Consider the following 54,408-nt stretch of genomic DNA (forward strand, 5'->3'; position numbering starts at 1 on the left):
ATGCGACGGCCCCACCGCGCGCCCCCGGCAGTCCGAGCACTCACGGTCCTGGCCGTCGGGCTCCTCGCACTCGCCGGCTGCTCGACCCAAGGTCCCGGCGGGACGCTGCGGGCGGTGAGCGACACCGGGCGGGGTGCGAGCGACATCGACGAGGGCTGGGTCTTCACGCTCCCGGCCGACGACGACGCGAGCTGGGAGCTGCTGGACGCCCGGCCGGGTGACGACATGGAACGAGCCCGCGTGCCGGTCGAGCCCGACGACGTCACCGCATTGGGCGGCACCTGGCAGGCGGTCGAGTCGGGACGGTTCACCCTCCCCGCTGACCTGGCGGGCGAGCAGCTGCTCTGCTGGGCGGTACCGCCCGACTCCGGGCCGGCCACCGCACTGCTGCGGGGCTGCGCCGCCGTCGGGCTCGCCGACGGTTCCCGCGTCGAGGCCACCTGGGGCGAGGCGGGCTTCCGGGCCGACGTCGACTGACGCACGGACCGCCGTCGGCCCCGGTGCCCGAGGGGCTGGGCTCAGTCCCTCAGCGAGGCGTAGTAGTCGCGCAGCGTGCGGGTGCCGGTCGGCTGCCCGACGGAGTCGGTGCGCATGCCCTCGAGGAAGAACCGGGTGAGCGACGCGCGGCGTGGTCCCAGCCGGTCGGCGAACCAGATCGCAGCGGAGCCGACACCGCCCGGCACGGCCAGGTAGCGGGGCGTGCGCCCGGCGGCCTCGAAGGCGAGGTCGACGATCTCCCGGTAGGTGAGCACCTCGGGGCCGCCGACGTCCCACGTGCCGGCCCCGCCGGGCAGCTTCGCGACGCAGAACTCCGCGAGGTCGGCGCCGTGGATCGGGGACAGGCGCACCGAGCCGTCGCCGAGGCCCGCGGCGAGGCCACGGCGCGCGAGGTCGTAGATCTCCGTCAGGTCGGAGAAGTAGCCGGACGGGTTGACGATCTGCGGCGCGACGCTGCTGCGTCGCAGCGCCTCCATGAAGGCGAGCTTCGAGCGGCTGAGCATCGACGTCCCGGCGTCGGCGTGCATCACCCCGACGTACAGGAACGACGCGACGTCCCGCTTCTCGGCGAGCTCCAGGTAGGCGAGGTTCATCAGGAAGTCGACGTCCCAGGGCTCGGCCTTCTGGCGGGTGACGCCCAGGGCGGAGACCACGTGGTCGACGCCCTCCATCAGCGCGCCGTCGCGGTTGGCCTCGGCGGCGTCCCGGGCGACGATCCACTCGGCGACGTGCGACGCGAGGCTCGGGGACCCCCACGCGCCGGGCGCGCAGGCACGGGCCTTGTCACGCACCACCGCCCGCACCCGGTACCCCTCCGCATCCAGTCGCTCGGCGAGGTGCCGGCCGACGTAGCCGGTGGCGCCGAGCAGGAGGACGGTCGGACGAAGGGAGTTCATGGTGCGGCCCTTCTCTTGAGTTCTGGACCCGTCCATGATCGCGCGCCCGCAGGTAGCCTCTACACCGGGCCGCCCTCACCGCGACGGGCTCCCGCGAGGCGGCCCAGCAGCTCGGCCAGGTCCAGGCCGACGGAGAGCATGCGGGCGTCGACGTCGTGCGTCGGGTCCCACGAGGCGATCGTCGCGGAGGCGAGCGGCAGGTGGGCGACGGCGGCCGCCACGGTGTCGCGGACCTCGTCGGGCATGAGGCCGCCCGGCGCCGCGTAGGAGTTGGCCGGTGCGACCGAGGAGTCGTGGACGTCGAGGTCCACGTGGATGTGCACGGCGTCGGCGTGGGCGGTCACGCGGTCCAGCACCTCCCCCGTGCGCCCCGCGCGGATATCCGCGACGCCCAGCCACGTGGGGCCGCCCGCGTCGATGAGGGCGCGCTCGGCGTCGTCCAGGTCGTGGCCGCCCACCAGCACGGCGCGCTCGTCGGGAAGGGGTGCGAAGCCCGGCACCGTGGCCGCGAGGGACTGCCAGCAGCGGCCGCCCATCATCGCGAAGCCCATGCCGTCGAAGAACCCACTGCCGGACGTGCTGGGCGTCTGCAGGTCACCGTGCGCGTCGAACCAGAGCACGGCCACGCGCTGCTCGGGCGCGCGCCGGCGCAGGCCCGCGACCACGCCGAGCGTCACGCCGCAGTTGCCCGCCAGCACCACCGGCACGTGCCCGGGGTGCGCGGCGACGTCGTCGGACACGCGGCGCATCACCTGGGTGCCCGTGGCCGCCTCGATGCTGAACCCACCCGGGAGGTCGAGCTCCACGCGGCCCTGGGAGACGACGGCGCCACCGGCGGCCAGGCGCTGCGCCACACCTCCCGCGAGCAGGGCCGCGGGGCCGGCGCCGTGGCGCGCGTCGCGGTGGCCGGAGTCGTACGGGACCTCGAGCAGGCGGATCTTCGTGGGCATGGCGCCCATCATGTCGGCGGGCGGCGCCGGGCTCCGCTCAATACCTTCCCGCGCGCATCCCGCGGTGCCATGCTGCGTCGATGACGACCTACTCCCGCACCAAGGAGTTCGAGGGCGCGACCTTCGTCAGGGCGAGCTTCAAGGGTGCGAAGATGCGCTTCTCCGACGTGAGCGGCGTGACGATGCGGGCCGTGGACGTGGACGGACTCGACATCGACAGCCACGACCTGTTCTGCGGCAGCCTCTACGTCAACGGCGTGGACGTGGTGCCGCTGGTGGACGCCGAGCTCAACCGGCAGTTCCCGGGCCGCGAGCTGCAGAAGGCCGAGACGCCCGAGGGGCTGCGCGAGGGCTGGGTGGCCGTGCAGGCCGCGTGGCGCGAGACGGTCGAGGGCACTCCCCCGGAGCTGCGCGACGCCCACGTCGAGGACGAGTGGTCGCTCGCCCAGACGCTGCGGCACCTGGTGCTCGCGACCGACGCGTGGCTGCGCGGCGGGATCCTGCGGATCGAGCAGCCGTTCCACGAGATCGGGCTCATGTTCACGGGCGCAGCGGAGATGGGCTTCGACGTCTCGATGTTCCGCACCGACGAGCCCACCTGGGACGAGATCCTCGCCGCGCGCGCCGAGCGTCAGCAGCTGGTCACGGACTTCCTGGCGACCGCCACTCCCGAGCTGCTCGCCGAGGAGCGCGACACCCCCTGGGGCGGCGGGGACGACTGGCACCCGACCGTGGGTGCCTCCATCCGCGTGATCCTCGAGGAGGAGTGAGCGCACCTGCGCTACGTGCGCCGGGATCTCGCGCTGCTGCGCTGAGCCCGACGGCGCCGTCGGGCACGTGGGTCACATCTTCTCGCCGGGCAGCGTGCTCGCCTGCTCGACCCACGAGCGGAGCAGGGCGGCGTCGGGCTCGTCGTCCTCCCGGATGTCCAGGTACCGCACCTCGGGGTGCTTGGAGGCCTTCGGCGGGACCGGCTCGAGGGACGTGCCCTTGAGGAACTGCACCTGCACGTAGTCGGTGTAGCAGCGGAACGACGCGAACCAGCCGTCGCCCTTGCGCCCGTAGAAGGGCTGGTTCCACTTGACCGCCTTGTGGACGCCGGGCACGACGCCCTCGATCAGCGCGTCGAGGTGCCGGCCGACGTCGCTCTTCCACCCCGGCATGGCCGCGATGTAGTCCTGCACAGGACGGTCGCCCTCACCCTTGGGGATCTGCGGGTTGCCACCTGAGAGAAGACGCGTTCCCGCGTCGTTCCGTCCGGTCATCGCTCCTCCTCGCGTCGGTGCGACGGCGCGGTCGAGCCACCACCGCACGCCGGTGCCCGGAGCGAACCGCTCCGGACGGTTCGGTGCCATCGTCGCGCGGCCACCGGCCCGGTGCCAACGGTCGCCACCTTCCCAGAGCCCGCTCCTGACGGCGGCGCCGCGCCCCTGGTGCGGGACCTCGCCGCAGCTTCCGGGCGTGAGCTTCGGCACAGCGCCCGACGGCGGCCGGGTGAACCTCGTGGAATAGCGGCGCACCACCCGAATCGATTCGACTACGATCCCTCCCGCGACGCCGTCGGCTCCCTCGGCGCCCCCTCCTCGTAGCGAAGATCTGTGATGTCCAAGGCCCTCACCACCGGCGCCCCGTGGCGCGTGCTGCTCGTTTTCGTCGTCCCGCTGTTCATCGGCAACGTCATCCAGCAGCTCTACCAGCTGACCGACGCGATGGTCGTGGGCCGCGTGCTGGGCGTCGACGCGCTCGCCGCCGTGGGCGCGACGGGCAGCTTCATCTTCCTGCTGGTCGGGTTCGCGTGGGGCATGACGTCGGGCTTCGCGATCCCCACCGCGCAGGCGTTCGGCGCGGGCGATGCGCGGGCCGTGCGCCGGTCCGTCGCCGCAGGCTCGATCCTCACCGCGGCCGTCAGCCTGCTCGTCACCGTGGCGGCACCCCTGCTCACCGGGCCCGCGCTACGGCTGCTGCGCACCCCGGAGGAGCTGGTGCCCCAGGCCACCACGTTCGCCGTCGTCACCTTCCTCGGCACCGCCACCACCATGTTCTTCAACTACCTGGCCGCGGTGCTGCGCGCGATCGGCGACTCCCGCACGCCGCTGGTGTTCCTGGTGGTCGCGTGCGGGCTCAACATCGTGCTCGTGCTGGTGGCCGTGCCGGGCCTGGGGCTGGGCGTGGGCGGGGCCGCGCTCGCGACCGTCGTGGCGCAGGCCGTGTCCGTCGCGCTCACGCTCGACCACATCCGCCGTCGGGTGCCCGAGCTGCGCGTGCGCCGGGAGGACTGGGACGTCACCCCGGCCGAGCTGCGCCACCACCTGCACCTGGGCGTGCCCATGGGGTTCCAGGCGTCGATCATCGCGCTCGGCATGATCGCCGTGCAGGTGCGCCTCAACTCGCTCGGGTCCGACGCCGTGGCCGCCTTCACCACCGCCGTGCGCGTGGACCACTTCGCGATGGCGCTGCTCAACTCCCTGGGCATCGCGGTGTCGATGTACGCGGCGCAGAACCTGGGCGCGCGCCGGCCCGACCGCATCCGCACCGGCGTGCGGCAGGCGCTGTGGATGTCCGTGGTGGGTTCGGCCGTGGTGGGGACCGTGGTCGCGATCGCCGGCTCGTCCCTGGTGCGCCTGTTCGTGGGACCCGGGGAGGACGACGTCGTGCGCATGGCCGCGTACTTCCTGCTCGTCAACGGCGGGCTGTACGTGGTGCTCGGCGGTCTGTTCGTGCTGCGCGGCGCGCTCCAGGGCCTCGGCTACACCGCCGTGCCCACCATCACCGGGCTGCTCGAGCTCGTGTGCCGCGTGGGCGCCGCCGTGGTGCTCGGCGCGGTGTGGGGGTTCGAGGGCGTGGTGTGGGGCAACCCGCTCGCGTGGATCGCCGCGATGACCGTGCTGATCCCCGCGTACGTGCGGGCGCGGCGCGCGCTCGAGCGGCGCGAGCCCGTGGTGGGTGCGGTGCAGCCCGCCGTCGTGGTGGAGTCCGCGGTGGCCGGGGGTGCGGCGGAGGAGGTCGCGGTGCTCGAGGCGGGGGTGGCCGAGGCCGAGGTGATCCGACCCGCGCAGCCGGACCCCGCCCGGCCGTAGCCGCCGTCTGCGTCCTTTCCCGAGGTACGTCGTCTGAACGTTCGAGACCGACGCACCGGAGGGACGTATGGAGCACCTGGACGAGGGCTGGGACCGCGCGCTGGCGATCGTCGCGCACCCGGACGACATGGAGTACGGCGCCGCCGCGGCGGTCGCCCGCTGGACGGCGCAGGGCAAGCAGGTCGCCTACGTGATCGCGACGTCGGGCGAGGCCGGCATCGACGGCATGGACCCGGCCACCGCCGCGCGCGTGCGACGCCGCGAGCAGGTGACCGCTGCGGCCGCCGTCGGCGTGGAGCACGTGACCTTCCTGGGCCTGCCCGACGGCGTGGTGGAGTACTCGGTCGCGCTGCGTCGCCTGCTGGCCGAGCAGATCCGCCGGCACCGGCCCGACGTCGTGCTCACCACCACCCACCACCTGACGTTCGGGGACCGGCAGCTCAACCAGGCCGACCACCGGCACGTGGCCCTCGCGACCTACGACGCCGTCAAGGACGCGGGCAACCGCTGGATCCACCCGGACCTCACGCACGCAGGGCTCGAGCCGCACGCCGGGGTGCGCAGCGTGCTCGTCTTCGGCAGCGGCTCCCCCACGCACGCCGTCGACGTGACCGACCACCTGGACGCCGGCGTCGCCTCCCTGCGCGCGCACGCCACCTACCTCGCGGGCCTGGGCCGCGAGTTCGACCCCGAGGCCTTCCTGAGCTCCATGACCAGCGAGCCCGGACGCGCCGTCGGGCGCCCGCACGCCGTCGCGTTCGAGCAGCTCTCCGCCGTGGGCGTCTGACGCCCCCGCACGCCGTCGGCGCTCGCCAGCGGCACCACGCCGTCGGCGCCTGCGCCGGCACCCACCTCGGCGCATCCGCGCCCGAGGTCCGTCGATGAACCAGAGGTGACGACATGACCGCAGCACCCTCGTCCACGCCCACCACGGCCAGCCAGGAGCCCGCCGCCGCGTGCTGCTCCGCGACCGAGCAGTCCACGTGCTGCGAGGCCAGCGCGAAGTCCACGTGCTGCGGTCCCACGCAGACCGCCGGCGGCGGGTGCGGCTGCCGATGACGCCGCGGGTGCACGCGCCGTACGGTGGGCGCTCGAGCGAGGAGGACGCGTGACCGCACCACCCACCGCCCGGCCCGCCGACGCCGCCGCGACCGAGGCCGCCTGGCTGCGGCTCTCGGCCGACCTTCGCCGGTTCATCGCGCGGCGCGTGCACCCCTCCGACGTCGACGACGTGCTCCAGGCCGTCTTCCTGCGCCTGCACACCCGCCTGGGCACCGTCGCCGACGACGAGCGCGTGACCGGCTGGATCTACACCGTCACGCGCAACACCATCACCGACCACCACCGCTCCGCGCGGCGCCGGCGCGAGCTCTCCGTCCCCGAGCTGCCGGACGAGCCGCACCCCGTGCTCGAGGAGGCCGACGACGACGGCGCCGCGGAGCGCGAGCTGGCCGGGTGCGTGCGGCCCCTGCTCGCGGACCTGCCCGCCGAGCAGGCGGCGGCGCTGCGGCTCGTCGAGGTCGAGGGTCTGAGCCAGGTCGAGGCGGCACGGGCGGCAGGGATCAGCACCTCGGGCATGAAGTCGCGCGTGCAGCGTGGGCGCGCCCGGCTGCGCGAGCTGCTGCTCGCGTGCTGCGAGGTGGCGCAGGACCCGCGCGGGCGCGTGCACGACTGGCAGCCCCGCGACGCCGCGTGCGCGTGCGGCGAGGGGTGAGGGCGGCACGTCTGCGTCGCCGTCGGCGCTCATCCCGCGCGCCCGGCGCGCCGATAGACCTCGCGTGGAGAGACTGCCGGGGCTGCTGGCCGACGAGCCCGTCTACTGGATCGAGCACGTCACGGCGCTGGGCGACGGGCGGCTGCGCACCGAGCTCGGCTTCTCGGACGTCGCCGCGCACCCCTACGAGGGCCTGGTCGCCGGGACCGTCGAGATGCTCGGACGCGTGCCGGGCATCGACGAGGTGATCCACGAGGACCGCGAGGTGGTGCACGTGGTCAGCCGCGGCGTCGCACCCGAGCTGATCGGCGAGCTCGTGGACCGGTTCTGGTTCGAGCGTCTGCCGGGCACGCCCATCGACCCGGGCTTCGAGACCGACCCGGCCGAGGTCCTCGCCTCGCCGTGGCCGTCGTCGCCGCCGGCTCCGCGGGGCAGCGTCCCGACGACCGAGCTGGCCTCGGGACAGCCGCCGTTCCAGGGGCTGCGCGAGGCCGTGGCCCTGCCGCCGTCGCGCCGCCGCATGTGGACCTACCTGGTGTTCGGCGCGATCCCGTTCGCCGGTGGCGTGGTGCTCGCCGCGGCGCCGGGAGGAGGCAACGGCGTGGTCCCGCTGGTGATCGGCGCGATCAACCTCGTGATCGGCAGCCGCATCGCGATGCGCCGGCGCGAGGCCGGCCTGCCGCTCGCCTGAGCCACGCCTCCGAGCGCGGGTACCGCAGCCCGAAGCGACGTCAGGCGCGGGAGGTCGGCACCTCGCCGGACCGCGCGAACGCCAGGCTCTCCTCGACGAGCCCGACCACCACGTCGAGCTCCTCGTGGTCCCGCGGCCCGTAGACCATGTACTCGGTGCCGAAGTCCGCGAACTGGTGTGGTTCGGCCCACCCCAGCCGTACGAGCTCGGCCCCGCGTCCGGGCGGCAGGACCAGGTGGAGGCTGGTGTCCTCGACGCCGTGCAGGTGGACCGGCTCGAGCCGCTGCCCCGGTGCCAACGACGTCTCAGGCGCGACCTCCTCGCGCACGTCCTCGACGAAGACGGCGCGTGAGGACGCCGGCGACACCTGGCTGTGGCCCTCGACCACGCCCTCCAGCCCGAACACCCGCGCGACCATCTCGCCCCACAGCGCCGGCGACGAGCACTGGTCCAGCTGGCGATGCGGACCCTCGTCCGACGTGCGCGGGCGATCTCCCCGTCTGGCCTCTCTCATCACCGGCGTGACCCTAGCGCCCACGTGCGTTCCACCGCCCTGACCAGGCATGGTGGGCGGTGGCCGCACGCCGCCGTGAGAGGACAAGCACGTGACCGAGCACCTGCCCGCCGACTCCGCCACGCCCGACGTCGCGCCGTCGGGCTGCCCCGTGGCCCACGGCGGCGGCCCCGTCACGCTCACCTCGCACGCGGACGTGGTCACGGCCGCGCACGACGACGCGACGTTCTCCAACGCGGTCTCGCGGTTCCTCCAGGTGCCCAACGGGCTCGACGGCGACGAGCACACGGCCTTCCGCGGCGTCATCGACAGGTACTTCACGCCCGAGCGCATGGCGACGCTCGAGCCCGTGGTGCAGAAGGTGGCCGTAGACCTCGTGGCGCAGCTCTCCCTGCCCGAGCGCGTGGACGCCGTCGTGCTCGGGTCGTGGTTCGCGGTGCAGGCGCAGAGCGCGTGGCTCGGCTGGCCCGCGGAGCTCGAGCAGCCGCTGCTCACGTGGATGGGCGACAACCAGGCGGCGACGCGCTCGGGCGACCGCGAGCGCACGGCCGAGGTCGCGGCGCGGTTCGACGCGATCATCCGCTCGGTCACCGACGCACGCCGGGCCGCGGGCGACGCCGCGCCCGACGACGTCACGACCGAGCTGGTGCGCGACACCGTGGGCGGGCGGCCGCTCACCGACGAGGAGATCGTGTCGATCCTGCGGAACTGGACGGGCGGCGACCTGGGCTCGATGGCGCTGTGCGCGGGCGTGGTGCTCACCTACCTCGCCGACCATCCGGACCTGCAGGCTCACCTGCGCACGGGTGTGAGCGACGCCGAGCTGGACGCGGTGCTCGACGAGATCCTGCGGATCGACGACCCGTTCGTCTCCAACCGTCGCCGCACCACGCGGCCGACGGCGATCGCGGGGCACGAGGTTCCGGCCGGCGAGGTGGTGGTGCTCAGCTGGACGCAGGCGAACCGCGACCCGCAGGTGTTCGACGACCCGGACCACTTCGACCCGTTCACCCACGCCCCGCACAACCTCGTGTGGGGCACCGGACGCCACGTGTGCCCGGGGCGTCCGCTCGCGACGCTCGAGCTGCGCGTGCTCATCCGCGCGGTGCTGGACGCGACGACGGCGATCGAGCCCGACCCGCGCCGTGGCCGTGCGCGCTCAGAGCCTCCCCTGGGCGGCTACGCCGTCGCCCCGCTCCTGCTGCGCTGAGCGACGGGGCCCTTCCCGAGCGTCAGCGGGACCTGGCAGGCTGAGGGCGGAGGACGACGCTCGGGGACCGCGCCGGGCATGGGCCATGCCAGGGGGAATCATGCAGCCGGAGCTGATCCTGTTCGCCGTCGGCTGGCTCGTGGTGCTCGCGCTCTACGTGTGGATGGCGATCCACGCGTTGCACGAGATCGGGCGCGACCGCCGGCTCAGCGAGCGGGTCAAGATCGCGTGGGGCGTCGCCGTCGTGCTCTGGGTGCCAGTGGGCCCGCTCGCGTGGGTGGGATTCCGGCTGTGGCGGGACAGGTCGCGCCCTCAGGTCACGTCTTCCCTCTGACGCGCCCTCACCGCCCGGCGCGGACCAGCCCCGACTCGTAGGCGAGGATCACCGCCTGCGCGCGGTCGCGGATGCCGCACTTGGCGAGCACGTGGCTCACGTGCGACTTCACCGTGGGCTCGGCCAGGTAGAGACGCGCGGCGATCTCCTGGTTCGACAGCCCCTCGGCGATGAGCGTGAGCACCTCGAGCTCGCGCGGCGTGAGGTCCGCGAGCTCGACGGCGGGCCGCAGGGGCGCCTCGCTCATCTCGAGGTACGTGGCGATGAGGCGCTTGGTCACGGCGGGCGCAAGCAGCGCCTCACCGCGCGCCACCACACGCACGGCCTCGGTGAGCTGCTCGGTCTCGGCGTCCTTGAGCAGGAACCCGCTGGCCCCCGCGCGCAGCGCCTCGACCACGTAGTCGTCGAGGTCGAACGTGGTGAGCACGAGCACGTGCACCGCGCCGGGCTCGGACTGCGCGACGATCTGCCGCGTCGCCTCGATCCCGTCCATGCGCGGCATGCGGATGTCCATCACCACCACGTCGGGCTTCAGCGCGGCCGCCTGACTGACCGCGACCACGCCGTCGGCCGCGACACCCACCACCTCGATGCCGTCCTGCGCCGCGAGCAGCGCCGCGAAGCCCTCGCGCACCATCGCCTGGTCGTCCACCACCAGCACCGTGATCACGCGACCGCCACCTCCGCGGGCAGGGTCGCGGCCACGCGGAAGCCGCCGTCGGGCGTGGGTGAGGCGGTCACCTCGCCACCCAGCAGGTGGGCGCGCTCGCGCATGCCCACCAGGCCGTGCCCGCCCCCGGCCGGGGCTGCGCCGTCGTCGGCCGTGCCCGACGGCGCCCCGCCCGGTGAGGGCCGATTCGGCGAGGGCCCGCTCGGTGGGGGCCCGTTCGTGACCGTCACCTCGAGCTCGCGCTCGCGGTACCCGACGACGACGGCGACCGCGGCCCCGGGCGCGTGGCGGGCCGCGTTGGCGAGCGCCTCCTGCACGATCCGGTACGCGCCGATCTCGAGCGCCGCGGCCAACGCCCGCCGGTCCCCCACCACCGCCAGATCGACCTCCGTCCCCACCGAGCGCGCCGCCTCCACGAGCGCCTCGAGGCCGTCGAGGCCCGGCTGCGGGGCACGCTCGACCTCGGCGTCGGCGTCGCGCAGCACGGTGAGGATGCCGCGCACGTCGCTCAGCGCGGCGCGCGCCGCCCGGGCGATCGAGTGGAACTCGTCACGCACCGGCTCCTCGACTCCGCCCAGCCGGTACTGCGCGGTCTCGGCCTGCACGGCGACCATGGACATGTGGTGCGCGACGACGTCGTGCAGGTCGCGGGCGATGCGTGCACGCTCCTCGAGCACCAGGCTCTCGGCCTCGCTCGTCACGCGCGCCTCCCGCTCACGCGCGGCCTCGGCCTTCGCCCGCGAGCGCTGGCGTCGCGCGTCGATGAGCAGCCCGACCAGACCCAGGCCGATGACCAGGACGAGGGCCGTGGTGCCGTCGGCCCGGCTGGTCCCGAGCACCAGCAGCGCGGCCGTCCACGCTATCGCGCCCCAGCCCACCTGCCGGCTGTGGCGGACGGCGACGACGACGGTCCCCGCGATCAGCGCCGCCAGCATCGCGCCCGGGACGAGGAACACGTCGATGCCCGGGCGCGTCCCGAGGAGCGTCCACAGCAGCGTCACCACCCACACCGCGCGCCAGGCGAGCAGCGGCCGCCACCCGAGGAGCCCGACGATCACCGCGGTGAACGCGGTCGAGAGCTCGACCGCGCCGAAGGCCGGGGTCACGGTCTCGGCCGCGTCGGAGGCCTGGACCGCCGGGCCTGCGTCGACGCCGAACAGCAGCACGAGCACCGCGGCGCCGACGGCGATCCAGGGGGCGCGGCGGCCGAGGCGGGTGCGGAACGGCTCGGGGGCCTCGCGGGTGCGCAGGGGTGCGGCGAGCCACTCGGCGACCAGCTGCGCCGTCTGCTGGGCGTTGCGGGCCCACGGGGTGGTGATCATGCCGTCAGGCTAGGGCGGCGTGGCGCGCGCAGCCCCGCTACCGAGGTAGCGAACCGACCGATACCTGAGGCGGACACGTCGGCTGCTGTTCGGCCTGCGGGACCATGCGCCGACGCTCCCGCAGCACGATGACCTGCGCGGACGCCGTTCCTAGCGTCGAGGCATGCCGGAATCCCACCCGCTCCGCCGATCGGGCGTCGACGTCGGCCTGGCTTCCGTCGCGAGTCTCGGTCACGCGAGCGCGGCCGTCGGGCGCGAGGGGCGCGCGGACGCCGTCGTCGGGCGCGAGGCTCCCGTGCGCACCGCCGTCGGGCACGACGCTCCCGTGCGCACCGCCGTCGGGCACGACGCTCCCGTGCGCACCGCCGTCCGGCGCGAGCGTCGTGCGCGCACCGCCGTCCGGCGCGAGCGTCGTGTACGCACCGCCGTCGGGTACAAGGGTCGCGTACGCACCGCCGTCGGTTGCGAGACCCGCGTGCGCACCGCCGTCGGGCGTCTTGTCGTGGTGCTCGGGCTGCTGGCGACGAGCGGCTTCGCGTGGGCGCCCGGGCCGTGGCGCCCGGACGCGGGCCCAGCGTTCGACGCGCCGACAGCGGAGTTCCGGCGGGTCATGGGCTACGCGCCCGTCCCTGCGCCCGGGCGGCCGGACGTGCTGACGAGCCCGCACGGTGAGTGCTCGGTGCCGACGGGCGGCACGCTGTTCGGCTTCGACGAGGCCTGCCGCGAGCACGACCTCGCCTACGACCTGCTGCGCTTCCACGAGACGCACGACGGCGCGGTGGACCCGCGAACGCGGTGGACGGCGGACACGCGGTTCGGGATGCGGATGGTCGAGCGCTGCGTCGATCGTGCGAGCGAGCTGGGCGCGTGCCTCGCGACGGCCGGGGTCTACACCGCGGGGGTGACCGTCAACTCGGTGCGTCAGCTCTACGGTGCGCCGGCAGCGGAGTCGGGAGTGCAGGTAGCGGTGTCGACGCTGACGATGATCGCGCTGGTGGTGGGGTCGACGACGGCGGTGCGTGGGTTGCGACGGATGCTGCGCGGCGCCGAGCTGGACCCGGCTGCGCCGCCGGTGCCGCCGGTGCCGCCGGTGCCGAGATCGCGGGCGCTCGGCCGTCCTACGACCCGACCGCGCGAGGCCTTCCGCTCAAGGAGCGCGTGAGACCGGCCGGCCTGCCGCCGCGCCGAGCGGCCGGGCTCGATGACACCCAGGTGTACGGCGAGCCTGTCCGTTCTGCCCGTGTCAGACCCTGTTCGTACACTTGTTCGAGCAGCCCACTCACGCGGTGACATCCGCGGAGCAGCGGCGCAGGGACGTGACAGACCGAGTGGTGGACGGCAGGAGGTGCAGGTGGCTGGGAACCGGAGTGACCTCGTCGCCCGTGTCGCCCGGATGCGCCTCGAGGCCGCCGAGCTCGCCGCGATCGAGGTCGGGACGGTCGACCCTGTCGAGGCGACAGCCGTCCACGGTGAGCTGCGTGCAGTGACCGACCAGCTGCGCGTCCTCGCCGCCCGGCTGCTGAGCGTCATCGACGCCGACGGGCGCCTGACCGGGGGTGGGGCGCGCACCGTCCCGGAGGCTGTGGCGCGGCGCGAGGGCACGTCCGTGGGCTCTGCGCGTCGGGAGCTTGCGCTCGGGCGAGCACTCGAGGCTCAGCTGCCGAGCACGCGCACAGCTGTCGCGAGTGGGGACATCACGCTCGAGCACGCCCAGGTGCTCAGCACCTTCGGGCCGACGTCGGAGGCGCGCAGGGCGGCGTTGGCGAGCGACCTCCCGGATCGCAATGAGGACTTCCTGGTGCGCTTGGCCCGCACCACGCCGGTCGACGTCTTCCGCCGGAGGGTCCGGACGTGGGCGGCGCAGGTGGACCGCGACGGCGCCGAGCGCGAGCACGCGGTGGCAGCCGCGAAGGAGCACCTCACGCTCTACCGCCGGGACGACGGCGTCGCGCTCCAGGGGTTCCTCACAGCCGAGCACGGCGCGCTGCTGACCACGGCCCTGCGCGCCGTCACGGGCGTGCCCGCTGCCGACGACGAGCGCACGTCCGAGCAGCGCGCCGCCGCGGGCCTCACCGGCCTGGCACGGCTCGTGCTCGACGGCGGCCTGGCCGGTGCGGGGGCGAAGGTGCGGCCGCACATCTCGGTGCACGTGGGCTGGGAGACGATGCAGGCCCTCGACAGCCCCGACCCTGTGGCCGACCCAGCGGCTCTCGCGCCCGCCGAGCTCGAGACCGGCGAGCCGCTTCCCGGCACCGTCCTCCAGCGGCTGCTGTGCGACAGCGAGATCACGCGGATCGTCTTCGGCCCGGACAGCCAGGTGCTCGACGTCGGCCGGGCCCAGCGCACGTACGGCGGCCAGCTGCGCCGCGCAGTCGTGGCCCGCGACCGCCGGTGCGCCTACCCCGGGTGTGACGCTCCGCCAGCGCTCGGCGAGGTCCACCACGTGGTCCCGTGGTCGCACGGCGGCGCCACGTCGGTCGAGAACGGGATCCTGCTCTGCTGGTACCACCACGACCTGGTGCACAAGCGGCGAGTGCAGATCCGGTCGACGAGCGGCGGCTGGTCGTTCGCCGGCCCGGACGGGGCACCGATCACAGGTCCGCGCGGCGGACGACGACGTGGTGAATCGCCGCCGGGCGATCGGGTGCCGAGTGGCTCGCCTCCGGGTGATCGGGTGCCGAGTGGATCGTCGCCGGGCGATCGGGTGCCGAGTGGATCGTCTCCGGGCGATCCATCCCGCACTGGATCGCCGCCGGGCGATCCGTCGCGCAGTGGAACACCCTCGGGCGGTCCGTCGCCTGGTGGGCCGCGGGCCGTCGACCTGGGGCCGGGCACTCATGGAACCAGCGTGGCGTCGACCACCGGAGTGGCTGGAGCGCGCCCCGTGTTCCGGCGTGATCGTGGCGACCGGCCGGACGGCGTGATCGCGCCCACCGACCGCCGCGGCCCCTCTCAGTCGCGCCCGCCTGCTTCGGCGCGCCCCGCCACCCGCGGGCGTCGACCTGGTAGCGAGCGCGGTTCCGGCCAAGACGTGCTGGCCGGCCTATGAGCGCGGGCCGCACATCACGACGAGTGCCCGCGCTCGTCACGCGAGAGCGCCACGACGTGGGATGCCTCGGCGGCCGCAGCCGACGTCCCACTCACGAGGTGGTCGCCCAGGGCGAGGCGGGCCGCGAGCGTTCCGGCGAAGGCGTCGCCGGCACCCGTGGTGTCGCGTGCCGTGGCCGGCGGGGCGGGAACGTGCCGTACGTCGCCGTCGTCCGCGACGTACGCGCCGCCGGCACCAGCCGTGACGACGGCACTGCGGGCCCGAGTGAGCAGCGCCTCGGCCAGGCGCGCGGGGTCGGCGTCTTCATCGGTGCCGAGGATCGCGGCCGCCTCTCCCGCGTTCACCACCAGCGGGTCCGCGAGCGCAACGAGCCACGGAGGCAGGTCACGCGTGGGGCTCGCATTGAGCACGAAGCGGGCTCCCGCGCGCTCGCACCACCGAGCGGCCGCGGTGACCGCGTCGGCGCTGATCTCGAGCTGGGTGGCGACCACCGACGGTCTCAGGTCGTCCAGAGCACGGGTCACGGCGGCGGCGTCGAGGGCGCTGTTCGCGCCGGGCACCACGACGATGTCGTTCTCGCCGTCCGGCGTGACGTGGATGAAGGCGCGGCCCGTGGGCACGTCGACGCGGGCGACGCGCGCCCGGGCCCCGGCGTCGTGGAGCGCGCGAACGAGAACTTCGCCGGCCGCGTCCCGACCCACGCAGCCGACGAACGCCGTCGTGCCCACGCGCGCGGCGGCCATCGCCTGGTTCGCGCCCTTGCCGCCCGCGGCCTCGACGTAGGAGTCCCCGAGCACTGTCTCCCCGGGGGCCGGTCGGCGCGCGAGGGTCACGACCACGTCCAGGTTCGTCGAGCCGACGACGGCGACGTCCACGGCTGCCTACTCTGCGCCCATGAGCAGCGACGGGCACACCGTCTCCCGAAGGTCGCATTCGCATCGCATGACGCGCACCCTAGCGACCGCCGCACTGACCGCGGGATGGCTGCTGGTCGCCTACCTCGCCGTCACCTCCAGTGCGAGCCGGCTGCTGCCGTCCGAGTCGACAGGGCCCTGGCCGGTCGGCAACGTGATCGCCGCGATGGTGGTGATCTACCTACCGGTGGCGGCCGCAGCCGCGGCCGTTCGAGCGACGCGGACCGGCAACCTCTGGCGCACGGGGCTGGTCCATGTGGGCGCGATGGTCGGGGTCATGGCCCTGCTGCTCATGGTGCTCGGAGCCTGACCGCGGGCTACGCGCGAGCACGGCGAGGCCGACCCGAGCCCGTCGCGGACATGATCGACGCCATGGTGCTCAGCAGCACCCAGGAGGCCCGGGCGCGGTCACGGGCCAGCCCCGACGACGAGCGCGCTGCGATCCTCGCCCCGCTGCGTCGCCTGCTCGGCCCCTACCTCGGCCTGGAGCCCGGAGGCCCGGCGCGCTGACACCGACGTCAGCTACGGATGCGGAATCCCACCGCGCCCGACGGCGGCTCGTCGCTCACGTCGACGCGCGTCACCGTCGCGCCGGGCGGGCCCTGCTCGGCCCACGTCGCGAGGGCTCCGACGGCGTCGGCCGCCCCCTCAGCGACGATCTCGACCGCGCCGTCGGGCAGGTTGCGCACCCAGCCCGTCACACCCAGCCTCGCCGCCTCGTCGACGCACGCCCATCGGAAGCCCACGCCCTGCACCACCCCGTGCACCGTCATCCGCCGTCGCACCATGCCCCCAGTCTGCGCCGCCCGGCGCAGCGACGACGACGGGCGCCTCGGCGCAGTGGTGGTGGCAGGTGCGGCCGGGGCCGGCCCGGCGGCGGGCTGCGCGGCGGGCAGGGCCGCCCGCACGCGGGCAAGGGCCGGCGGGGCCGGCAGAACGGCCGAGCCGGTGAGACGGCCGGGCACCTGGGCCCGGCTGTCTGGGCGTCGGCGGTGTGTGACACCCTCGACGGAGTCGATCAAGGGGGACGCATGAGGTGGCTCGTCTGGGCCGTGGCCGGGGCGGCGCTGGGTGCGCTGCTCGTGCTTGCCGTGGGGGTGCTGAGCATCCAGGTGATCGCGCAGGAGTCGGGGGCGGTGGTCGACCTCGAGAACACGATCGTCGCGATCGACGAGCCGCGGCTCCCGGTGCTGCCGCTCGGCGGGATCGCCGTGCTGAGCGCGGCGGCGCTCGGGGGGCTGTGGCTCGCCCTGCGTGGCCACGGCGGGCGCGGGCGCATCGCCCTGCCCGCCGCGTTCGCGCTGGTCACCGGGACGCTCGTCGTCGTGGGCGGAGCGAGTGCGGCCTCTCCCACGCCCCTGCCGGACGGGCTCACGCCGGGATGGCGCGGGTGGCTCGAGCACGGAGCCATGAGCCCCGCCGTCCACGTGGTGCTGCTGCTCAGCCTCGCGCTGCTGGTGCGTTCGCTTCGGTCGCCACGCGCCCGGCCGAGAGGCCACGCGTCAGCAGCCACACCGTGAGCACCACCAGGTGCAGGGCCGCGGGTGCGGTGAGCGCCAGGTAGAGCGGGGTGCTCACCACCTCGACCACGCGCCCCAGCACCAGGACGCTCGCCCCGATCGCGAGCGCGGCCCCCGCGATGCCCCACGTCGTCAGCCAGGACGGTGCGAGCCGCCGTCGGCGCAGCAGGGTGAACAGCAGCAGGTCCGAACCCGCGACCGCGATGACGACGGCGCCGTGGTTCAGCAGGTCGCGGCCGCGGCGCAGCACCTCGGCCGTGACGGCGGCGTCCTCACCCGCGGCACCCACCTCGAGGAGCAGCGGGAGGAGCGCCGCGGCCACCAGGTGCAGCACGCCCGCGGCGAGGCGCAGCCCGACGAACCCGAGCGCGAGCGTCGCGCCCGCACGGCGCACCACCGGGTGCAGGGCGAGCGCCACACCGATGACCGCCGGCGCCATCGCCACCTGCGCGAGGGCGCCGCGGATCAGCTGCCCCTCGCTCGCAGCCAGCTGCGGGAAGTACCCGGGCTGCTCGAGCACGGGCACCACGCTGACCAGCCCGGCGCCGAGGCCCACGGCGAGGCAGACGCCGGCCGCGATGCTCGCGCGCCTGGGATCGAGCCCGCGCGTGGTGTCGAAGGTGCTGGGTTCGATGCTGGCCATGAGGACTCCTAGACTTACGGGTGTAAGGCGACAGGAGGCACGCTACCTTACACGCGTAAACCATCGCCAGACCCTGGAGCGCCCGTGCCCCGCACCACCGACCGCCCGCCCCTCGACCGCACGCGGGTGCTCGCCGCAGCGGTCGCCGTCGCGGACGACGCCGGGGTCGCCGCCGTGAGCATGCGCAAGGTCGCCGAGCGGCTCGGTGTCGAGGCGATGTCGCTCTACCACCACGTCCCGAACAAGGAGGCCGTGCTCGACGGGATCGTCGACGCCGTGGTCGGCGAGATCTCGGAGCCACCTCCGGGCGCCGGGTGGCGCGAGGCGCTCCAGCACGTCGCGGCCTCGGCGCGGGAGGTGCTCTCACGGCACAGCTGGGCGCTCGCGCTGATCGAGTCGCGTGAGGCGGGGCCCGCCGGCCTGCGCCACCGTGACAGGATGCTGGGTGCGCTGTTGACCTGCGGCTTCACCCCGGTCGACGCCGTCGGCGCCGTGTCAGTGGTGGACAGCTACGTCTACGGGTTCGTGCTCCAGGAGCAGCAGCTGCGCGTGCGCACGGCCGACGACGTCGCGCAGGCGGCCGGCGCCGTGCCCGACGGCGGCACGTACCCCCACCTGCAGCAGGTCGCCGAGGCGTACGTCGCCGCAGGGCGCGACCCCCACGACGAGTTCGCGCGCGGCCTCGACCTGGTGCTCGACGGCGTCGAACGCCGCCTCGCCCCGCCGTAGGCCCAAACCCACCGCGAGGTCGCCACTCCCCGCCGAGGTCGCCGCCCGCGAGTGGCGACGTGGGCGCGACGTGACGACCTCGGCGCGCGATCGGATCGGATCGGGGACGCGGGCGCGGTCAGGGCCAGGGCCCGGTCGGAGGCACGGCACGGGCAGGGACACCGCTCAGTCAGGGACAGAGCATGGTCAGGGCAGGGCGCGGTCGATGCCGTCGACGAAGCCCTCGACGCCGTGGTCCACACGATCCGTCGCGGTCTCGACCTTCTGCGTGACGTCCTGCCCCAGCTCGGTCCGCGCGAACGCGTTGCTGCCGAGGCTCGTGAGCACCACCGCCGTGGCGATGCCGGCGATCCACCAGCCGCGGGACGCGCGCTGCGGGGTCACGCCCTGCGGCGCGGTGGCGGGAGCCAACGTCGACGGCGGGGTGGACGGTGTGGTCGGGTTCGGGTGCTCGGTGCTCATGGTGCTCTCCTCGGGTCGTCGGGCCGGAGCCCTGGTGGGCCTCTCCAGCCTCGCGAGGAGCCGACGGCGCCACGAGAGTGCCTGCGCGCGTCCTCCCGGTGGTGCTGCCACCACCGCTCTCAGGTGTTCACCTGCACGGTCACGCCGTCGGGCTCGGCACTGCCCAGCACGTCGCGGAACGTGCGGACGGCGAGCTGGGCCGCGAGGGTCAGCACGTCGTCGCCCGCGTCCGAACCCGTCCAGACGCGCGTGTAGGTGGGCACCCGCGCGTGCACCGGCGCTGACCATCCGAGCGCCAGGAGCGCGGCGTGCTCGGCGTCCGACCACGGGAACGTTCCGCCCACCTGCGGCCCGCCGACGCACTCGCAGTGCAGCGTGTCGTCAATCCGGAGCCACTGGACGTAGGCCCGGACCATCCCGCGGCGTTCGCCGACCAGCCCGCCCAGGCGCCGCCGTCGGGTCACCGCCTCGCGCGCCGGAGCCGCGTCGGCCACCGCCGACGTGCCCTCGGCGAGTCCACGCAGCGTCGCGGCCAGGCGCTCCTCGACCTCGTCCCATCCCATGCGCCCCATCCTCGCCCTCCTGCGCCAGCCCGGCCGGTCCGCCCACGCGGTCGACGTGACGGAGGGGACAGGCGGGGACCCTGTGGCGTCTCACGCACCTCATAGGACCCACACGTCGCGCGGACCGCGCCGGCGGACCGCCGAGCCGACGGCGATCGCCACGCTGCGCCCCCGCGGGGTGGGATGGGCGCAGCGGCGTCGGCCGAGCACAGCGGGGGTGTCGCCCGCGGCAGGGGTGTCGCCCGCTAGCGTGGCGGACGTGAGCATGCGCGAGATCGAGACAGGTCACGGGACGGCCCGCGCTCATGTGCACGTGCCCGACGGCGCCCCTCGGCTCGCCGTCATCCTCGGGCACGGCGCCGGCGGCAGCGTCGACGCGCCGGACCTGCTGGCCGTGACCGAGGAGGCGACCGCGCTGGGCGCCGTCGTCGTGCGGGTCGAGCAGCCCTACCGGGTGGCGGGCAAGAAGGCCGGGCCGCGACCACCCGCGCTCGACGAGGCCTGGCTCGAGGTGCTCGCCGCACTGCGGGCCGACGAGCTCGCGGGCCTGCCGCTGGTGCAGGGCGGACGGTCCGCAGGGGCGCGCGTCGCGTGCCGCACCGCGGGCGCCGCCGCGGCCGACGGCGTGCTGTGCCTCGCCTTCCCCACGCGCCCGCCGGGCCGCCCGGACGCACCGTCGCGCCAGGACGAGCTCGACGGCGCGGGCGTCCCGACGCTCGTGGTGCAGGGCGCGACCGACCCCTACGGCGTGCCCGACGGCGGCCCGCAGACCGAGGTGGTGGTGGTCCCGGGCGACCACTCGTTGCGCCGAGGCGTGGCGGACCTGCGGCCCGTGGTGCGCACGTGGCTCGCGGACCGCGTCCGGTGACGCGGCGGCCACGCGGTCGGGACGCCCACGACGGGGGCGTCGCGAGCATCGGTGCGCCACGGCCCGGCGACGCAGCACCTCCCGCAGCCGCTCCCGCGGGACAGGAGTCCCGCACGGCCGACACCTCCCGTGGCAGCGTGACGCCCATGGCCGCCGATCCCGCCTCGCTCTTCCCGGGCAAGTTCTTCATCAGCACCGCGCTCGAGGCGCTCGAGACCAAGACGACGATGTCCGGCGAGCTCGCGCGCCGCTACCTCCAGCGCGCCGCGATGGCGGGCATCCTCATCGGCGTCTTCTACGTGACGAACTACGCCGTGGTCGCGGCCTTCGACGCGGTCGAGGTGGGCGACACCACGCTGCGCACGCTGGGTCGGATCGCGGGCGCGCTCACGTTCGGCTGGGCGCTCGTGTTCATCTACTACACGAAGTCCGAGCTGCTCACGTCGAACATGATGATCGTCTCGATCGGCGCGTACCACCGGCGCACGAGCCTCGGGAAGGCGCTGCGCGTGCTCGGCCTCTGCTACGCGGGCAACCTGCTGGGCGGCGCGCTGGTCGCGGTGCTGCTGAAGTACTCGACCCTGGTCGACGGCGCGCCCGGCGAAGAGATGGCCGCGTCGGTCGAGCACAAGCTCGAGTACGTGAGCGCGGGCGCGGCCGGCTGGGGCGACCTGTTCGTGCGCGCGGTGCTGTGCAACTTCCTCATCAACCTCGCGATGCTGCTGGTCTACAACGGTCTGATCAAGGACGACCTCACGCGCAGCCTCGCGATGATCATGTCCGTCTTCGTCTTCGCGTTCCTGGGCCTCGAGCACTCGGTCGCGAACACCGTGCTGTTCGGGATCGTGGGCCTGCGCGACGGCATCGACGTGGGCCTGGCCGCGGGCAACGTGGGCATCGCGCTGCTCGGGAACTTCGTGGGCGGCGGCCTGCTGATCGGCTTCTACTACGCCTACGTCAACGACGACAAGGCGTACCTGCGCCGCCGCGGCGCGGGTGAGGGCAACCCCGGCGCCGGGACGGACCGCCCGGAGCTCTGACGGGCGCCGTCGTCGACCGGGAGGCCCGGGCCCGGGCCGACGACGGCGCGCTTCGTCAGCCCTCGCTCACGCGGATGACGACCTTGCCCCGGGTGTGCCCCTCGGCCACGAGCCGGTGCGCGTCCGCGGTGTGCTCGAGGTCGAACACCTGCTGGATCTCGACCCGCACCGCACCCTCGTCAACCAGGGCCGCGAGCGCGGTCAGGTCGGCGGTGCTGGGCCGCACCCACGGGTAGAACCCGCCCACCTCGCCCACCTGCGGGTCGGCGATCGACGCGACGCGCACGGCGTCCTTGGCCACCTCGGGCGTGCTGCGCACCGCGCCGCCGCCCACGAGGTCGAGCACCACGTCGACGCCGTCGGGCGCGAGCTCGTGCACGGCCGCGACCATGCCGTCGCCGTAGGGGACGGGCTCGCCGCCCAGGTCGCGCACGTAGTCGTGCCGCGCGGGCGACGCGGTGCCGATGACGCGCGCGCCGAGGGCCCGGGCGATCTGCACCGCGAACGAGCCCACACCGCCGGCCGCGTTGTGGATCAGCACGGTGTCGCCCTCGCCCACCTCGAGGCGGCGCAGCGACTGGTGGGCGGTCAGGCCCGCGAGCGGCAGGGCCGCGGCCTCTTCGAACGACGCCGTCGTCGGCTTGCGCGCGAGGGTGCGCACCGGGGCCGCGACGAGCTCGGCCGTGGTGCCGCCGTGCAGCACGTCGGTCCGCACGTAGCCGTAGACCTCGTCCCCCACCTGGTACTCGGGGGTGTCGAGGCCCACCTGCTCGACCACGCCGGCCACGTCCCAGCCGGGCACGACGGGGAAGTAGGCGTCCATGAGCCCCTCGAGCTTGCCCTCGCGCACCAGGTAGTCGACCGGGTTGACCGACGTGGCGCGTACGCGCACCAGCACCGAGTCGGGCGGGACGGTGGGCGTGGGCTGCTCGGTGAGCTCGAGGACCTCGGGGCCGCCGAAGCGGGAGTACGTGATGGCTCGCATGTGGGCGGCAACGCGGCACGACGGCGGTTCTGTTCCACGCCTGTCGTTCGAACATGTGTTCGACTAGCCTTCGACCATGCCCGTGAGTGGCGCGACGATCCTGCACGCCGACCTCGACGCGTTCTACGCCTCGGTCGAGCAGCTGCTGGACCCTGCACTGCGCGGGCGGCCCATCGCGGTGGGCGGCGGGCCGGGCGGTGGCGTGGTGCTCGCGGCGTCGTACGAGGCCAAGGCGTTCGGGGTGCAGGGCGGCATGCCGGGGTGGCGCGCGGCCCGGCTGTGCCCCGAGCTCACGTTCGTGCGCGGGCACTTCCGCGAGTACCAGCGGCTCGGCGACGCCGCGATGGACGTGCTCGCCGACGTCACGCCGCTGGTCGAGCGCATCTCGATCGACGAGGCGTTCCTGGACGTCGCGGGGGCCACGCACCTGTTCGGGACGCCCGAGCACATCGCGCGGCACGTGCGCACCCGGGTGCGGGAGGAGATCGGGCTGCCCATCTCGGTGGGTGTCGCGCGCACCAAGCACCTGGCGAAGATCGCGTCGCAGGTCGCCAAGCCCGACGGGCTGGTAGTCGTCGCGCCCGGCACCGAGCGCGCGTTCCTCGACCCGCTGCCCGTCGGGCTGATCTGGGGCGTGGGGCCGGTGCACCAGGAACGCCTCGCCGCCCAGGGCATCACGACCATCGGCGAGCTCGCCGCGACGCCGTCGTCGGCGGTCGAGCGGCTGCTCGGCCACGCCGTCGGGCACAAGCTGCTCGCGATGGCGCACGACGAGGACCCGCGGCGCGTGGTCACCTCGCACCGCGCCCGCTCGGTGGGGGCGCAGTCCGCGCTCGGGCGCCGCTCCCCCGAACCCGAGCTGGTGCGTGCCGTGCTCGCGCACCTCGCCGACCGGGTGTCGCGGCGCCTGCGCGCGAAGGGCGTCGCCGGGCGCACGATCACGGTGCGGGTGCGCTTCGCCGGCATGCGCTCGGTGACGCGGGCGCGCACGCTCAGCCAGCCCGTCGCCGCGACGCTCACACTCACCGAGGTGGCCGAGCGTCTCGCGACCGGGGCGATCGACGAGGCCGGACGGCCCGAGATCACGCTGCTGGGCATCTCGGTCAGCAAGCTCGACCGGCAGCGCGCGCTGCAGCTCGAGCTCGAGCTGCCGCCACCCGACCCGTGGCGACCGGGCTCCCGCACCGGGGCGTCGCGGCGCGCCGTCGACGGCCAGATGGACGCGATCCGCGAGCGCTTCGGTACCGACGCCGTGGGGTACCTGCCTGCGCTGCTGCGCCGCGGCGCGGCGGTGCCCGACGAGTTCCGCGAGCTCGCCGAGCACGAGCTCGACGGCGGCGCACCTCCTGCACCTCGGGCGTCGTCGGGCACGCCCTGACAGCCGCCTGGCGTGCCCAGGATCACCCGCTCCTGGGCCCTTCGGCGGTCTCCGCCACCGTCCGCATCGTGGACAATGGAGGGGCCGGTGACCCCGGCCACGAACCACGCGAACCGCACCCCTGGAGCGCCCGATGAGCACCCTGACCGCCGACCACGCACGCCCCCGCACCGGCAGCACCCGCCCCGTGCGTGAGGTCTTCCGCTGGATCCGCGAGACCCCGGCCCCGGGCCTCGAGTCCCCCGCCCCGCGCAGCCGCGTCGCCGGCTACGTCGCCGGGAGCATGGCCCTGTGGACCGCGATCGGCGTCGGTGGCGCCGTGCTCGTCGTGCGCGCACTCGAGCTGATCCCGCCCGTCCTGGGCTGACGGGCCGGCCGGCAGACCCGGTCGCGCAGCATCGACGGTCGACCCGCCTGACACGGGTCGCCGAGGTGCTGACGCGGCCGCACCCTCCCGCGAGGTCGCCGCTCCACGCCGACGTCGCCGCTCGTGAGTGGCGACCTCGGCGCGGGGTGCTGACCTCGCGGCGTGCCCGGGCTCAGGTCGTGGGGAGCCAGACGCGCATCGTCGACGGGCCGCGGTTGGCCCAGTGGTGGTACGGGACCAGCGGGACCAGGCGCTGCTCGCTGCGTGCCGCGACGGCGCCCGCGCCCGGCTCGGTGCCGAACGGCCACGCCTCGGGCTCGGCGAGGTCCAGCACGGTGGCCGGGACCAGCACCTGGCCGTCGCGCTCCACGGGCGCACGATCCGTCGCGACCTGCACCGTGGCGACGTCCGCCCCCAGGTCCACGGACTCGAGGCACATGACCACCGGCCCGCGCTCGACGGCCACCTGACCGCGCACCGCGTCGACCCGCGGATCCGCCCACGTCCAGCGCGCCTCCACCGGCAGGTCGAGCACGACGACGTCGCCGCGCCGCAGCTCCCCGGACACGGTCGCGTACCCGGGGGCGACCTCGCGCGTCCCCTGCGCGTCGCTCAGCGTCGCGCCCGTGGCCCACGAGGGCACCCGCAGGCTCAAGCTCCACGCCGACGACGGCGCCTCGAGCACCGTGACCTGCACGTGCCCGTCGGCCGGGTACGCGGTGCGCACGTCGAGCACCACGTCCTCGCCCCCCACCTGGGCGCGGATGGTCGACGGCGCGTACTGGTGCACCTGCACGCCGTCGTCGTCGGTGGTCGCGACGTACGCGCCGAGCGAGGCGACCGTGCGCGTGACGTTGCTCGGGCAGCAGCTCACGGCGAACCACGGCGCGCGCAGGCTCGACGCGGCGCGCGGGCTCACCTCGTCGGGCTCGGGCACGCGGCCCGGCACCCGCTGGTGCAGCGTGTTCGTGTAGTAGAACCCGTGACCGTCCTGCGCGGGTGAGGTCGCGAGCACGTTGTAGAGCGTGCGCTCGACCGCGTCGGCGTGCCGCACGTCGCCGGTCGCGAGCAGCAGCCGCTGGTTGACCATGATCGAGCCGATGCCCGCGCAGGTCTCGGAGTAGGCGCGGTCCGGCGGCAGCTCGAAGTCCTGGCCGAACGACTCGCCCTCGTGGTGCGCGCCCATGCCGCCGGTCACGTACGTGCGGCGCGCGAGCGTCGCGAGGGTCTGTGCGGTGACGGCCTCGAGCAGCTCGTCGTCGGCATCCTCGACCGCGAGGTCGGCCGCCCCGGCCGCGAGGTAGAGCGCACGCACCGCGTGCCCCACCATGACCGGCGTCTCGCGCACCGGCGTCTCGTCCTGGAAGTACTGGGGGCCGAACTCGATCTCGCCCAGCACGCCGTGGCCGCGCCGCTCGACGAACAGCCGCGCCTGGTCCAGGTAGCGCTGCTCGCCCGTCACGCGGAACAGCTCGACCAGCGCGACCTCGATCTCGGGGTGCCCGCACACGCCCGGGTTGCCGTCGGGGCCGAACGTCGCGCACACGTGGTCGGCGGCCCGCACCGCGACCTGCACCAGCTCGTCGTCGTGCCCGGTGCGCGCCCGCGCGACGCCCGCCTGGATCAGGTGACCGAAGCAGTACAGCTCGTGGCCCCACTGCAGGTCGGAGTACCGCGGCTGCTGCCCCGGGCGGCCGAAGCGCGTGTTGACGTAGCCGTCGGGCTCCTGGGCGCGTGCGACCCGCGCCGCGAGACGCCGCAGCCGCGCGTCCATCGCGTCGTCACGCGTGCGCCCGTACTCCCACGCCATCGCCTCGAGCAGCTTGTAGATCTCGGAGTCGGAGAACTCGCGCCCACGCCGGTCCGCCGGCAGCCGCCCCTCGGCAGCGGCGTCGAAGTTGCCGGTCCAGCCGAGCCGCTCCATCCAGCCCTCGGCGTGCTCGATCATCGTGGTCGCGTTGAGCTGCTGGAGCTCGCCCCAGAACCCGCCGTCGATGCTCACCTGGTCGAGGCCGAGCGGGCGCAGCCGTCCGCGTGACGGGGCGACGGGAAGGCCGCGGGCGGCCGTGGTGCTGGCAGGCATGGGTGTCTCCTGGTCTGTCTCTTCCCGGACCGCCGACGACGGCGTGCCCGGGCGGGTGGGTGCGACGGTGCGGCGGGCGGTCACTTGACCGCGCCGACCGTGAGGCCGTCGCGCAGCAGGCGGTACGTCGCGGTGAACACGACGAGGATCGGGATGGACGTGAGCACGGCGAGCGCCATGAGGCCGGGCCAGTTGATGCCGAAGGCCGAGACCTGCTGGGCGAGCAGCGCGCTGAGCGGGTAGCTGCCGGGCGAGAGGAAGAAGTTCACGGCGTACAGGAACTCGCCCCAGGCCAGCAGGAAGATGAGCGTGCCGACCGTGAAGACGCCGTTGCGGGCGACGGGCAGCACGATCGACCAGAACGTGCGCAGCACCGAGGCGCCGTCGATCGAGCCGGCCTCCTCGAGCTGCGGCGGCACCGCGCGGAAGAACGGGCGCAGCAGCAGCGTCGCGAACGGGATGAGCAGCGCGGCGTCGGCCAGGATCACCCCGAACGTCGAGTCGAGCAGCCGCCAGCGCCCGAAGATCTGGAACAGCGGGATCACCGTGGCCGTCTGCGGCATCATCTGCAGCACGATGAGCAGGCCGAGGCCGAGCGAGGGCAGCCAGCCGCGCGTGCGCGCCAGGCCGTAGGCCGCGGGGATCGCGAGCAGCAGCACGAGCGCCGTCGTGCCCGTCGCGATGACCACCGACTGCCGCAGCGCCTCGAGCAACGCGCCGTCGAACGCCTCGACGTACGCCGTCGTCACGGGGCGGAAGAGGAACGAGGACTGCGTGCTGAACACGTCGGCCGAGCTCTTGAACGAGGTCAGCAGGATCCACAGGATCGGCACGCCGTACATGAGGGTGAGCAGCAGCTTGACCGCCACCACCACGGGACCCGAGCGCCGGTTCACGACTCGGCCTCCTCTCGACGGATGCTGCGCGCGTACACCACGGCGAGCACCAGGACCCCCACCACGGTGACCACCGAGGTGGCGGCGCCGAGGCCGAAGTCGTAGCGGACGAAGGCCTGCAGGTAGCCCAGGAACGGCAGCGTGTTGGTCGCCGTGCCGGGGCCGCCGTAGGTCATGACGTAGATGAAGTCGAAGCTGCGGAACCCGTAGACCAGGGTCAGCACGAGCAGCACGAGGGTCGTGGGCCGCACGGCCGGCAGCATGATGTGTCGCACCTCCTGCCACCGGTTCGCGCCGTCGAGCGCCGCGGCCTCGAAGGTCTCCGGCGGGATGTTCATGAGCGCCGCGCGGAACACGAGCGCGTTGAACGGGATCACGGCGAACGAGTTGACGAAGGCCACCGACATGAGCGCCCAGTACTGGTCGTAGAGGAACGGCACGGGTGCGTCGCGCAGCCCGGAGTCGAGCAGCAGGGTGTTGATCAGCCCGGCGTCACCGAGCAGGAACTTCCACACCGAGCCGTTGACCACGGGCGGCAGGGCCCAGACGAACACCATGAGCGCGAGCAGGAACCCCGACCACCGGCCGCGGGACCGCAGCGCGATCGCCGCGGCGAGGCCGAGCACCATGCCCAGCACGGTGACCACCAGCACGAACACGAGCGTGCGCTGGAGGGCCTCGGTGCTCTGGCCGGTCGCGAAGCCCTCGGCGAAGTTCTCGAACCCGACGAAGTCCCACGACTGGTTGAGCGTCGCCGAGGTCACGGCGCTCACGCTCATGCGCAGCAGCTGGATCAGCGGGAACAGGCTCAGCAGGCCCAGGAAGATCGCCGCGGGCAGCAGGAACAGCAGGCGCACCTGCCGGGGCCGACGGCGGCCCGTGCGTCCCGCCGGGTCCGTGCGGCGCGTGCGCACGGCCGCGGCGGCAGCGCCGACGGGTGCGGACTGCGTGGTCATGGGGGCGTCCTCACGCTCGGTGGGTCGAGGAGCGGGGCCCGGCGGCCGCCCGCAGGGGACGGGCGACCGCCGGACGTCTCACTGCGGCGCGAGCAGACCCTCGAGGGTCGCCACGGTGGCCTGCGCGGCGGCGCCGGCCTGCTGCTGACCACCGAGCACGGCGCTCCACGCCTGGCCCACGGTCAGCTGGACGTCGGCCACGGCGGCCGGCGGGATGTTCGGCGCGGGGTAGTTCGCGCCGTACTGCTCGATGCTGGCCGCGAACGGCTCGAGCAGCGGGTTGCTCGAGACGGCGTCGTCGCCCGCGGCGTCGGCGCGCGCGGGGATCGAGCCGACCTGCTCGACGGCCATGACCTGGCCCTCGGGGCTGTAGTACGTCGAGGCGAGGTACTCCCACGCGAGGTCGGGGTTCTCGGAGAACGCGCCGATGCCCTGGCCCTCACCGCCCAGGTACACCTGGCCGTCGTCGCCCAGCGGCAGGGGGACCACGCCGTACTCGAAGCCGGCGTCGGCCTCGGCCGCGCCCATCTGCCAGTTGCCGTTCTCGGCGAACGCGACGCCACCCGACGTGAACTGCTGGAACGGCACCGTCTGGTCCCAGGTCACGGCCTCCTGCGAGAGCCAGCCGTTCTCGACCCAGCCGCGCACGCGCGCCAGGCCGGCCTCGAGGGCACCGGCGTCGGGCTCCTCGTAGGTGAAGCCCTCGGCGCTCAGCCACGGGTAGGCCTGCCACTCACCCTGCGACTGCGGCAGGCCCGAGAGCGTGATGCCGTCGTGGCCCGCCTCGGCAGCGGCCGCCATGGCGTCCTCGAGCTCGTCGAGCGTCGTGGGCGGCTCGACCCCGATCTCCTCGAGGATCTCGGCGTTGTACCACAGGCCCAGCAGGTTGACGTAGCCCTGGACGGCGTAGGTGGTGCCGTCGATCTGGTGGATCACCGAGTCGGGGAACTCGCCCGCGTCGGCGTAGTCGGCCCAGTAGTCGTCCATCGGGGCGAGCGCGCCTCCGAGCGCGATGGTCGCGGCCTCGGCGCCGTTGAAGACGACGACGTCGGGCCCGGTCTGGGCACCGGCCGACGAGACGAGCTTCGAGTTCATCTGGTCGTAGGGGACGAAGACGTTCTCGACCGTCACGCCCTCGTGCTCGGACTCGAACTTCTCGGCGTAGGCGTCCATGAGCCCCACCTGGTTGTCCTCGCTGAAGTAGTGCCACACGGTGACGGTGCCCGAGAGCTCGCCGTCGGCCGCGTCGCCGTCGTCCGACGAGCCCGCCCCGGCCTCCTCGCCCGAGCTGCCGCACGCGGCGAGCGTCAGCGCACCCGCGGCGGCGATCGAGGTGAGGGCCAGCGCGCGGCGTCGCTGCCGGGCGCTCCTGGTTGTGAACATCTGCAGCTCCTTGCGATGGGCGAGGTCGTCACCGCCCCTGCGGGGGCCGTCCGTCCTCGTTGATGGAGATGTGCGTCCTGCTCGCGGGCCCCGCCCCCCGGTTCCGCGGGCCGCCGTCGTCGGCGCCTGCGGAAACCTTCCGAAACCCTTTTCGGGACGCTAGCATCGCTGTTGCGCTCGGTCAACGGGCTCTAGGATCGGTGCGGGCTTCGTCACGTGTTTGTGATGTTTCGGCCCGTTCACCGGACCGTGAGCCCACCGTCCGGGCCGACGACGGCACCAGGGAGGGGGCGCGTGACCACCACCGAGGAACCCGCGGCGTCGCGGCCCAAGGCGCCCACGCTGCGCGACGTCGCACGGCTCGCCGGGGTCTCCGTCGCCACGGCGTCCAAGGCGCTCAACGGGCGCGCCAACGTGCACCCCGACACGCGTCGCCGCGTGGTCGAGGCCGCCGAGCGCATCCAGTTCACGCCCAACTCGCTCGCCCAGGCGATCCTCGCGGGCCAGACGGGCACGGTCGGCCTGCTCACCAACGACCTCGAGGGTCGCTTCAGCCTGCCGATCCTCATGGGCGCCGAGGACGCGTTCGGGGCCGGCCAGATGTCGATCTTCCTGTGCGACGCGCGCGACGACGCGATCCGCGAGCAGTACCACCTGCGCGCCCTGCTGGGCCGGCGCGTCGACGGCCTGATCGTGGTGGGCAGCAACACCGACCCTCGGCCCAGCCTGGGACGCGACCTGCCGGTGCCCGTGGTCTACGCGTACGCGCCGTCGCAGGACGAGCGCGACTGCTCGGTGATCCCCGACAACGTCAACGCGGGCGTGCTCGCCGTCGAGCACCTGGTCGCGACGGGGCGACGTCGGATCGCCCACATCTCGGGCGACGTGCACTACTCGGCCGCACAGGACCGCGCGCTCGGCGCCGCGACCGCCCTGGCCGCCGCCGGCCTCGAGCCGCTCGGGCCCGTGCGCTACGGCAGCTGGACCGAGGCGTGGGGGCGCGCGGCGACGCACCGCGTGCTCGACGAGACACCCGACGTGGACGCCCTGCTGTGCGCGAGCGACCAGATCGCCCGTGGCGCGCTCGACACGCTGCGCGACCGCGGCGTGCACGTGCCCGAGCAGGTCGCCGTCATGGGCTTCGACAACTGGGAGACCATGACCGCAGGCGCGCGACCCCAGCTCACGAGCATCGACATGAACTTCGAGATGCTCGGGCGCCGTGCCGCGCAGCGCCTGGTCGAGGCGATCGGCGGCGAGGCGGCCCACGGCGTCGAGACCATGCCCGTCCGCATCCAGGTGCGCGGCTCGACCATCCCCGACACCTGACGCCCCCGTCCACCGTTCAGCGCAGCGGGTACCAGCGGGCGCCGTAGCGGCGGGTGACGCGGCTCGCCTCGACGTCGACGAGCTCCTGGACGCGGTCGACGACGGCGCGCCCGACGGTCGAGGCGGTCAGGTCGTCGAGCGCCTCGTACCGCACCGTCAGGCGCGGCACCGCGCGGACCACCTCGACGTCACTCGCCTCGACGGTGGTGTGCTCACGCGCGGCGTCGGCAGCGGCGGGGAGCACGGTCGCGGGATCCACCCCGGCCCGCATCATCCCCACGACCATCCGGACGCGGTACGACGGCACCCGCGGATGCTAGCCCGCCCACCCTCACCGCAACCTCGTCACCCCGCACGCGAGATCGTCGGCCAGACCCACCGAGCTCGGCGCCGGACCCATGATCTCGGCGGGCACGGAGGCCGGGACGGGGCGGGCGACGCGGGGTGGGAGCTGGGCCAGGAGGATGCTCGCGAGCGCGACCGCGACGCCCACCAGCTGGAGCGGCGTCAGGGCCTGGCCCAGCACGAGCCAGCCGACGGTCGCCGCGACGAGCGGCGAGACCAGCCCCAGGAAGCTCACGTTCTCGGCCGGAAGCAGCTGGATGCCGCGCAGCCAGAGCGTGTACGCGAGCGCCGTGCCCACGGCACCCAGGTACGCGAAGCCCGCGAGGTTCGCCGTCGTGAGGGCCGGGGGCGGCCCCTCGACGAGCAGCGTCAGCGGGACGAGCACGAGCCCGCCCGCGGCGAGCTGCCAGCCGGTGAACGCGAGCAGCGGCACGGGCCTGCCCCACCGCTTGGTCAGCACGATCCCGGCGGCGCTCGACGTCGTCGCGGCCACGCCCGCGAGCACGCCGACGAGGTCGAGCCGGGCCGTCGCCCCCAGCACCACGAGGGCGACGCCCGCGGCCCCCGCGACACCGAGCACGAGCGAGGTGAGCCGCAGACGGGCCCCGAGCAGGGGGACGCTCAACGCCGCGACCACGAGCGGGCCGACGGCCCCCAGCACCGCCGCGACCCCGCCGGGCAGCCGGTACGCCGAGACGAAGAGCAGCGCGAAGAACGCTCCGATGTTGAGCACGCCCAGCACGGCGGCCTTCCACCACCACTCGCCGCGCGGCAGGCGTCGCATCACGGCCGTGAGCAGCAGCCCCGCCGGCAGGGCGCGCAGCGTCGCGGCCAGGAGCGGACGGTCGGGCGGGAGCAGCTCGGTCGTCACCAGGAAGGTGGTCCCCCACGCCATCGGCGCGACGGCGGTCACCGCCACCAGGCCCCATCGTGCGCCCATGCCCACCCCCCAGATCGCTTACCACTAAGATACTTGCCATCTAGCGTTTGGCAAGTATCTCGCCGGTTGTACGCTGCCGGCATGGGCGACAGCGTCGACGCGATCGTGGAGCAGTGGGCCACCGAGCGGCCGGACCTCGAGACCTCGGCCATGGAGCTGTTCGGCCGCATCTACCGCCTCTCCCGGCTCAGCGGCGACGCGATGGAGCGCACCTACGGCCGCTTCGGCCTCACGCGCGGTGACTTCGACGTGCTCGCGACGCTGCGCCGCTCGGGCCCGCCGTTCCGCCTCTCCCCGAGCAGGCTCGCGGACAGCCTCATGCTCACCACCGGCGGCATGACCGGCCGGCTCGACCGGCTCGAACGCGCAGGTCACGTGCGTCGCGAGCCCGACCCGGGCGACCGGCGCTCCCTGCTCGTGAGCCTCACGGACGCGGGTCGCACGCTCGTCGACGAGGCCGTCGCGGCCGGGCTGGCCGTGCAGCACGACATGCTCGCCGACCTGACGCCCGCCCAGGCCGGCGCGCTGCGTGACGCGCTGCGCGACGCCCTCGCCTCGGTCGAGGCGCACGCGCCGCGCTGAGCGCCAGCGGACGACGGCGTGCGTCCGACGGCGCCCCATCCCCCGCACGCCGCGTCCGATGGCGCCCCGTCCCGCGCACGCCGCGTCCGATGGCGCCCCGTCCCGCGCACGCGACGTCCGGCGCCGCGCGCGGCGGCCTGCCTCCCCCGCGCGCCGTCCGCCCGGGCTCCGTGCGAGCATCGTGCGCATGAGTCGACGCGAGATCACCCGCGCGGACGAGCGCGCCGTCGCCCCGGGCGGGCCGCGCGAGGACGAGCCGCGGGTCGAGGAGATCACCGGCATCCGGTTCATCGACGCGGCGTTCGACAAGGCCGTGCAGATCCCGTCCGCCGTGGTCCACGCGCACGTCGAGCGGCTGCGGCGGCGCAACCCGCACGCGAGCCCGGCGCAGATCGTGCAGATCCTCGAGAAGCAGTACCTGCTCGCCGTCTCGGCCTCGGGTGGGGCCGTGGGTGCCGCGGCAGCGACGCCCGCGATCGGCACGGGCGTGGGGGTCGCGCTCACCACGAGCGAGGTCGCGACGTTCTTCGCGGCGTCGTCGGCGTTCGCGCTCGCCGTCGCGGACGTGCACGGCATCGGGATCGAGGAGACGGCCCGACGGCGCACGCTGCTGCTCGCGACCGTGCTCGGTGACCAGGGCGCGAAGACGGTCGGCGCCGAGACGGGCCTGGGCACGAAGGCGTGGGCGCGCACGCTCCTGGTCAACATGCCGACGAGCACCATCAAGCGCGTCAACACCGCCCTGACCCGTCGCCTCGTGCGGCGCCAGGCGGCCAAGCAGGGCGCGCTCGCGTTCGGCCGACTCGCGCCCTTCGGCATCGGCGCGGTGATCGGGGCCACGGGGGCGCGCGCGCTCGGCAAGACGGTCGTCGACGGCGCACGCCGTGCCTTCGGCCCGCCTCCCCCGCACTTCACGCAGACCATCGCGCTCGCCGTCACGAGGGCCGACGACGCCGCGCCCGTGCGTCAGGTCACGCCGCGCGCCGACGCCGCGGCACCCCCGTCCCCGCCATCGGCCCCCTCCGACTGGCCCACCCCCGGCTGACGGCGGACCTCGGGTCAGGTCACCAGCGGGTGTGGACGTGCTCGCGGATGCGCTCGTCGTAGATGCGCTCGAGGGCGGCCAGCGTGTCGCCGTCCAGCGGCGCGAGGCCGGCCGCGGCCGAGTTGGCGCGCGCCTGCTCGGGTCGGCTGGCACCCGGGATCACGGTGGTCACGCCGGGCTGGTCGATGATCCAGCGCAGCGCGAGCTGGGCCGTGGTCGCACCCTCGGGGGTGAGCCCGGCGACCTCGCGGGCCGCAGCCACGCCGACGTCGAAGGGCACGCCCGCGAACGTCTCGCCCACGTCGAACGCCTCGCCGCCGCGGTTGAACGTGCGGTGGTCGTTCGCGGCGAACGTCGTCGACTCGTCGTACTTGCCCGAGAGCAGGCCGCTCGCGAGCGGCACACGCGCGATGATCCCCACGCCGGCCTCGGCCGCCGCCGGCAGCACCTGCTCGAGTGGCTTGCGCCGGAAGACGTTCAGGATGATCTGCACGCTCGCGACGTTCGGCCGCGCGATCGCGGTGAGCGCCTCGTCCACGGTCTCGACCGAGACGCCGTAGGCGGCGATGCGGCCCTCGTCGACCATCGTGTCGAGCGCGTCGTAGACGGCGTCGCTGCTGAACACGGGCGTGGGCGGGCAGTGCAGCTGCACCAGGTCGAGCGTGTCGACGCCCAGGTTCTCGCGCGACCGGTCGTTCCACGCGCGGAACTGGTCGAGCGTGAACGCCTCGGGCACGTGCGGGTTCGCGCGGCGGCCCATCTTGGTCGCGACCGTGAGCCCCGCGTCGGGCCCGCGCTGCGCGAGCAGCCGGCCCACGAGGCGCTCGCTGCGCCCGTCGCCGTACACGTCGGCGGTGTCGAGGAACGTCACCCCCGAGTCGACCGCCGCGTCGAGGATCGCCATCGCCTGCTCCTCGGCGACGTCACCCCAGTCCGCACCCAGCTGCCAGCACCCCAGCCCGACCACACTCACCGGGCGACCAGTGCGCCCCAGAACCCGCGTCTCCATGCCCCCGACGCTACCCCGCCCGCACGCCCTCCAGGACCAGACCGGCGCGCCGACGACGGCGTGCGCGGCTAGCGTGGGACCCGCCCCCAGGAGGTCCCGTGCCTGACGAGTTCGTCGCCCGGCCGGTGCGTGCGGCGCGCACCGTGCGCGTGCCCGCGGCCGTCGCCTGGGCCGCCGCGACCGACGTCCGTCGGCACGCAGCGTGGATCCCGCTGACCCGCATCGACGCACCGGCGCACCTCCAGACCGGCGCGTCCTTCACCGCCGTCAGCGGCCCCGGCGCGACGCGGGGCCTGCCCGGCCTGGCCGACACCATGGTCGTGGAGAGCCTCGACCCGCCCGACGACGATGCCCGGCGCACCGGCGTGGCCGTGTTCCGCAAGACCGGACCGCTGTTGCTCGGCACCGCCGAGGTGCACGTGCGGCCGCTCGGGGCCCAGCTGTGCCAGGTCACGTGGGTCGAGCGGGTGCACGTGCGCGGGCCGCGGGCGCTGCGGCTGTGGTCGGCAGCGAGCGCGAGGCTCGTCGGGCCGGTGCTGCGGCTCATGGTCGGCCTCGCGCTGCGTCGCATGGCCGCAGAGCTCGAGGCCTGAGCCCGCGGCCCGACCGCACGCGAGCTCCGCCGTCGTCGTCGCCGCCCGTGCCGCGCCCACCCGCCGCACACCGCACTCCCCGGCACTCCCCGCACTCCCCGCACCCCCCCCGCAACGATCTGCCGCAGACGAGGCCCTGCGCGCAACGATCGTGACCGCGACGCGCACCGTTGCGACATCCCCCTGACACACGGGCCCACCTACCCTCGAACCACCGCTACGACAGGAGGCCATGTGCGCGTCTCGACCCCCCGCCGCTACCTGATGTGCCGACCCACGCACTTCGAGGTCAGCTACGAGATCAACCCCTGGATGGACGTCACCCGCGAGACCGACAACGCGCGCGCCGTCCGCCAGTGGGAGACCCTGCGCGACACCTACCTCGCCTGGGGCCACACGGTCGAGCTCATCGACCCCCTGCCGGGCCTGCCCGACATGGTCTACGCGGCCAACGGCGCGACCGTCGTCGACGGCCTCGTCTACTCGGCGCGCTTCCGCTACCCCGAGCGCGGCGCCGAGGGCCCGGCCTACCAGAAGTGGTTCGCCGACGCGGGCTTCGTGACGCACACCGCGGCGGAGGTCAACGAGGGCGAGGGCGACATCCTGCTCGTAGGCGACACCTTCCTGGGCGGCACGGGCTTCCGCACCGACCGCGAGGCCCATGCCGAGCTCGCGCGCCTCACCGGCCGCGAGGTGATCACGCTCGAGCTCGTGGACCCGCGGTTCTACCACCTCGACACGGCCCTCGCGGTGATCGACAGCGACCCCGCCCACCCGCTCGTCGCGTACTTCCCGCCCGCGTTCTCGCCCGCCTCGCAGCGCGTCCTCGCCGAGCGCTACCCCGACGCGATCCTCGCGACCGAGGCCGACGCCGTCGCGCTCGGCCTCAACGCGGTCAGCGACGGACGCCGCGTCGTCGTCGCCCCCGCCGCCGTGGACCTCGCGCGCGAGCTCGCCGAGCGCGGGTTCGAGCCCCACCCGGTCGACACGACCGAGCTGCTCAAGGGCGGCGGCGGGGCCAAGTGCTGCACCCTCGAGATCCGGGCCTGACGTGGACACCCCCCTCGCCACCGGGCACGTCGTCGGGCACCTCGCCGGGAACTACCGGCCGCTGCCCGTGACCCTCGCGGGCGGCGAGGGGGCCTGGGTCCGCGACGTCGAGGGCCGCGAGTACCTCGACCTGCTCGCGGGCTACTCGGCGCTCAACTTCGGTCACCGCCACCCCGTACTGATCGCCGAGGCGCACGCCCAGCTCGACCGCCTCACGCTCACCTCACGCGCGTTCGACCACGACCTGCTGCTGCCGTTCGCCGAGCGCCTCGCACGCCTGGTGGGCCTGCGCGACGACGACCTCGTGCTGCCCATGAACACCGGCGCCGAGGCGGTCGAGACCGCGATCAAGGCCGCACGCAAGTGGGGCTACGACGTGCGCGGCGTGGCACCCGACGCGGCGACGATCGTCGTGGCCGACGGAAACTTCCACGGCCGCACCACGACCATCGTCTCGTTCTCGACCGACGACGACGCGCGGCGCGGCTTCGGCCCGTACACACCGGGCTTCCGCGTGGTCCCCTACGGCGACGCCGAGGCGCTGCGCGCGGCGATCGACGAGACGACCGTCGCCGTGCTGCTCGAGCCCGTGCAGGGCGAGGCGGGCGTGATCGTGCCACCGGCCGACTACCTGCCGGCGGCGCGGGCGGCGTGCACCGAGGCGGACGTGCTCCTGGTCGCCGACGAGATCCAGTCGGGCCTCGGCCGCACCGGGACCACGCTCGCGTGCGACCTCGTCGGCGTGGTGCCCGACCTCGTGCTGCTCGGCAAGGCGCTCGGGGGCGGGATCGTGCCGGTCTCGGCCGTCGTCGGGCGCCGGGACGTGCTCGAGGTGCTCACGCCCGGGACCCACGGCTCGACCTTCGGCGGCAACCCGCTCGCGTGCGCCGTCGCGCTCGCGGTCGTGGGGCTGCTCGAGACCGGCGAGCACCAGGCGCGCGCCGCCGAGCTCGGGCGGCACCTCGCGGCGCGGCTCGACGCCCTGGTGGCCGAGGGCCGTCTGGTCGCAGCCCGCACGGTCGGGCTGTGGGCGGGCGTCGACCTGGACGTCGTCCACGGCTCCGGGCGCGCGCTGAGCGAACGCCTGCTCGCGCGTCGGGTGCTCGTCAAGGACACGCACGGGCAGACGGTGCGCATCGCGCCGCCGCTCACGATCACGCGCGACGAGCTCGACTGGGGCCTGGACCGGCTGGTCGACGCGCTGCACTGAACCGGCAGCCGACGCCCCTCGCGTCGTGCGTGCGTCGCGCGCCGCGCGGGCGGGCTGCCGACCGGTGGCCCGCCGTCGGGCATGCTGTGCGTCATGAGCACGTGGTCCGAGGGCCCCGACCGGCTCGACCGGACCGACGCCCTGATCCTCGAGCACCTCGCCCGCGACGCGCGCGAGAGCTTCGCGCACATCGGCCGACGCGTGAACCTGTCGCCCTCGGCCGTCAAGCGCCGCGTGGACCGCCTGCGCGACGACGGCGTGATCGACGCCTTCACGGTGCGCCTGGACCCCGCGTCGCTCGGCTGGGCCACCGAGGCCTACGTCGAGGTGCACTGCACGGGGGCGACGAGCCCCACGACGATGCGCGACGCCTTCGTGCGCTACCCCGAGGTGGTCGCCGCGAGCACCGTGACGGGCGAGGCCGACGCCGTGCTCCAGGTGCGCGCGCGCGACGTGCGGCACCTCGACGAGGTGGTCGAGCGGGTCAACGCCGAGCCGTTCGTGGTGCGCACGCGCTCGACGGTCGTGCTCACGGCCCTGGTGCGCAAGGACCTCCCGCCCGCCTGAGGGCTGACACCCCGGGCCGGGTGCCCGCTCAGCCCGCGGCGAAATGTCTGGTCCGTGTCGGTGGCCGGGTGCAGCATGGCGAACATGTCCACCGAACTGGCCGTGGAGGCCCACGGGCTCGTCAAGCACTTCGGTTCGACCAAGGCCGTGGACGGCGTCGACCTCGCGATCCCCGCGGGCTCGGTGTTCGGCGTCCTCGGTCCCAACGGCGCGGGCAAGACGACCGCGGTGCGCATGCTCGCGACCCTCCTGCGGCCCGACGCGGGCTCCGCGACCGTGCTGGGGCACGACGTGGTGCGCGACGCCGACAAGGTGCGCGGCCTCATCGGACTGACCGGGCAGTTCGCCTCGGTGGACGAGGACCTCACCGGCTCCGAGAACCTCGTGCTCATCGCGCGCCTCTACGGCTACTCGCGCCCCGCCGCACGCGCGCGCGCCGCCGAGCTGCTGCACGCGTTCGACCTCGACGAGGCCGCGGACAGGCAGGTGAAGACGTTCTCCGGTGGCATGCACCGCCGCCTCGACCTCGCCGCGAGCATGGTGACGAGCCCGCGTGTGCTGTTCCTGGACGAGCCCACCACGGGTCTCGACCCGCGCAGCCGCAACCAGGTGTGGGACATCGTGCGCGTGCTGGTCGACGACGGCGCGACCGTGTTGCTCACCACGCAGTACCTCGAGGAGGCCGACCAGCTCGCCGACAGGATCGCGGTCGTCGACCACGGGCGCATCATCGCCGAGGGCACCGCGAGCGAGCTCAAGGCGTCCGTCGGCAGCGGCTCGGTGCACCTGCGGCTGGTGGACCCCGCGCAGCGACCGCTCGCGCAGGAGGTCATGGGCCGCGAGCTCGGCGTCGACGTCCAGACGACCTCGGACACCTCGGCCCTGTCGGCGCGCATCGACGGGGCCCGCTCGGCCGCGAGCCTACTGCCGGCGCTGCTGGACGCGGGGGTCGAGGTCTCCGAGCTCTCGCTGGGGCAGCCGAGCCTCGACGAGGTCTTCCTGGCCCTCACGGGCCGCCCTGTCGACGACGAGTCCGACGAGGAGCAGGTGGCATGAGCACCGCGGTCCCGCACCCCGAGCCCGACGGCGTCGCGACGCGCGAGCGCGCGCCGCACACCGAGACCAACCCCCTGCGTGCAGCGATCTCACGCCGCGACCAGCCGACCCCACCGGGCCCGGTCGCGAACGCCCTGACGTTCGGCTGGCGTGCGCTGCTGAAGATCAAGCACGTGCCCGAGCAGCTGTTCGACGTGACCGTGAGCCCGATCATCTTCACGCTCATGTTCACGTACCTGTTCGGCGGCGCGATCGCGGGCGACGTCCAGACCTACCTGCAGTACCTGCTGCCCGGCATCCTGGTGCAGACGGTGCTGATCATCACGGTCTACACGGGCTTCACCATGAACACGGACATCACCAAGGGCGTGTTCGACCGGTTCCGCTCGCTGCCCGTGTGGCGGCCCTCGCCGATCGTCGGCGCGCTGCTCGGGGACACGGTGCGCTACTCGATCGCCTCGACGATCACGCTGGGCCTCGGCTTCCTGCTCGGCTTCCGGGCCGGCGGGGGCGTCATCGGCGTCCTGAGCGGGGTCGTGCTGCTGCTGGTCTTCGCGTTCGGCCTGAGCTGGATCTTCACGGCCCTCGGCCTCGTGATGCGCTCGCCCAACGCGGTCATGGGCACGTCGATGATGATCCTGATGCCGCTCACGTTCGCGTCCAACATCTTCGCGGACCCGTCGACCATGCCGGGCTGGCTCCAGGGCTGGGTGGGCGTCAACCCCGTGAGCCACCTCGTCACGGCGGTGCGCGGGCTCATGGACGGCACCGCGACGTTCACCGAGGTGTCCTGGGCCCTCGTCGCCGCGGCCGCGCTCACGGCAGTCGTCGCGCCCCTGACGATGCGGCTCTACCGGAACCGCAGCTAGTCGGCGCTCGCTCCACCCTGTCGCGAGCGTCGCCGGGGGCCGTCTGGTCAGCGTCCGACGGCGGTGGGGTCCCAGCCGTCGTCGGCCTTGGTCGTGACGACCATGACCGGGCACACGGAGTGGTGCAGCACGGCCTGGCTCGTCGAGCCGAGCAGCAGCCCGGCGAAGCCGCCGCGTCCACGCGAGCCCACCACCACGAGGTCGACCGCCGTGGAGAACTCCGTCAGCAGAGCCGCGCCCGTGCCGTCGAGCACGTGCCGGCGCACCTGGACACCGGGATGGTCCGCGAGTGCCCGGTCCACGACCACGTCCAGCCCCTCGGCGACGTCGCGCAGCACCGCCTCGTGGTCCACGGCCGCGGGCAACCACGCGAGGATCCCGCTGCCCGAGCCCACCGGGACGCCCGCCACCGCCGTGAGCTCGGCGTCCCACACCTCGGCCTCGTGGATGGCGCGCGCGAGGGCGGCCTCAGCCGCAGGCGAGCCGTCGACGCCCACGACCATGCGGCGCACGGGGCGCACCGGCTCGATGCTCTCCGCGTCCTCGCCGCCGCGGTGCGGCACCACGACCGTGGGGCAGTGCGCGTGCGCGGGCAGCGCCGACGAGACCGTCCCCAGCAGCCGCTCGGCGAACCCACCACGTCCGCGCGTCCCGACCACCACCGTCGCGGCTCCGCGCGACAGCTCGACCAGCACGGCAGCCGCATCCCCGGTCGCGACCGCCGCGGTGGTGCGCACCGCGCCGCCCACGCGACCCACGGCCTCGTCGAGCGCGGCGCGCGCACCCTCCTGGATCGCGGTGTCGTCGATCGCCGCGTAGCCGCCGTCGAGTGCCGCGGCCGTGAACGACGGGACCGAGTAGGCGCACACCAGGTGCAGGCCGAACCCGTGGGTGCGTGCGTGGCCCACCGCCCAGTCGAGGGCGTGCAGGCTTGCGGGCGACCCGTCGACCCCGACGAGGACCACGTCCTCCTGCTGCGTCATCGCTGCTCCCTCCGACGTTCCACCCCCTCCCAGTGTGCCGTGCCCGGGCCGTCCGCGCGGGTCCCGCGCCGCCTCGGCAGGGCGTTCATCCACCCAGGTACGGCCCCCACGAGGGGTGCGGGCGTACGGCCGCGGCGAGCACCGCGGCCCGCACCCGCGGCGCCGTCGGCGTCACGAGCAGCTGCCAGCCGATCTCGCTGAGCAGCCGGTCGGCCTTGCGGTGGTTGCACCGCGCGCACGCCGCCACGACGTTCGTCCACTCGTGCGCCCCGCCACGCGATCGAGGGTGCACGTGGTCGACCGTGTCGGCCGGTCCGGCGCAGTAGCCGCACCGGTGCGCGTCCCGCTGGAGCACCGAGCGCCGCGTGGGGGGCACCGAGCCGCGGTAGGGGACGTGCACGTAGCGGGTGAGGCAGAGCACCTGGGGCACCGGGAGGGACAGACGCTCCGAACGCAGCTCGCGGGTGTCCTGCTCGAGCACCACGGCCTTGCCGCTCAGCACCAGTGCGACCGCGCGGTGCACGCTCACCACGCAGAGAGGTTCCCGGCTCGCGTTGAGCAGTAGGGTCCGGCGATGCGTCCCACCGGCGTCCTCACCCCCTGGGACGACGACGCCCCGACCGACCGTGTCCGCAGCACCCTGAGGGGCGGCGGGCAGGTCTGCCGGGGCGGAGGAGGCGCGGCGCACGGGCGCGCCGGGGAGCGGGGGGCCGCCTATCGGCGGATGAGTCGACATCAGCACGGAACTCTCCCGGACCAGGGTCGCGGGCCCGGCTGGCTGCGCGGGCCCTGCTGGTGGAGCGCTGCCAGCGTACGCGGTCGGCGCCCACGGGTGCCGCACCTTTGCGCCCGACCTCGTTCCCGGTCGGCACGGTCGGGCTCTGGGCGTCGACACGGGCAGCTCGACCCCTCACGGCGGTCCCGGACGCGACGAGGCCCCCGGACCCAGGTCCGAGGGCCTCGTCGGCCGTGGCGGGGCGGCAGCGCCCCACAGAGGTCTCAGCCGACCCGGATGAACACCGGGTTGCTCTGCCACATGGCGCGGAACTGGACCGTCTTGCCCGGACGGGGCGAGTCGATCATCTGGTTACCGCCCGCGTAGATGCCGATGTGACCGGGCGACCAGACGAGGTCGCCAGGCCGGGCGTCGGCGCGCGAGACGATGGTGCCGGCGGCCTTCTGCGCGGTCGACGTGCGCGGGAGCGTGATGCCGAGCTGCGCGTAGACGTACGAGGTGAAGCCCGAGCAGTCGAAGCCCGAGGGCGTGGTACCTCCGCTGACGTACGGCGTGCCGACGTACCGTGCGGCGACCTCGAGCACGGCGTTGCCCGAGACCGACTGCGGAACGCTCGCGGTCGCGGCGGCGCTCGACGTGGTGCGCTCGGAGGAGCGCGACGCCGCCGGTGCGGCGCGCACGGGCTCCGGCTCGGGCTCAGGCTCGGGGTTCGCCTCGACCGTGAACTCGACCGCGTCGAACGTCCAGGCGGCGTCGACCGGGACCGTGACGGCGGGCGACGTCGCGAGGGCCTCGCGCGCCTTGGCCGTGAGGGCCGCGACGTCGACGGCGGGGAGGTTGCCGGCCTGGCCGTCGGCCGGGGCCGCCGACGCGGGCAGGGCCATCGTCATGATCAGACCGCCGGAGGCGGCGACGACGGCGGACCGGCGACCGACCGTCTGGAGGCTGCCGGTGGCAGCGTTCGCGAAGTCGTCGAGGGGGGTGAGGGGACGACGCGCGGCGCGGTGCCGTGCGCGCTGGGGGCTCTCGGTCACTCGGTACCTCTCCTGACGCCTACGAGGTGAGCTGTCGGGTTCGGGTGGGAGATCACCCGGCCGCGTTCACCCCGGACGACGTCCGTGGCTCCTGCGGCTTCACCCCAAGGGCATCGCCTGGACGATGCCCGCCTACCTGGTTCCCCCGTTCCTGCCGACTGTTCGAACGGACCCCGGGCAGCGGCAGGACTTGGCGTTCTGCTCGAGGGCGCCGCGGAGGAGGGTTCCGCGAAGCAGTTGGAGGCTACCCGAGGGTTTCCCCGAATGTCACGCTCAGGTCACGACGGGTTTCGGCGGCGGTGCCGTCACCCGCTCGGAGCAGTGCCGGCCACCAAGGCGGCCGCGCCCCGTCCGTGCGTCTCACCAGGGCGGACGCAGAACCGTCGGCCCACCGGGCCGCCACGTCGAGGGTCGTAGGTCCGCCCTCCGACGTGGCGCATGTCACACGAGGGCGTCAGCGCGTGACGGCGGGGCCCTCGTCCTCGGCGCGGACGAACACGTGGCGCGCGACCTCGTCGGGCAGGTCCAGCACGATGCCGGCCCCCGGTGCACCCACCGTCACGATGCCCTGGCCGCGCTCGACCTCGATCGACGCGCCCGGCACGACCCCGGCCGAGGCGAGGCGCTCGAGCAGCTCGACGTCCGTCTGCAACGGCTCACCGAGGCGCGCCACGACCGCGCTGACGGGCCCCTCGCCGGACGACACGCCCACGGCCCCGCCCGCAGCCACCGCGGCGGCCTCGCTGGGGGCGGCGGCGCTGACCGCGCGCGCGAGCACCACGAGCGAGACCACGCCGTCGAGGAACTGCTCGCTCGACGGCTCCTCGCCCAGCTCGGCCAGGCCAGGGATCGGGTTGCCGTACGGCGAGTGCTGAGGATGGTCGAGCAGCTCGACGAGCCGCTTCTCGACACGGTCGCTCATCACGTGCTCCCAGCGGCACGCCTCGTCGTGGACGAAGGACCACTCGAGACCGATCACGTCCGTGAGCAGGCGCTCGGCGAGGCGGTGCTTGCGCATCACCCGCGTCGCCTTGAGCAGGCCCGCGTCGGTGAGCTCGAGGTGGCGGTCACCGCTGACGACCACGAGGCCGTCGCGCTCCATGCGCGCGACCGTCTGCGAGACGGTGGGGCCCGAGTGCCCGAGCCGCTCCGCGATGCGCGCCCGCAGGGGGACGATGCCCTCCTCGGCGAGCTCGTAGATCGTGCGCAGGTACATCTCCGTGGTGTCGATCAGGTCACTCACGCCTGCACCTCTCGTCCGTTCCGCCCGGCCCCGCCGCGTTCGGACCCAAGGTTACGGTGCCCGGCGACGTCGTGGCCGCGCCGTCCCGTCCGCCGCGTGACGCCCGCCGCCCCGCCCGGCCCCGGACCGAGCCCGGCGACGTCGCCGCGCGCCCCTACAGTGGGGCCGTGGACCCCCGGATCGACCTCCCCGCCCACCTGCTCCCCGCTGACGGCCGGTTCGGCTCGGGCCCCTCCAAGGTGCGCCCCGCCCAGGTCGAGGCGCTCTCCGCCGTCGGCCGGTCGCTGCTCGGGACGTCGCACCGGCAGGCGCCCGTGCGCACGCTCGTGCACCGGGTGCGTGCGGGGCTCGGCGAGCTCTTCGCGCTTCCCGACGGCTACGAGGTCGCGCTGGGCAACGGCGGCTCGACGGCGTTCTGGGAGATCGCCACGTGCAGCCTCGTGCGCGACCGCGCCCAGCTGTGCACGTTCGGGGAGTTCGGGACGAACTTCGCACGGGCCGTCGACCGGGCCCCGTTCCTGACGGCGCCCTCGGTGCGCGCGGCCGAGCCCGGTTCGTACGTCCTGCCCGAGGCCGAGGCCGGGATGGACGTGTACGCCTTCCCGCACAACGAGACCTCGACCGGGGTCGCGGTGCCCGTGCGCCGGCCCACCGGGACGGACGAGGGTGCGCTGGTGCTCGTCGACGGCACGTCCGCGGCGGGTGGGCTCGCGGTCGACGTGACCGAGACGGACGCCTACTACTTCGCACCGCAGAAGTCGTTCGCGTCCGACGGCGGCCTGTGGCTCGCGCTCCTGTCCCCCGCGGCGGTCGAGCGGGCCGCCGCGGTCGAGGCCGCCGCACCCGCGGAGGGCAGGTGGGTTCCCGGGTTCCTGTCGCTGAGCACGGCGCTGGCGAGCTCGCGCCTCGACCAGACCCTCAACACCCCCGCGATCGCGACGCTCGTGCTGCTCGCCGAGCAGGTCGAGTGGATGCTCGACCACGGCGGGCTCACCTGGGCGGCCGCGCGGACGGCCGAGTCGGCGGCGCACCTGTACGGCTGGGCTGACGCCCGTCCGTGGGCGACGCCCTTCGTCGCGGACGCGTCGGTGCGCAGCACCGTCGTGGGGACGATCGACCTCGACCCGGACGTCGACGCTCCCACCGTGTGCCGGGTGCTGCGGCACCACGGCGTCGTGGACGTCGAGCCGTACCGCAAGCTCGGTCGCAACCAGATCCGGGTCGCCATGTTCCCCGCGATCGACCCCGCCGACGTCCAGGCCCTGACCGCGTGCGTCGACCACGTCGTCGAGCGGCTGCGATGACGCCCGGCGGCGGCACCCGCACCTTCACGCGCGACAGGCTCACCGTCACCCTCTACGCGGGGTTCGTCACCTGGGGCTGGTACCTGTACGCCTTCTCGCCCGCCGTGCCGCTGATCGCCGAGGAGCAGGGCATCTCGCTCGGCGCCGCCGGCCTCCACGGCACCGCGATGGCGGGTGGGACGATCCTCACCGGGCTGATCAGCTCGACGCTCGCGCTGCACCTCGGCCGCAAGGCCCTCAGCCTCCTCGGCCTCAGCCTCGTGCTCGTCGGCGTCTCGGCCCTGCTCACGGGTTCGCACCTCGCCGTCACCCTGCCCGCCGTCCTGGTGACGTCCATCGGCGGCGGTTTCGTGCTCTCCGCGGCCCAGCCTGCGCTGTCGGTGCACCACGGCGCCGCGGGTCCCGCGGCCCTCACCGAGGCCAACGCGATGGGCGCGACCGTCGGCCTGCTCGCACCCCTGGCGCTCGGCGCCTCGGTCGGCCTCGGCTGGGGCTGGCGGCCCGCCGTCGCGCTCGTGCTCGTGCTCGCGACGGCGGCGGGGCTCATGCTCGTCCCGTTGCGCGCGACGGGCGCCCTGGGCAAGGGCTCGCGGGCGCTCGGCCGCACGGAGGACGCAGCGCTGCCGCCGGGCGGCCTGGTCGCCGAGGCCGTCGTCCCGGGCGCCGCCGCGGGCGGGCGGGCGGTGGCAGGACGCAGGCGCCTCGTCGCCCGCCCCCGCTGGGCGCACCCCCGCGCCGACGACGGCCCGGGTCGCGCCGGGCGTCGACCCTTCGGCCTGACGTTCCGGCTGTTCATCACGGCGACCGTGTGCGGCGCCGCGATCGAGTTCTCGACCACCTTCTGGGCGCCGGAGCTGCTGCTCGAGCGCACGGGAGCCTCCGACTCCGTCGCGACCGCCTCGGTCTCCGCCCTCGTGCTCGGGATGTCGGTCTCGCGCTACGTCGTCGGGCCGCTGTCGCTCCGCAAGGCGCCCGAGAAGCTCCTCGTGGTCGCGTACGCGATCGCCGGGCTCGGCTGGCTCGTGTTCTGGCTCGCGACCGCACCGGGTCTCGCGGTCGCGGGCCTCGTCCTCGCCGGGCTCGGCTACGGCGCGCACTACCCGCTCGCGACGGCCCTCGTCCTGCGGTCCTCCGGCGGGCGCCCGGACCAGGCCCAGGCACGGTCCTCGATCGCCGTCGGCCTGGCGATCGGCATCTCGCCCTTCCTGCTCGGCACGCTCGCCGACGTCGTGGGCGCCCACACCGCGTTCCTCATGGTCCCCGTGCTCGTCGTCGCCGGCGGCACGGCCGTCGCCCTCGGGCTCCGGTCCGTCCACCGGGGCCTGGCGACCCCCGTCCCCTGACGGCGCCCGGGCACGACGACGGCGTCCGGGCACGACGACGGCCGCCGCCCCGAAGGACGGCGGCCGTCGTCACTCGCCGGTCCGGCCGGCCTCTCACACCCGGCCCGACCCGTCAGCCCGTGTTCAGCGCTCCTCGTGGGGGCCGCGCAGCCGGGTCACGAGCAGCAGCAGCGCACCCGCGAGCACCAGGCCCCCGGCCGCACCCGCGAGCGGGACCGCCGAGAAGCCGGTCTCGCTGAGCTCGGCCGCCGTGACCGAGTGGCCGAGGACGCCGCCACCCGAAGCGGCACCGCCGCCCGAGGAGACCTGGGTCACCGCCCCGCCCGGGATGCAGCCGTCGGCGCCGGGGTACTGCACCGTCGCGGTGGCCTCGGGGTTGGCCTTGAAGTTCACGTCGACGCTCCCGGCGACCCAGCCCATCGAGTCGCCCGGCGTCCAGGTGCCGTCGGCGTTGCGGACCCAGCCGGGGTAGTCGGTCGGCACCCCGTCCGGCCCGAGCTCGACGCCCGGCCACAGCAGGCGCCCGGTGAGGGGCTGGTTGGTCAGGACGACGCTCTCGCCGGCGGGGTTCAGCCACGTCACCGTGAGCTCGGAGGCCGTGGTGCCCTCGAGGACCGCGGTGTAGTCGAGGTAGGGGACGTCGTCGACGCAGACCGCGGTCGCCTCGACCACCGACTGGCACACGCCGCCGCCGAAGTAGTCGTCACCCTGGTCCTCGCAGCCGTTGGCCGGCGGGTCCACCGCCGACGCCGCGCTCGTGACACCGACCACACCGCCGATCGCCAGGACAGCAGCGGCCATGGTCCGCAGCACTCGCTTCATCTCGCCCTCCTCGGGAGCTCGTCTCGACGCCGGACGTTTCGGTACGAAACGGACATCTGCATGCATCATGGCATGTTCGTGGCCCCTCGTGTGGCGCTCGTGCACCTTTTCACCCGTCCGGGCGCGAGGGCCGTGCGCGCGGCCCCGGCTAGGCGCAGCCCATGATCGACATGCGTCCCGGGGAGGCCGCCGTCGCCGTGGTCCAGAGCTCGCTCACGGTCCGCCCCTCGGCCGGGCGGAGGACGACCCGGTACGCCTCCTCCTCGCCCGGGGCCAGCTCGGAGGTCAGCACGACGACCTCGCGTCCGGCGTGCTCCGCGACGACTCCCCCCACGACAGCGCTCCCGCGGCGCACCTCCACCACCTCGCCGCCGACGGGGCCGTAGACGGTCACCGTGGTGCGGGCGGTGCCGGCCGGTACCGCCACGTCCCACCCGACGACGTCCGCGGGCAGGTGACCCAGGTCGGCCGGGACGTCCGAGCGCAGGACGACGTCGACCGCGACGTCGCCCGCGGTGCCGGCGGCGCCGTCGCACGTCGCCGGGCGCGCCGCGAGGCCGACGTCGAGGAAGTAGTCGATCTTCGACCCGGTCGCGTCGTCGAGGAACAACCCGCCCGCCGAGTCCGCGGCGCCCGACAGGAAGCCCCCGCCCAGCACGGTGGTGGTCAGGTGCTCCTGCTCGGCCGGACGCGCGGACCAGAGGGCGAGCCTGCGCTCCTCGACTGCTCGTGACACGGCCGGGAGCAGTGCGCGCTGATCCCCCTGGCCCGAGGCGAGCGCCCCGAAGACCGCCGCCGCCGCACCCGCGAAGTAGGCGTCGGTCTCCTCGGGCTCGGGGTGCTCGAGGTAGGACTCGTGCAGGAGCGTCCGGACCACGCCGTCCGCGTCGAGGCGCACGCCCTCCTGCTCGACCGGGCCCGTGGCCCCCAGGACGTACGCGAGGGCCACCACGTCCATCGCGAGCACGCCGTCCACGCGCTCACCCGTGGCCCGCTCCCAGAACTCCGTGGCGATCGCGGCTGCGCGCGGGAAGTCGGGCGTCATGGTCGCGTTCTGGATGAACCGGCCGAGCCGTGAGGTGTGGACGAGCTCCTCGCCCTCGGTGAGCGGGAGGACCGACGTGTCGAACGAAGGCAGGTCGCGTGCCGCCCGGTGGTCGACGAGCGCCAGGGCGCCGTCGTCGGCGGTCACCTTCGCGACCGCACCCACGATCCCGCCGCCACCGCGCAGCTCGGCCGAGTTGACCACCAGCACGAGGTAGTCGCGCGGGCCCTCGGCACCCAGCATGGCCGGCACCAGGTCGGCGACCGAGCTCGCCGCGGCGAGCTGGCCCGCGGCCTCCCCCACGACCTCCTGGACCTCGACGACACGCTCGGCGAGCGCCGGCACCAGGCCGTCGGTCGCGATGCCGTCGACGATCTCCTGGGCACGCGTCGCGGACGAGGACGCCGTGCGTAGCTCGGGGGCCGCCGCCACGAGCGGGCTCAGGTCGACCCGCCCCTCGACCGGACGCAGCGCCTGCGCGTCGAGTCCCGCCCCCGCCTGCGCGAGGGCGGGCACGGCGTCGCGCGCGAGCAGGTCGAACGCGCGGGTCACGTCGGAGACCGCCGTCACCTGGCGCCCCAGCCACGGCACCCGCTCGGCGACCCGCCAGACCGGGTCCGACGTCGCCGCGCTGGCCTCGTCGGCGGCGGCGCGCAGGCCGGGCAGGCGTGCCGTCGCCGCCTCGACGTCGCCCGCCGCGAGGTCCTGCCGCAGCTCGCCGATCACCGGGACGGCGCCCTCGAGCGCCCCCGCGACCTGCTGGGCCCGCCAGGCGAGCCATCCCGTCGTGACGAGGCCCGCGAGCAGCAGAACCACCAGCGTCACGAGCACCCGGCGCCGACGACGGCGCGGGCGGCGCTCCTGGGCGGTGGGCAGCACCGCGGGCGCGGTGGCGGTCGGGGCAGTCACTCCCTGATCGTCGCATATCGGACATCTGGGACCTGCCTGCGCCCGACCATTTCACCCGTCCGGCCGGGTGGTCGGAACGGTCAGGGTCGTGGGCTCACGCCGCGGACGCGCGGTCCGCCGCCTGCTGGGCCTGCATCGCGCGCGCGGCCTCGGCGCGGGCCTCGGCCTCCTCGCGCTCGGCATCGAGGTAGCGCACCTGGAGGTGCGGCCGCGAGCGCAGCGAGTAGCGCACCTCGAGGTGCCAGTGGCGCACGGCCCACAAGGCCGCGGCGCCCGCGACCAGCAGGGCCGAGATCGAGCCGATGCCGATGGCCCAGCGCGCACCGTACGCCTCGGCGATCCAGCCGACGATGGGCGACCCCACGGGCGTGGCCCCGAGGAACACCATCATGTAGAGGGCCATCACCCGGCCACGCATGGCGGGGTCCGTCGACATCTGGATGGTCGAGTTCGCCGCGGTCATCATGGTGAGCGACGCGAGGCCCACGGGGATGGTCGCGATCGCGTACGCCGGGTACGTGGGCATCAGCGCCATGACCCCGGTCGTCACGCCGAAGCCGAGGGCGGCCCCGATCACGAGGCGCACGCGCGGCCGCTCGCGACGCGCGGCCAGGAGCGCGCCCGCGAGCGAACCGATCGCGAGCACCGAGCCGAGGACGCCGTACTCCTCGGGGCCCTTGCCGAACTCGGTGCGGGCCATCATCGCGCTGGTGAGCTGGAAGTTGAGGCCGAACGTGCTCACGACGCCGACGACCACCATGATCACGACGATGTCGGACCGCCCCCGCACGTAGGCGAGACCCTCGCGGATCTGGCCCTTGGCACGCGGGGTCCCGGGCCGGGCCTGGAGCTCGTGCACCCGCATCCGGGTGAGCGCGAGGATCGTGGCCGCGAAGGTGGCGGCGTTGAGGACGAAGACCCAGCCGGTGCCGACGAGTGCGATCAGCAGGCCGGCGAGACCCGGACCGATCAGGCGGGCCGCGTTGAACGAGGCGCTGTTGAGCCCGACCGCGTTCGAGAGCCGCTCGGCGGGCACGATGTCGGCCACGAACGTCTGACGCACGGGCCCGTCGATCGCGGAGACGCAGCCGAGCAGCAGCGCGAAGAGGTACACGTGCCACAGCTGGGCCGCACCGCTCAGCACGAGGGCACCGAGCCCGGCCGCGAGCACACCCATCGACGCCTGCGTGGCGATGAGCAGCTTGCGGCGGTCGAGCCTGTCGGCGAGCACTCCGGCCCAGGCCGAGAGCGCGAGCACGGGTGCGAACTGCAGGGCGGTGGTGATGCCGACGGCGACGCCCGAGTCGTCCGTCAGGACCGTCAGGACGAGCCAGTCCTGCGCGACGCGCTGCATCCAGGTGCCGATGTTCGCCACGAGGGCACCGGCGAACCACAGCCGGTAGTTGAAGAACCTCAGCGAGGCGAAGGTGGGACTCACGTGGTGGTGATCCTCCTCAGGATCTCGGTGGCGCGGGTGAGGACCTCGCGCTCGTCGGGTGGGAGCTCGGCGAGGCGGCCGGCGAGCCACGCGTTGCGGCGCCGTCGGGTCTCGGTGACCTCGGCCATCCCCGCGTCGGTGAGCCGCACGAGCACCTGGCGACCGTCCGTGGGGTGCTGCTCGCGTGCGACCAGGCCGGCGTCCACCAGGCAGTTGACCGTGCGCGTCATCGGTGGTGGCTGCACGTGCTCGAGGTCCGCGAGCCGCGACGGGGTCAGCGGTCCGTGGTTGGCGAGGTGGGCGAGGACGGCGTACTGGCCGTCGGAGATCGTGTCGTCGCTGCGCTCGAGGCGGATCCGCCGCACGGCGAGCGTGAGCGCGACGCGCAGGTCGCCCGCGAGGTCGGTGAGCTTCGCACTGGCGAGAGGGGCGGGAGGCACGTTTCCTTATCTTAGGTCATTACCCAAGGAAACGAGACGTGAGTGCGCTCACGTCTGGGACGGGGCCGAGAGCACGACGCCGGCCTCCTGGTGTGGAGCGTTCCCGGGCGCGACACGCCGCTGACGGCACCCGGAACGCTCCACACGGGCCGGGAACGCTCCACACGGGCCGGAACCGCTCCACACGGGCCGGGTTCCCTCCACACGGGCCGGGTTCCCTCCACACGGGCCTGGGCCCGGGCACGGGCCGGGATCCCGTCACACGGGGCTGGGCTCAGGGGCGGCCGAGGGCGCGGTAGGTCCAGCCGGCCGCACGCCATCGGGCAGGGTCGAGCACGTTGCGACCGTCGAGCACCCGGCGGTGCGCGACGAGCGCACCCACCGTTTCCGGGTCCAGCTCGCGGTACTCCGACCACTCGGTCGCGAGGACCACCAGGTCCGCCTGCCCGACGGCGTCCTCGAGGGTCTCGGCGTACGCGAGCCCCGGCAGGACGGCGCGAGCGTTCTCGACCGCCTTCGGGTCGGTCACCACCACGTGGGCGCCCTGGAGCTGCATCTGTGCGGCGGCGCTCAGCGCGGGTGAGTCGCGCACGTCGTCGCTGTTGGGCTTGAACGCGGCACCGAGGACGGCCACCCGCACCCCCACGAGCGAGCCGTCGCACACCTCACGCGCGAGGTCCACGAGCCGCGTGCGGCGGCGCAGGTTGATCTGGTCGACCTCGCGCAGGAACGTCAGCGCCTGGTCCACGCCGAGCTCACCGGCACGCGCCATGAACGCGCGGATGTCCTTGGGCAGGCAGCCACCGCCGAACCCGAGCCCGGCGTTGAGGAACCTGCGGCCGATACGGTCGTCGTGCCCGATCGCGTCGGCGAGGCTGGTCACGTCGGCCCCCGTCGCCTCGCACAGCTCGGCCATCGCGTTGATGAACGAGATCTTGGTCGCGAGGAACGAGTTGGCCGCGACCTTGACGAGCTGGGCGGTCGCGAGGTCGGTCACCACCTGCGGCACGCCGTCGGCGAGCGCCGCGGCGTAGACCTCGTCGAGCAGCGCCCGCGCCCGCTCGCCCCGCGGCCCGTCCTCGAGGCCGTAGACGATGCGGTCGGGACGGAGGGTGTCGCCGATCGCGTAGCCCTCGCGCAGGAACTCGGGGTTCCACAGCACGGTGGCCTCGGGCTGCACGCGCGCGACCTCGGCCGCGATCCGCTCGGCCGTCCCGACGGGCACGGTCGACTTGCCGACCACCACGTCACCCGGGGCCAGGTGCGGCAGCAGCGCGGCGACGGCGTCGTCGACGTAGGTCAGGTCCGCCGCGTAGTCGCCCGCGCGCTGCGGGGTGCCGACGCACAGGAAGTGCACGCGCGCGCCGGCCACGGCGGCCGGGTCCGTGCCGAAGCGCAGCCGACCCGTGGGGGCGACCTCGGCGAGCAGCTCGTCGAGCCCGGGCTCGAAGAACGGCGCGCGCCCCGCGGCGAGCGTCGCGACCTTCGCCGCGTCGACGTCGACCGCGGTGACCTCGTGGCCGAGGTGGGCCATGCACGCCGCGTGCACGGCCCCCAGGTAGCCGCACCCGATGACCGAAACCTGCACCGTGACTCCTCGCTCCGCCGGACCTCGCCCCACCGTAGTCGGCGGGGCGAGGTCCTCGGGGCGCCCCAGGTCCCGGTCCGCGACGCGGGGCTCAGACGCCCAGCAGCTCCCGGATCGGGCTCAGCCCGAAGTACACGACGAACAGCCCCGCACACACCCACAGCAGCGGGTGGACCAGGCGCGCCTTCCCCACGGCGACCTTGAGCACGACGTAGGAGATGAAGCCCGCGCCGATGCCCACGGTGATCGAGTAGGTGAACGGCATCAGGACGATCACCAGGAACGCCGGGATCGCGACCTCGAAGTCGCGCCAGTCGATGCCCGCGATCTGCATCATCATCAGGAACCCGACGACGACGAGCGCCGGGGTGGCGGCCTCGTACGGGACCACCTCGACGAGCGGGGTCAGGAAGGTCGCGAGGAGGAACGCGACGCCCGTGACCACCGAGGCCAGCCCGGTGCGGGCGCCGTCGCCGACCCCTGCCGCGGACTCGATGTAGCTGGTGTTGGACGAGACGCTCGCCGCGCCGCCGGCCGCTGCGGCCACCGAGTCCACGATCAGGATCTGCTTGGTGCGCGGCGGGTTGCCCTGCTCGTCGAGCAGCTCGGCCTCCCCGCCGATGGCGACCATGGTGCCCATGGTGTCGAAGAAGTCCGCGAGCATGATCGAGAACACCAGCAGGACGACCGTGACGATCCCGACCTTCTCGATCGAGCCCAGCAGCGAGAACTGACCCAGCAGCCCGAAGTCGGGGAGCTCGGCGAAGCTCGTCGGCAGGGCGGGGACGACCAGCCCCCAGCCGCCGGCGTTCTCCTCGCTGCGCTGCCCCAGGCCACCCGTGAGGGTCTCCACGGCGACGGCGAGCACCGTGGTGGCCGCGATCGCGATGAGGATCGCCCCACGGACCTTGCGCACCAGCAGGATGACGAGCAGGAAGAGCCCCAGGACGAAGACCAGGCTCGGCCACCCCACCAGGGAGCCGTTCGCCCCGAAGCCCAGCACCGGGTTGCCCGGCCGCACGATGCCCGCGTCCACCAGGCCGATGAGTGCGATGAACAGGCCGATGCCGACCCCGATGGCGGTCTTCAGCTCGCTCGGCACGGCACGGAAGACGGCCTCGCGGAAGCCGGTGAGCACCAGCAGGAGGATGATCAGCCCCTCGAGCACGACGATGCCCATCGCGTCGGCCCAGGTCATCCCCTCGATCCCGGCGAT

General features: G+C 74.3%; 59 protein-coding genes and 1 riboswitch (1 of these 60 running past the window's edge). Of the genes, 30 read left to right on the forward strand and 29 right to left on the reverse strand.

The genetic code is table 11. The annotated features are described in order from the left end of the window. The first annotated feature begins 114 nt into the window (after window positions 1-114). Window positions 115-477 (forward strand): hypothetical protein, encoded by a 363-nt coding sequence (locus tag GXB85_RS06010; RefSeq protein ID WP_161916733.1) that lies wholly within the window; start codon window positions 115-117, stop codon window positions 475-477. Between the two features lie 41 nt (window positions 478-518). On the opposite strand, the gene GXB85_RS06015 is transcribed toward GXB85_RS06010, so the two are convergent. Then, window positions 519-1,394 carry an SDR family oxidoreductase gene (locus tag GXB85_RS06015; protein ID WP_161916734.1) on the reverse strand — a complete coding sequence of 292 codons (876 nt, stop codon included), beginning with the start codon at window positions 1,392-1,394 and terminating at the stop codon, window positions 519-521. Window positions 1,395-1,453: 59 nt separating this feature from the next. Then, a complete protein-coding gene (locus GXB85_RS06020) occupies window positions 1,454-2,344 on the reverse strand; it encodes an arginase family protein (protein ID WP_161916735.1) in 891 nt (296 codons plus the stop codon). Window positions 2,345-2,424: 80 nt separating this feature from the next. On the opposite strand from GXB85_RS06020, the gene GXB85_RS06025 reads away from it, so the two are divergent. Beyond that, complete coding sequence (locus GXB85_RS06025) at window positions 2,425-3,114, forward strand: DinB family protein (RefSeq protein WP_161916736.1); 690 nt, start codon at window positions 2,425-2,427, stop codon at window positions 3,112-3,114. A gap of 72 nt (window positions 3,115-3,186) precedes the next feature. Here the strand turns inward: GXB85_RS06025 and GXB85_RS06030 are convergent, their stop codons facing one another. Next, on the reverse strand, window positions 3,187-3,609 hold the full coding sequence (locus GXB85_RS06030) for a DUF1801 domain-containing protein (protein ID WP_161916737.1): 423 nt from the start codon (window positions 3,607-3,609) through the stop codon (window positions 3,187-3,189). 336 nt (window positions 3,610-3,945) lie between these two features. Here GXB85_RS06030 and GXB85_RS06035 point away from each other — a divergent pair, with 336 nt between their 5' ends. The 5 genes from GXB85_RS06035 (at window position 3,946) to GXB85_RS06055 (ending at window position 7,826) form a co-directional block, all read left to right on the forward strand. Continuing rightward, the gene (locus GXB85_RS06035) at window positions 3,946-5,421 is read left to right on the forward strand and encodes an MATE family efflux transporter (protein WP_161916738.1); all 1,476 of its coding nucleotides are present in this window, start codon (window positions 3,946-3,948) and stop codon (window positions 5,419-5,421) included. Between the two features lie 67 nt (window positions 5,422-5,488). Further along, window positions 5,489-6,208 carry a PIG-L deacetylase family protein gene (locus GXB85_RS06040; protein ID WP_161916739.1) on the forward strand — a complete coding sequence of 240 codons (720 nt, stop codon included), beginning with the start codon at window positions 5,489-5,491 and terminating at the stop codon, window positions 6,206-6,208. A 113-nt stretch (window positions 6,209-6,321) separates the two neighbouring features. Next, on the forward strand, window positions 6,322-6,480 hold the full coding sequence (locus GXB85_RS06045) for a hypothetical protein (RefSeq protein WP_161916740.1): 159 nt from the start codon (window positions 6,322-6,324) through the stop codon (window positions 6,478-6,480). Window positions 6,481-6,529: 49 nt separating this feature from the next. After that, window positions 6,530-7,135, forward strand: coding sequence for a sigma-70 family RNA polymerase sigma factor (locus GXB85_RS06050; RefSeq protein WP_161916741.1), 606 nt, complete (start codon window positions 6,530-6,532; stop codon window positions 7,133-7,135). 64 nt (window positions 7,136-7,199) lie between these two features. Then, the gene (locus GXB85_RS06055; protein ID WP_161916742.1) at window positions 7,200-7,826 is read left to right on the forward strand and encodes a hypothetical protein; all 627 of its coding nucleotides are present in this window, start codon (window positions 7,200-7,202) and stop codon (window positions 7,824-7,826) included. 40 nt (window positions 7,827-7,866) lie between these two features. On the opposite strand, the gene GXB85_RS06060 is transcribed toward GXB85_RS06055, so the two are convergent. After that, entirely contained in the window at window positions 7,867-8,340 is a 474-nt protein-coding gene (locus GXB85_RS06060; RefSeq protein ID WP_237728009.1) for a luciferase family protein, read from the reverse strand. Window positions 8,341-8,431: 91 nt separating this feature from the next. Here GXB85_RS06060 and GXB85_RS06065 point away from each other — a divergent pair, with 91 nt between their 5' ends. Both GXB85_RS06065 and GXB85_RS06070 read left to right on the forward strand, forming a co-directional pair. After that, entirely contained in the window at window positions 8,432-9,550 is a 1,119-nt protein-coding gene (locus GXB85_RS06065) for a cytochrome P450 (protein ID WP_161916743.1), read from the forward strand. A gap of 100 nt (window positions 9,551-9,650) precedes the next feature. After that, window positions 9,651-9,884, forward strand: a complete 234-nt coding sequence (locus GXB85_RS06070) for a hypothetical protein (RefSeq protein ID WP_161916744.1) — start codon at window positions 9,651-9,653, stop codon at window positions 9,882-9,884. Between the two features lie 7 nt (window positions 9,885-9,891). Here GXB85_RS06070 and GXB85_RS06075 read toward each other — a convergent pair whose 3' ends face one another. Continuing rightward, the gene (locus GXB85_RS06075; RefSeq protein WP_161916745.1) at window positions 9,892-10,554 is read right to left on the reverse strand and encodes a response regulator transcription factor; all 663 of its coding nucleotides are present in this window, start codon (window positions 10,552-10,554) and stop codon (window positions 9,892-9,894) included. After that, the gene (locus GXB85_RS06080; protein ID WP_161916746.1) at window positions 10,551-11,876 is read right to left on the reverse strand and encodes a sensor histidine kinase; all 1,326 of its coding nucleotides are present in this window, start codon (window positions 11,874-11,876) and stop codon (window positions 10,551-10,553) included. The genes GXB85_RS06075 and GXB85_RS06080 overlap by 4 nt, the downstream gene beginning before the upstream one ends. A 163-nt stretch (window positions 11,877-12,039) precedes the next feature. Between GXB85_RS06080 and GXB85_RS06085 the strand changes: the two genes are divergently transcribed. Together GXB85_RS06085 and GXB85_RS06090 are read left to right on the forward strand one after the other, a co-directional pair. Further along, window positions 12,040-13,038, forward strand: coding sequence for a hypothetical protein (locus tag GXB85_RS06085; protein ID WP_161916747.1), 999 nt, complete (start codon window positions 12,040-12,042; stop codon window positions 13,036-13,038). Window positions 13,039-13,227: 189 nt separating this feature from the next. Beyond that, on the forward strand, window positions 13,228-14,925 hold the full coding sequence (locus GXB85_RS06090) for an HNH endonuclease signature motif containing protein (protein WP_161916748.1): 1,698 nt from the start codon (window positions 13,228-13,230) through the stop codon (window positions 14,923-14,925). A 14-nt stretch (window positions 14,926-14,939) separates the two neighbouring features. Here the strand turns inward: GXB85_RS06090 and GXB85_RS06095 are convergent, their stop codons facing one another. Then, window positions 14,940-15,800 (reverse strand): ribokinase, encoded by an 861-nt coding sequence (locus GXB85_RS06095; protein WP_161916749.1) that lies wholly within the window; start codon window positions 15,798-15,800, stop codon window positions 14,940-14,942. A 67-nt stretch (window positions 15,801-15,867) separates the two neighbouring features. On the opposite strand from GXB85_RS06095, the gene GXB85_RS06100 reads away from it, so the two are divergent. Together GXB85_RS06100 and GXB85_RS06105 are read left to right on the forward strand one after the other, a co-directional pair. Continuing rightward, window positions 15,868-16,149, forward strand: coding sequence for a hypothetical protein (locus GXB85_RS06100; protein ID WP_161916750.1), 282 nt, complete (start codon window positions 15,868-15,870; stop codon window positions 16,147-16,149). Between the two features lie 50 nt (window positions 16,150-16,199). After that, window positions 16,200-16,349: a hypothetical protein gene (locus GXB85_RS06105; protein WP_161916751.1), complete on the forward strand. Its 150-nt coding sequence runs from the start codon at window positions 16,200-16,202 to the stop codon at window positions 16,347-16,349. A gap of 8 nt (window positions 16,350-16,357) precedes the next feature. On the opposite strand, the gene GXB85_RS06110 is transcribed toward GXB85_RS06105, so the two are convergent. Beyond that, window positions 16,358-16,627 (reverse strand): acylphosphatase, encoded by a 270-nt coding sequence (locus tag GXB85_RS06110; RefSeq protein ID WP_161916752.1) that lies wholly within the window; start codon window positions 16,625-16,627, stop codon window positions 16,358-16,360. Window positions 16,628-16,870: 243 nt separating this feature from the next. Between GXB85_RS06110 and GXB85_RS06115 the strand changes: the two genes are divergently transcribed. After that, a complete protein-coding gene (locus GXB85_RS06115) occupies window positions 16,871-17,359 on the forward strand; it encodes a hypothetical protein (protein WP_161916753.1) in 489 nt (162 codons plus the stop codon). On the opposite strand, the gene GXB85_RS06120 is transcribed toward GXB85_RS06115, so the two are convergent. Beyond that, complete coding sequence (locus tag GXB85_RS06120) at window positions 17,280-18,002, reverse strand: DUF4386 family protein (RefSeq protein ID WP_161916754.1); 723 nt, start codon at window positions 18,000-18,002, stop codon at window positions 17,280-17,282. The two genes, GXB85_RS06115 and GXB85_RS06120, sit on opposite strands and share 80 nt — an antisense overlap. A gap of 84 nt (window positions 18,003-18,086) precedes the next feature. On the opposite strand from GXB85_RS06120, the gene GXB85_RS06125 reads away from it, so the two are divergent. Next, entirely contained in the window at window positions 18,087-18,731 is a 645-nt protein-coding gene (locus GXB85_RS06125) for a TetR/AcrR family transcriptional regulator C-terminal domain-containing protein (RefSeq protein ID WP_370524032.1), read from the forward strand. A 186-nt stretch (window positions 18,732-18,917) separates the two neighbouring features. On the opposite strand, the gene GXB85_RS06130 is transcribed toward GXB85_RS06125, so the two are convergent. Then, a complete protein-coding gene (locus GXB85_RS06130) occupies window positions 18,918-19,193 on the reverse strand; it encodes a hypothetical protein (RefSeq protein ID WP_161916755.1) in 276 nt (91 codons plus the stop codon). 119 nt (window positions 19,194-19,312) lie between these two features. Then, window positions 19,313-19,756 (reverse strand): hypothetical protein, encoded by a 444-nt coding sequence (locus GXB85_RS06135; RefSeq protein WP_161916756.1) that lies wholly within the window; start codon window positions 19,754-19,756, stop codon window positions 19,313-19,315. A gap of 265 nt (window positions 19,757-20,021) precedes the next feature. Between GXB85_RS06135 and GXB85_RS06140 the strand changes: the two genes are divergently transcribed. Next, the gene (locus GXB85_RS06140; protein WP_370524038.1) at window positions 20,022-20,624 is read left to right on the forward strand and encodes an alpha/beta family hydrolase; all 603 of its coding nucleotides are present in this window, start codon (window positions 20,022-20,024) and stop codon (window positions 20,622-20,624) included. 146 nt (window positions 20,625-20,770) lie between these two features. Beyond that, the gene (locus tag GXB85_RS06145; RefSeq protein WP_161916758.1) at window positions 20,771-21,664 is read left to right on the forward strand and encodes a formate/nitrite transporter family protein; all 894 of its coding nucleotides are present in this window, start codon (window positions 20,771-20,773) and stop codon (window positions 21,662-21,664) included. A gap of 55 nt (window positions 21,665-21,719) precedes the next feature. On the opposite strand, the gene GXB85_RS06150 is transcribed toward GXB85_RS06145, so the two are convergent. Further along, entirely contained in the window at window positions 21,720-22,649 is a 930-nt protein-coding gene (locus tag GXB85_RS06150) for an NADP-dependent oxidoreductase (protein WP_161916759.1), read from the reverse strand. Window positions 22,650-22,725: 76 nt separating this feature from the next. Here GXB85_RS06150 and dinB point away from each other — a divergent pair, with 76 nt between their 5' ends. Beyond that, window positions 22,726-24,027: a DNA polymerase IV gene (dinB, locus tag GXB85_RS06155; RefSeq protein WP_161916760.1), complete on the forward strand. Its 1,302-nt coding sequence runs from the start codon at window positions 22,726-22,728 to the stop codon at window positions 24,025-24,027. Between the two features lie 133 nt (window positions 24,028-24,160). Next, window positions 24,161-24,394 (forward strand): hypothetical protein, encoded by a 234-nt coding sequence (locus tag GXB85_RS06160; protein WP_161916761.1) that lies wholly within the window; start codon window positions 24,161-24,163, stop codon window positions 24,392-24,394. A 172-nt stretch (window positions 24,395-24,566) separates the two neighbouring features. On the opposite strand, the gene GXB85_RS06165 is transcribed toward GXB85_RS06160, so the two are convergent. From GXB85_RS06165 to GXB85_RS06180, 4 genes are all read right to left on the reverse strand, one after another. Further along, on the reverse strand, window positions 24,567-26,477 hold the full coding sequence (locus GXB85_RS06165) for a glycoside hydrolase family 127 protein (RefSeq protein WP_161916762.1): 1,911 nt from the start codon (window positions 26,475-26,477) through the stop codon (window positions 24,567-24,569). An 80-nt stretch (window positions 26,478-26,557) separates the two neighbouring features. Beyond that, window positions 26,558-27,373, reverse strand: coding sequence for a carbohydrate ABC transporter permease (locus tag GXB85_RS06170; RefSeq protein WP_161916763.1), 816 nt, complete (start codon window positions 27,371-27,373; stop codon window positions 26,558-26,560). Beyond that, window positions 27,370-28,329 (reverse strand): carbohydrate ABC transporter permease, encoded by a 960-nt coding sequence (locus GXB85_RS06175; RefSeq protein WP_161916764.1) that lies wholly within the window; start codon window positions 28,327-28,329, stop codon window positions 27,370-27,372. The genes GXB85_RS06170 and GXB85_RS06175 overlap by 4 nt, the downstream gene beginning before the upstream one ends. A 78-nt stretch (window positions 28,330-28,407) precedes the next feature. Next, window positions 28,408-29,712: an extracellular solute-binding protein gene (locus GXB85_RS06180; RefSeq protein ID WP_161916765.1), complete on the reverse strand. Its 1,305-nt coding sequence runs from the start codon at window positions 29,710-29,712 to the stop codon at window positions 28,408-28,410. A 294-nt stretch (window positions 29,713-30,006) separates the two neighbouring features. Between GXB85_RS06180 and GXB85_RS06185 the strand changes: the two genes are divergently transcribed. Then, on the forward strand, window positions 30,007-31,041 hold the full coding sequence (locus tag GXB85_RS06185; RefSeq protein ID WP_370524033.1) for a LacI family DNA-binding transcriptional regulator: 1,035 nt from the start codon (window positions 30,007-30,009) through the stop codon (window positions 31,039-31,041). Between the two features lie 16 nt (window positions 31,042-31,057). Here GXB85_RS06185 and GXB85_RS06190 read toward each other — a convergent pair whose 3' ends face one another. Both GXB85_RS06190 and GXB85_RS06195 read right to left on the reverse strand, forming a co-directional pair. Continuing rightward, window positions 31,058-31,348, reverse strand: coding sequence for a hypothetical protein (locus GXB85_RS06190; RefSeq protein WP_161916767.1), 291 nt, complete (start codon window positions 31,346-31,348; stop codon window positions 31,058-31,060). A 24-nt stretch (window positions 31,349-31,372) separates the two neighbouring features. Next, window positions 31,373-32,326: an EamA family transporter gene (locus tag GXB85_RS06195; RefSeq protein ID WP_161916768.1), complete on the reverse strand. Its 954-nt coding sequence runs from the start codon at window positions 32,324-32,326 to the stop codon at window positions 31,373-31,375. An 81-nt stretch (window positions 32,327-32,407) separates the two neighbouring features. On the opposite strand from GXB85_RS06195, the gene GXB85_RS06200 reads away from it, so the two are divergent. Both GXB85_RS06200 and GXB85_RS06205 read left to right on the forward strand, forming a co-directional pair. After that, window positions 32,408-32,908 (forward strand): MarR family winged helix-turn-helix transcriptional regulator, encoded by a 501-nt coding sequence (locus GXB85_RS06200; protein ID WP_161916769.1) that lies wholly within the window; start codon window positions 32,408-32,410, stop codon window positions 32,906-32,908. 187 nt (window positions 32,909-33,095) lie between these two features. Continuing rightward, window positions 33,096-33,953: a hypothetical protein gene (locus GXB85_RS06205; protein ID WP_161916770.1), complete on the forward strand. Its 858-nt coding sequence runs from the start codon at window positions 33,096-33,098 to the stop codon at window positions 33,951-33,953. Between the two features lie 19 nt (window positions 33,954-33,972). Here GXB85_RS06205 and GXB85_RS06210 read toward each other — a convergent pair whose 3' ends face one another. Further along, window positions 33,973-34,962, reverse strand: coding sequence for an aldo/keto reductase (locus GXB85_RS06210; protein WP_161916771.1), 990 nt, complete (start codon window positions 34,960-34,962; stop codon window positions 33,973-33,975). Window positions 34,963-35,060: 98 nt separating this feature from the next. Here GXB85_RS06210 and GXB85_RS06215 point away from each other — a divergent pair, with 98 nt between their 5' ends. From GXB85_RS06215 to GXB85_RS06240, 6 genes are all read left to right on the forward strand, one after another. Then, window positions 35,061-35,555 (forward strand): SRPBCC family protein, encoded by a 495-nt coding sequence (locus GXB85_RS06215; RefSeq protein WP_161916772.1) that lies wholly within the window; start codon window positions 35,061-35,063, stop codon window positions 35,553-35,555. 264 nt (window positions 35,556-35,819) lie between these two features. After that, window positions 35,820-36,605 carry a dimethylargininase gene (gene ddaH, locus GXB85_RS06220; RefSeq protein ID WP_161916795.1) on the forward strand — a complete coding sequence of 262 codons (786 nt, stop codon included), beginning with the start codon at window positions 35,820-35,822 and terminating at the stop codon, window positions 36,603-36,605. 1 nt (window position 36,606) lies between these two features. After that, the gene (rocD, locus tag GXB85_RS06225; protein WP_161916773.1) at window positions 36,607-37,815 is read left to right on the forward strand and encodes an ornithine--oxo-acid transaminase; all 1,209 of its coding nucleotides are present in this window, start codon (window positions 36,607-36,609) and stop codon (window positions 37,813-37,815) included. 93 nt (window positions 37,816-37,908) lie between these two features. Then, window positions 37,909-38,382: an Lrp/AsnC family transcriptional regulator gene (locus GXB85_RS06230; protein WP_161916774.1), complete on the forward strand. Its 474-nt coding sequence runs from the start codon at window positions 37,909-37,911 to the stop codon at window positions 38,380-38,382. Window positions 38,383-38,466: 84 nt separating this feature from the next. Continuing rightward, a complete protein-coding gene (locus GXB85_RS06235; RefSeq protein WP_161916775.1) occupies window positions 38,467-39,438 on the forward strand; it encodes an ATP-binding cassette domain-containing protein in 972 nt (323 codons plus the stop codon). After that, window positions 39,435-40,307, forward strand: coding sequence for an ABC transporter permease (locus tag GXB85_RS06240; RefSeq protein WP_161916776.1), 873 nt, complete (start codon window positions 39,435-39,437; stop codon window positions 40,305-40,307). Before GXB85_RS06235 ends, GXB85_RS06240 begins: the two co-directional genes overlap by 4 nt. 47 nt (window positions 40,308-40,354) lie before the next feature. On the opposite strand, the gene GXB85_RS06245 is transcribed toward GXB85_RS06240, so the two are convergent. The 4 genes from GXB85_RS06245 to GXB85_RS06260 form a co-directional block, all read right to left on the reverse strand. Continuing rightward, a complete protein-coding gene (locus GXB85_RS06245; protein ID WP_161916777.1) occupies window positions 40,355-41,290 on the reverse strand; it encodes a universal stress protein in 936 nt (311 codons plus the stop codon). Window positions 41,291-41,375: 85 nt separating this feature from the next. Continuing rightward, window positions 41,376-41,822, reverse strand: a complete 447-nt coding sequence (locus GXB85_RS06250; protein WP_370524034.1) for an HNH endonuclease — start codon at window positions 41,820-41,822, stop codon at window positions 41,376-41,378. Between the two features lie 467 nt (window positions 41,823-42,289). Continuing rightward, complete coding sequence (locus GXB85_RS06255) at window positions 42,290-43,060, reverse strand: C40 family peptidase (RefSeq protein WP_161916778.1); 771 nt, start codon at window positions 43,058-43,060, stop codon at window positions 42,290-42,292. Window positions 43,061-43,062: 2 nt separating this feature from the next. Beyond that, window positions 43,063-43,266, reverse strand: a riboswitch (cyclic di-AMP (ydaO/yuaA leader). A 248-nt stretch (window positions 43,267-43,514) separates the two neighbouring features. Then, window positions 43,515-44,303, reverse strand: a complete 789-nt coding sequence (locus GXB85_RS06260; protein ID WP_161916779.1) for a metal-dependent transcriptional regulator — start codon at window positions 44,301-44,303, stop codon at window positions 43,515-43,517. 167 nt (window positions 44,304-44,470) lie between these two features. Between GXB85_RS06260 and serC the strand changes: the two genes are divergently transcribed. Beyond that, entirely contained in the window at window positions 44,471-45,607 is a 1,137-nt protein-coding gene (serC, locus tag GXB85_RS06265; protein ID WP_370524037.1) for a phosphoserine transaminase, read from the forward strand. Next, window positions 45,604-46,950 carry a sugar MFS transporter gene (locus GXB85_RS06270; protein WP_161916780.1) on the forward strand — a complete coding sequence of 449 codons (1,347 nt, stop codon included), beginning with the start codon at window positions 45,604-45,606 and terminating at the stop codon, window positions 46,948-46,950. The genes serC and GXB85_RS06270 overlap by 4 nt, the downstream gene beginning before the upstream one ends. Before the next feature lie 123 nt (window positions 46,951-47,073). Here the strand turns inward: GXB85_RS06270 and GXB85_RS06275 are convergent, their stop codons facing one another. From GXB85_RS06275 to GXB85_RS06300, 6 genes are all read right to left on the reverse strand, one after another. After that, a complete protein-coding gene (locus GXB85_RS06275; protein ID WP_161916781.1) occupies window positions 47,074-47,772 on the reverse strand; it encodes a peptidase in 699 nt (232 codons plus the stop codon). A 148-nt stretch (window positions 47,773-47,920) separates the two neighbouring features. Then, on the reverse strand, window positions 47,921-49,726 hold the full coding sequence (locus tag GXB85_RS18785) for a DUF4012 domain-containing protein (protein WP_161916782.1): 1,806 nt from the start codon (window positions 49,724-49,726) through the stop codon (window positions 47,921-47,923). A gap of 94 nt (window positions 49,727-49,820) precedes the next feature. Then, window positions 49,821-51,164, reverse strand: coding sequence for an MFS transporter (locus GXB85_RS06285; protein WP_161916783.1), 1,344 nt, complete (start codon window positions 51,162-51,164; stop codon window positions 49,821-49,823). Next, a complete protein-coding gene (locus GXB85_RS06290; RefSeq protein WP_161916784.1) occupies window positions 51,161-51,604 on the reverse strand; it encodes a MarR family transcriptional regulator in 444 nt (147 codons plus the stop codon). The genes GXB85_RS06285 and GXB85_RS06290 overlap by 4 nt, the downstream gene beginning before the upstream one ends. Before the next feature lie 274 nt (window positions 51,605-51,878). Beyond that, entirely contained in the window at window positions 51,879-53,192 is a 1,314-nt protein-coding gene (locus tag GXB85_RS06295) for a UDP-glucose/GDP-mannose dehydrogenase family protein (protein WP_161916785.1), read from the reverse strand. A 91-nt stretch (window positions 53,193-53,283) separates the two neighbouring features. After that, window positions 53,284-54,408, reverse strand: partial view of an NCS2 family permease gene (locus GXB85_RS06300; protein WP_161916786.1) — the 3' portion only. Its footprint extends 336 nt past the window's final position; the window shows 1,125 of its 1,461 coding nt (coding positions 337-1,461); its start codon lies beyond the right edge, outside the window; its stop codon occupies window positions 53,284-53,286.

Source organism: Cellulomonas sp. APG4 (genome assembly GCF_009996735.1).
Classification (GTDB): domain Bacteria; phylum Actinomycetota; class Actinomycetes; order Actinomycetales; family Cellulomonadaceae; genus Actinotalea.

Excerpts from the sequence above, each read along its gene's own strand:
- GXB85_RS06015 (WP_161916734.1), bottom strand. The coding sequence starts at position 1,394 with ATGAACTCCCTTCGTCCGACCGTCCTCCTGCTCGGCGCCACCGGCTAC.
- GXB85_RS06020 (WP_161916735.1), bottom strand. The coding sequence starts at position 2,344 with ATGCCCACGAAGATCCGCCTGCTCGAGGTCCCGTACGACTCCGGCCAC.
- GXB85_RS06025 (WP_161916736.1), top strand. The coding sequence starts at position 2,425 with ATGACGACCTACTCCCGCACCAAGGAGTTCGAGGGCGCGACCTTCGTC.
- GXB85_RS06030 (WP_161916737.1), bottom strand. The coding sequence starts at position 3,609 with ATGACCGGACGGAACGACGCGGGAACGCGTCTTCTCTCAGGTGGCAAC.
- GXB85_RS06035 (WP_161916738.1), top strand. The coding sequence starts at position 3,946 with ATGTCCAAGGCCCTCACCACCGGCGCCCCGTGGCGCGTGCTGCTCGTT.
- GXB85_RS06040 (WP_161916739.1), top strand. The coding sequence starts at position 5,489 with ATGGAGCACCTGGACGAGGGCTGGGACCGCGCGCTGGCGATCGTCGCG.
- GXB85_RS06045 (WP_161916740.1), top strand. The coding sequence starts at position 6,322 with ATGACCGCAGCACCCTCGTCCACGCCCACCACGGCCAGCCAGGAGCCC.
- GXB85_RS06060 (WP_237728009.1), bottom strand. The coding sequence starts at position 8,340 with ATGAGAGAGGCCAGACGGGGAGATCGCCCGCGCACGTCGGACGAGGGT.
- GXB85_RS06070 (WP_161916744.1), top strand. The coding sequence starts at position 9,651 with ATGCAGCCGGAGCTGATCCTGTTCGCCGTCGGCTGGCTCGTGGTGCTC.
- GXB85_RS06080 (WP_161916746.1), bottom strand. The coding sequence starts at position 11,876 with ATGATCACCACCCCGTGGGCCCGCAACGCCCAGCAGACGGCGCAGCTG.
- GXB85_RS06085 (WP_161916747.1), top strand. The coding sequence starts at position 12,040 with ATGCCGGAATCCCACCCGCTCCGCCGATCGGGCGTCGACGTCGGCCTG.
- GXB85_RS06100 (WP_161916750.1), top strand. The coding sequence starts at position 15,868 with ATGACGCGCACCCTAGCGACCGCCGCACTGACCGCGGGATGGCTGCTG.
- GXB85_RS06105 (WP_161916751.1), top strand. The coding sequence starts at position 16,200 with ATGATCGACGCCATGGTGCTCAGCAGCACCCAGGAGGCCCGGGCGCGG.
- GXB85_RS06110 (WP_161916752.1), bottom strand. The coding sequence starts at position 16,627 with ATGGTGCGACGGCGGATGACGGTGCACGGGGTGGTGCAGGGCGTGGGC.
- GXB85_RS06115 (WP_161916753.1), top strand. The coding sequence starts at position 16,871 with ATGAGGTGGCTCGTCTGGGCCGTGGCCGGGGCGGCGCTGGGTGCGCTG.
- GXB85_RS06120 (WP_161916754.1), bottom strand. The coding sequence starts at position 18,002 with ATGGCCAGCATCGAACCCAGCACCTTCGACACCACGCGCGGGCTCGAT.
- GXB85_RS06130 (WP_161916755.1), bottom strand. The coding sequence starts at position 19,193 with ATGAGCACCGAGCACCCGAACCCGACCACACCGTCCACCCCGCCGTCG.
- GXB85_RS06135 (WP_161916756.1), bottom strand. The coding sequence starts at position 19,756 with ATGGGATGGGACGAGGTCGAGGAGCGCCTGGCCGCGACGCTGCGTGGA.
- GXB85_RS06140 (WP_370524038.1), top strand. The coding sequence starts at position 20,022 with ATGCGCGAGATCGAGACAGGTCACGGGACGGCCCGCGCTCATGTGCAC.
- GXB85_RS06145 (WP_161916758.1), top strand. The coding sequence starts at position 20,771 with ATGGCCGCCGATCCCGCCTCGCTCTTCCCGGGCAAGTTCTTCATCAGC.
- GXB85_RS06150 (WP_161916759.1), bottom strand. The coding sequence starts at position 22,649 with ATGCGAGCCATCACGTACTCCCGCTTCGGCGGCCCCGAGGTCCTCGAG.
- dinB (WP_161916760.1), top strand. The coding sequence starts at position 22,726 with ATGCCCGTGAGTGGCGCGACGATCCTGCACGCCGACCTCGACGCGTTC.
- GXB85_RS06160 (WP_161916761.1), top strand. The coding sequence starts at position 24,161 with ATGAGCACCCTGACCGCCGACCACGCACGCCCCCGCACCGGCAGCACC.
- GXB85_RS06165 (WP_161916762.1), bottom strand. The coding sequence starts at position 26,477 with ATGCCTGCCAGCACCACGGCCGCCCGCGGCCTTCCCGTCGCCCCGTCA.
- GXB85_RS06175 (WP_161916764.1), bottom strand. The coding sequence starts at position 28,329 with ATGACCACGCAGTCCGCACCCGTCGGCGCTGCCGCCGCGGCCGTGCGC.
- GXB85_RS06180 (WP_161916765.1), bottom strand. The coding sequence starts at position 29,712 with ATGTTCACAACCAGGAGCGCCCGGCAGCGACGCCGCGCGCTGGCCCTC.
- GXB85_RS06195 (WP_161916768.1), bottom strand. The coding sequence starts at position 32,326 with ATGGGCGCACGATGGGGCCTGGTGGCGGTGACCGCCGTCGCGCCGATG.
- GXB85_RS06200 (WP_161916769.1), top strand. The coding sequence starts at position 32,408 with ATGGGCGACAGCGTCGACGCGATCGTGGAGCAGTGGGCCACCGAGCGG.
- GXB85_RS06205 (WP_161916770.1), top strand. The coding sequence starts at position 33,096 with ATGAGTCGACGCGAGATCACCCGCGCGGACGAGCGCGCCGTCGCCCCG.
- GXB85_RS06210 (WP_161916771.1), bottom strand. The coding sequence starts at position 34,962 with ATGGAGACGCGGGTTCTGGGGCGCACTGGTCGCCCGGTGAGTGTGGTC.
- ddaH (WP_161916795.1), top strand. The coding sequence starts at position 35,820 with ATGTGCCGACCCACGCACTTCGAGGTCAGCTACGAGATCAACCCCTGG.
- GXB85_RS06230 (WP_161916774.1), top strand. The coding sequence starts at position 37,909 with ATGAGCACGTGGTCCGAGGGCCCCGACCGGCTCGACCGGACCGACGCC.
- GXB85_RS06235 (WP_161916775.1), top strand. The coding sequence starts at position 38,467 with ATGTCCACCGAACTGGCCGTGGAGGCCCACGGGCTCGTCAAGCACTTC.
- GXB85_RS06240 (WP_161916776.1), top strand. The coding sequence starts at position 39,435 with ATGAGCACCGCGGTCCCGCACCCCGAGCCCGACGGCGTCGCGACGCGC.
- GXB85_RS06245 (WP_161916777.1), bottom strand. The coding sequence starts at position 41,290 with ATGACGCAGCAGGAGGACGTGGTCCTCGTCGGGGTCGACGGGTCGCCC.
- GXB85_RS06270 (WP_161916780.1), top strand. The coding sequence starts at position 45,604 with ATGACGCCCGGCGGCGGCACCCGCACCTTCACGCGCGACAGGCTCACC.
- GXB85_RS06275 (WP_161916781.1), bottom strand. The coding sequence starts at position 47,772 with ATGAAGCGAGTGCTGCGGACCATGGCCGCTGCTGTCCTGGCGATCGGC.